The 57,671-nt window shown below is 31.9% G+C and carries 57 protein-coding genes and 1 riboswitch (2 of these 58 cut by a window edge); of the genes, 48 read left to right on the top strand and 9 right to left on the bottom strand.

All coding sequences use genetic code 11. From position 1 onward, the window contains the following. The 6 genes from CLV91_RS14380 to CLV91_RS14405 form a co-directional block, all read left to right on the top strand. Positions 1 to 2,535, top strand: partial view of a carboxypeptidase-like regulatory domain-containing protein gene (locus tag CLV91_RS14380; RefSeq protein ID WP_121069040.1) — the 3' portion only. 141 nt of this gene lie to the left of the window's left edge; 2,535 of the gene's 2,676 nt are visible here — the last part of the coding sequence; its start codon lies beyond the left edge, outside the window; it ends in the stop codon at positions 2,533 to 2,535. Between the two features lie 207 nt (positions 2,536 to 2,742). Next, complete coding sequence (gene metK, locus CLV91_RS14385) at positions 2,743 to 3,999, top strand: methionine adenosyltransferase (protein ID WP_121068928.1); 1,257 nt, start codon at positions 2,743 to 2,745, stop codon at positions 3,997 to 3,999. Positions 4,000 to 4,149: 150 nt separating this feature from the next. Continuing rightward, positions 4,150 to 4,269, top strand: a riboswitch (SAM riboswitch). 122 nt (positions 4,270 to 4,391) lie between these two features. Then, entirely contained in the window at positions 4,392 to 5,663 is a 1,272-nt protein-coding gene (locus CLV91_RS14390) for an O-acetylhomoserine aminocarboxypropyltransferase/cysteine synthase family protein (protein WP_121068929.1), read from the top strand. A gap of 31 nt (positions 5,664 to 5,694) precedes the next feature. Continuing rightward, the gene (gene thrA, locus CLV91_RS14395) at positions 5,695 to 9,081 is read left to right on the top strand and encodes a bifunctional aspartate kinase/homoserine dehydrogenase I (RefSeq protein ID WP_121068930.1); all 3,387 of its coding nucleotides are present in this window, start codon (positions 5,695 to 5,697) and stop codon (positions 9,079 to 9,081) included. Positions 9,082 to 9,153: 72 nt separating this feature from the next. Next, complete coding sequence (locus CLV91_RS14400) at positions 9,154 to 9,462, top strand: GIY-YIG nuclease family protein (RefSeq protein WP_170146764.1); 309 nt, start codon at positions 9,154 to 9,156, stop codon at positions 9,460 to 9,462. A gap of 182 nt (positions 9,463 to 9,644) precedes the next feature. Continuing rightward, positions 9,645 to 10,805, top strand: coding sequence for a trans-sulfuration enzyme family protein (locus tag CLV91_RS14405; protein ID WP_121068932.1), 1,161 nt, complete (start codon positions 9,645 to 9,647; stop codon positions 10,803 to 10,805). Between the two features lie 56 nt (positions 10,806 to 10,861). Here the strand turns inward: CLV91_RS14405 and CLV91_RS14410 are convergent, their stop codons facing one another. Beyond that, entirely contained in the window at positions 10,862 to 11,884 is a 1,023-nt protein-coding gene (locus CLV91_RS14410) for a lipocalin family protein (RefSeq protein ID WP_121068933.1), read from the bottom strand. 98 nt (positions 11,885 to 11,982) lie between these two features. On the opposite strand from CLV91_RS14410, the gene CLV91_RS14415 reads away from it, so the two are divergent. The 10 genes from CLV91_RS14415 to CLV91_RS14460 all read left to right on the top strand — a co-directional run bounded on the left by CLV91_RS14415 (position 11,983) and on the right by CLV91_RS14460 (position 20,869). Further along, positions 11,983 to 12,393, top strand: a complete 411-nt coding sequence (locus CLV91_RS14415; protein ID WP_121068934.1) for an RrF2 family transcriptional regulator — start codon at positions 11,983 to 11,985, stop codon at positions 12,391 to 12,393. Positions 12,394 to 12,614: 221 nt separating this feature from the next. Then, positions 12,615 to 12,878: a DUF2061 domain-containing protein gene (locus tag CLV91_RS14420; protein ID WP_121068935.1), complete on the top strand. Its 264-nt coding sequence runs from the start codon at positions 12,615 to 12,617 to the stop codon at positions 12,876 to 12,878. Between the two features lie 11 nt (positions 12,879 to 12,889). Then, the gene (locus CLV91_RS14425) at positions 12,890 to 13,513 is read left to right on the top strand and encodes a phosphoadenosine phosphosulfate reductase domain-containing protein (RefSeq protein WP_121068936.1); all 624 of its coding nucleotides are present in this window, start codon (positions 12,890 to 12,892) and stop codon (positions 13,511 to 13,513) included. A 47-nt stretch (positions 13,514 to 13,560) separates the two neighbouring features. After that, positions 13,561 to 14,466, top strand: a complete 906-nt coding sequence (gene cysD / locus CLV91_RS14430) for a sulfate adenylyltransferase subunit CysD (protein ID WP_121068937.1) — start codon at positions 13,561 to 13,563, stop codon at positions 14,464 to 14,466. A 113-nt stretch (positions 14,467 to 14,579) separates the two neighbouring features. Further along, the gene (locus CLV91_RS14435) at positions 14,580 to 15,827 is read left to right on the top strand and encodes a sulfate adenylyltransferase subunit 1 (protein ID WP_121068938.1); all 1,248 of its coding nucleotides are present in this window, start codon (positions 14,580 to 14,582) and stop codon (positions 15,825 to 15,827) included. A gap of 97 nt (positions 15,828 to 15,924) precedes the next feature. Further along, positions 15,925 to 18,015 (top strand): HEPN domain-containing protein, encoded by a 2,091-nt coding sequence (locus tag CLV91_RS14440; RefSeq protein ID WP_121068939.1) that lies wholly within the window; start codon positions 15,925 to 15,927, stop codon positions 18,013 to 18,015. A gap of 4 nt (positions 18,016 to 18,019) precedes the next feature. Continuing rightward, positions 18,020 to 18,802: a uroporphyrinogen-III C-methyltransferase gene (gene cobA / locus CLV91_RS14445; RefSeq protein ID WP_121069041.1), complete on the top strand. Its 783-nt coding sequence runs from the start codon at positions 18,020 to 18,022 to the stop codon at positions 18,800 to 18,802. Between the two features lie 6 nt (positions 18,803 to 18,808). Continuing rightward, entirely contained in the window at positions 18,809 to 19,870 is a 1,062-nt protein-coding gene (locus tag CLV91_RS14450) for an NAD(P)/FAD-dependent oxidoreductase (RefSeq protein WP_121068940.1), read from the top strand. Positions 19,871 to 20,020: 150 nt separating this feature from the next. Continuing rightward, on the top strand, positions 20,021 to 20,389 hold the full coding sequence (locus CLV91_RS14455) for a DUF805 domain-containing protein (protein WP_121068941.1): 369 nt from the start codon (positions 20,021 to 20,023) through the stop codon (positions 20,387 to 20,389). Between the two features lie 81 nt (positions 20,390 to 20,470). Further along, positions 20,471 to 20,869: a DUF805 domain-containing protein gene (locus CLV91_RS14460; RefSeq protein ID WP_121068942.1), complete on the top strand. Its 399-nt coding sequence runs from the start codon at positions 20,471 to 20,473 to the stop codon at positions 20,867 to 20,869. A 184-nt stretch (positions 20,870 to 21,053) separates the two neighbouring features. Here CLV91_RS14460 and CLV91_RS14465 read toward each other — a convergent pair whose 3' ends face one another. Then, positions 21,054 to 21,812, bottom strand: a complete 759-nt coding sequence (locus CLV91_RS14465; RefSeq protein WP_121068943.1) for an RDD family protein — start codon at positions 21,810 to 21,812, stop codon at positions 21,054 to 21,056. A 22-nt stretch (positions 21,813 to 21,834) separates the two neighbouring features. Between CLV91_RS14465 and CLV91_RS14470 the strand changes: the two genes are divergently transcribed. The 19 genes from CLV91_RS14470 (at position 21,835) to CLV91_RS14560 (ending at position 41,571) form a co-directional block, all read left to right on the top strand. After that, positions 21,835 to 22,812: a stage II sporulation protein M gene (locus CLV91_RS14470; protein WP_121068944.1), complete on the top strand. Its 978-nt coding sequence runs from the start codon at positions 21,835 to 21,837 to the stop codon at positions 22,810 to 22,812. A 25-nt stretch (positions 22,813 to 22,837) separates the two neighbouring features. Beyond that, positions 22,838 to 23,524, top strand: coding sequence for a hypothetical protein (locus tag CLV91_RS14475; RefSeq protein WP_147406427.1), 687 nt, complete (start codon positions 22,838 to 22,840; stop codon positions 23,522 to 23,524). After that, positions 23,517 to 24,698 (top strand): hypothetical protein, encoded by a 1,182-nt coding sequence (locus CLV91_RS14480; protein ID WP_121068946.1) that lies wholly within the window; start codon positions 23,517 to 23,519, stop codon positions 24,696 to 24,698. The genes CLV91_RS14475 and CLV91_RS14480 overlap by 8 nt, the downstream gene beginning before the upstream one ends. A gap of 28 nt (positions 24,699 to 24,726) precedes the next feature. Further along, positions 24,727 to 25,710 (top strand): AAA family ATPase, encoded by a 984-nt coding sequence (locus tag CLV91_RS14485; protein ID WP_121068947.1) that lies wholly within the window; start codon positions 24,727 to 24,729, stop codon positions 25,708 to 25,710. A gap of 9 nt (positions 25,711 to 25,719) precedes the next feature. Then, positions 25,720 to 27,093 carry a DUF58 domain-containing protein gene (locus tag CLV91_RS14490; protein WP_121068948.1) on the top strand — a complete coding sequence of 458 codons (1,374 nt, stop codon included), beginning with the start codon at positions 25,720 to 25,722 and terminating at the stop codon, positions 27,091 to 27,093. Positions 27,094 to 27,225: 132 nt separating this feature from the next. Next, the gene (locus tag CLV91_RS14495; protein ID WP_121068949.1) at positions 27,226 to 28,224 is read left to right on the top strand and encodes a homocysteine S-methyltransferase family protein; all 999 of its coding nucleotides are present in this window, start codon (positions 27,226 to 27,228) and stop codon (positions 28,222 to 28,224) included. Positions 28,225 to 28,259: 35 nt separating this feature from the next. Continuing rightward, on the top strand, positions 28,260 to 28,601 hold the full coding sequence (locus CLV91_RS14500) for a four helix bundle protein (protein ID WP_121068950.1): 342 nt from the start codon (positions 28,260 to 28,262) through the stop codon (positions 28,599 to 28,601). Then, positions 28,598 to 31,309 (top strand): methionine synthase, encoded by a 2,712-nt coding sequence (metH, locus tag CLV91_RS14505; protein ID WP_121068951.1) that lies wholly within the window; start codon positions 28,598 to 28,600, stop codon positions 31,307 to 31,309. Before CLV91_RS14500 ends, metH begins: the two co-directional genes overlap by 4 nt. Before the next feature lies 1 nt (position 31,310). Further along, complete coding sequence (locus tag CLV91_RS14510) at positions 31,311 to 31,550, top strand: hypothetical protein (protein ID WP_121068952.1); 240 nt, start codon at positions 31,311 to 31,313, stop codon at positions 31,548 to 31,550. Positions 31,551 to 31,570: 20 nt separating this feature from the next. Continuing rightward, positions 31,571 to 32,047, top strand: coding sequence for a DinB family protein (locus CLV91_RS14515; protein WP_121068953.1), 477 nt, complete (start codon positions 31,571 to 31,573; stop codon positions 32,045 to 32,047). 22 nt (positions 32,048 to 32,069) lie between these two features. Beyond that, positions 32,070 to 33,023, top strand: coding sequence for a methylenetetrahydrofolate reductase [NAD(P)H] (metF, locus tag CLV91_RS14520; RefSeq protein ID WP_121068954.1), 954 nt, complete (start codon positions 32,070 to 32,072; stop codon positions 33,021 to 33,023). Positions 33,024 to 33,087: 64 nt separating this feature from the next. Then, a complete protein-coding gene (locus tag CLV91_RS14525) occupies positions 33,088 to 34,188 on the top strand; it encodes an acyloxyacyl hydrolase (RefSeq protein WP_121068955.1) in 1,101 nt (366 codons plus the stop codon). 9 nt (positions 34,189 to 34,197) lie between these two features. Then, the gene (locus tag CLV91_RS14530; protein WP_121068956.1) at positions 34,198 to 34,956 is read left to right on the top strand and encodes a head GIN domain-containing protein; all 759 of its coding nucleotides are present in this window, start codon (positions 34,198 to 34,200) and stop codon (positions 34,954 to 34,956) included. A gap of 10 nt (positions 34,957 to 34,966) precedes the next feature. Beyond that, entirely contained in the window at positions 34,967 to 36,034 is a 1,068-nt protein-coding gene (locus CLV91_RS14535) for a serine hydrolase domain-containing protein (RefSeq protein ID WP_121068957.1), read from the top strand. A 100-nt stretch (positions 36,035 to 36,134) separates the two neighbouring features. Continuing rightward, positions 36,135 to 37,253, top strand: a complete 1,119-nt coding sequence (locus CLV91_RS14540) for a copper resistance protein NlpE (RefSeq protein ID WP_147406428.1) — start codon at positions 36,135 to 36,137, stop codon at positions 37,251 to 37,253. A 389-nt stretch (positions 37,254 to 37,642) separates the two neighbouring features. Then, a complete protein-coding gene (locus tag CLV91_RS14545) occupies positions 37,643 to 38,470 on the top strand; it encodes a prephenate dehydratase (RefSeq protein WP_121068959.1) in 828 nt (275 codons plus the stop codon). After that, positions 38,467 to 39,612: a pyridoxal phosphate-dependent aminotransferase gene (locus CLV91_RS14550; RefSeq protein WP_121068960.1), complete on the top strand. Its 1,146-nt coding sequence runs from the start codon at positions 38,467 to 38,469 to the stop codon at positions 39,610 to 39,612. The genes CLV91_RS14545 and CLV91_RS14550 overlap by 4 nt, the downstream gene beginning before the upstream one ends. 4 nt (positions 39,613 to 39,616) lie before the next feature. Continuing rightward, positions 39,617 to 40,483 (top strand): prephenate dehydrogenase, encoded by an 867-nt coding sequence (locus CLV91_RS14555; RefSeq protein WP_121068961.1) that lies wholly within the window; start codon positions 39,617 to 39,619, stop codon positions 40,481 to 40,483. A 5-nt stretch (positions 40,484 to 40,488) separates the two neighbouring features. Further along, the gene (locus tag CLV91_RS14560) at positions 40,489 to 41,571 is read left to right on the top strand and encodes a bifunctional 3-deoxy-7-phosphoheptulonate synthase/chorismate mutase type II (RefSeq protein ID WP_121068962.1); all 1,083 of its coding nucleotides are present in this window, start codon (positions 40,489 to 40,491) and stop codon (positions 41,569 to 41,571) included. Positions 41,572 to 41,611: 40 nt separating this feature from the next. Here CLV91_RS14560 and CLV91_RS14565 read toward each other — a convergent pair whose 3' ends face one another. Then, positions 41,612 to 42,052, bottom strand: coding sequence for a hypothetical protein (locus tag CLV91_RS14565; protein WP_121068963.1), 441 nt, complete (start codon positions 42,050 to 42,052; stop codon positions 41,612 to 41,614). Between the two features lie 230 nt (positions 42,053 to 42,282). On the opposite strand from CLV91_RS14565, the gene CLV91_RS14570 reads away from it, so the two are divergent. From CLV91_RS14570 to CLV91_RS14605, 8 genes are all read left to right on the top strand, one after another. Next, complete coding sequence (locus tag CLV91_RS14570; RefSeq protein ID WP_147406429.1) at positions 42,283 to 42,627, top strand: hypothetical protein; 345 nt, start codon at positions 42,283 to 42,285, stop codon at positions 42,625 to 42,627. A 182-nt stretch (positions 42,628 to 42,809) separates the two neighbouring features. Continuing rightward, positions 42,810 to 43,763, top strand: a complete 954-nt coding sequence (gene rsgA, locus CLV91_RS14575) for a ribosome small subunit-dependent GTPase A (RefSeq protein WP_121068965.1) — start codon at positions 42,810 to 42,812, stop codon at positions 43,761 to 43,763. Further along, entirely contained in the window at positions 43,760 to 44,212 is a 453-nt protein-coding gene (gene dtd / locus CLV91_RS14580; RefSeq protein ID WP_121068966.1) for a D-aminoacyl-tRNA deacylase, read from the top strand. The genes rsgA and dtd overlap by 4 nt, the downstream gene beginning before the upstream one ends. Beyond that, positions 44,212 to 44,538 carry a nucleotide pyrophosphohydrolase gene (locus CLV91_RS14585; RefSeq protein ID WP_121068967.1) on the top strand — a complete coding sequence of 109 codons (327 nt, stop codon included), beginning with the start codon at positions 44,212 to 44,214 and terminating at the stop codon, positions 44,536 to 44,538. Before dtd ends, CLV91_RS14585 begins: the two co-directional genes overlap by 1 nt. A 37-nt stretch (positions 44,539 to 44,575) precedes the next feature. Continuing rightward, the gene (locus CLV91_RS14590; RefSeq protein WP_121068968.1) at positions 44,576 to 45,805 is read left to right on the top strand and encodes a 3-phosphoshikimate 1-carboxyvinyltransferase; all 1,230 of its coding nucleotides are present in this window, start codon (positions 44,576 to 44,578) and stop codon (positions 45,803 to 45,805) included. A gap of 88 nt (positions 45,806 to 45,893) precedes the next feature. Continuing rightward, positions 45,894 to 46,943 carry a tRNA preQ1(34) S-adenosylmethionine ribosyltransferase-isomerase QueA gene (gene queA / locus CLV91_RS14595; protein ID WP_121068969.1) on the top strand — a complete coding sequence of 350 codons (1,050 nt, stop codon included), beginning with the start codon at positions 45,894 to 45,896 and terminating at the stop codon, positions 46,941 to 46,943. 81 nt (positions 46,944 to 47,024) lie between these two features. Continuing rightward, positions 47,025 to 48,062, top strand: a complete 1,038-nt coding sequence (rlmN, locus tag CLV91_RS14600) for a 23S rRNA (adenine(2503)-C(2))-methyltransferase RlmN (protein ID WP_121068970.1) — start codon at positions 47,025 to 47,027, stop codon at positions 48,060 to 48,062. Positions 48,063 to 48,196: 134 nt separating this feature from the next. Further along, entirely contained in the window at positions 48,197 to 49,174 is a 978-nt protein-coding gene (locus CLV91_RS14605; protein ID WP_121068971.1) for a polyprenyl synthetase family protein, read from the top strand. Between the two features lie 115 nt (positions 49,175 to 49,289). Here CLV91_RS14605 and CLV91_RS14610 read toward each other — a convergent pair whose 3' ends face one another. Beyond that, positions 49,290 to 49,895, bottom strand: a complete 606-nt coding sequence (locus CLV91_RS14610; RefSeq protein WP_121068972.1) for an SIMPL domain-containing protein — start codon at positions 49,893 to 49,895, stop codon at positions 49,290 to 49,292. A 20-nt stretch (positions 49,896 to 49,915) separates the two neighbouring features. Beyond that, positions 49,916 to 50,341 carry a hypothetical protein gene (locus CLV91_RS14615; RefSeq protein ID WP_121068973.1) on the bottom strand — a complete coding sequence of 142 codons (426 nt, stop codon included), beginning with the start codon at positions 50,339 to 50,341 and terminating at the stop codon, positions 49,916 to 49,918. Positions 50,342 to 50,523: 182 nt separating this feature from the next. Here CLV91_RS14615 and dnaG point away from each other — a divergent pair, with 182 nt between their 5' ends. Next, entirely contained in the window at positions 50,524 to 52,503 is a 1,980-nt protein-coding gene (gene dnaG, locus CLV91_RS14620; RefSeq protein WP_121068974.1) for a DNA primase, read from the top strand. 60 nt (positions 52,504 to 52,563) lie between these two features. Here dnaG and CLV91_RS14625 read toward each other — a convergent pair whose 3' ends face one another. Then, entirely contained in the window at positions 52,564 to 53,193 is a 630-nt protein-coding gene (locus CLV91_RS14625) for a response regulator (protein WP_121068975.1), read from the bottom strand. Positions 53,194 to 53,366: 173 nt separating this feature from the next. Continuing rightward, positions 53,367 to 54,155: an NAD(+) synthase gene (gene nadE / locus CLV91_RS14630; protein WP_121068976.1), complete on the bottom strand. Its 789-nt coding sequence runs from the start codon at positions 54,153 to 54,155 to the stop codon at positions 53,367 to 53,369. A 93-nt stretch (positions 54,156 to 54,248) separates the two neighbouring features. Here nadE and gldB point away from each other — a divergent pair, with 93 nt between their 5' ends. From gldB to CLV91_RS14645, 3 genes are all read left to right on the top strand, one after another. Further along, positions 54,249 to 55,205, top strand: coding sequence for a gliding motility lipoprotein GldB (gene gldB / locus CLV91_RS14635; protein WP_121069042.1), 957 nt, complete (start codon positions 54,249 to 54,251; stop codon positions 55,203 to 55,205). Next, entirely contained in the window at positions 55,205 to 55,543 is a 339-nt protein-coding gene (gene gldC, locus CLV91_RS14640) for a gliding motility protein GldC (protein WP_121068977.1), read from the top strand. The genes gldB and gldC overlap by 1 nt, the downstream gene beginning before the upstream one ends. Before the next feature lie 104 nt (positions 55,544 to 55,647). Further along, the gene (locus CLV91_RS14645; RefSeq protein WP_121068978.1) at positions 55,648 to 56,001 is read left to right on the top strand and encodes a GTPase; all 354 of its coding nucleotides are present in this window, start codon (positions 55,648 to 55,650) and stop codon (positions 55,999 to 56,001) included. Here CLV91_RS14645 and yihA read toward each other — a convergent pair. Both yihA and CLV91_RS14655 read right to left on the bottom strand, forming a co-directional pair. After that, positions 55,998 to 56,621, bottom strand: coding sequence for a ribosome biogenesis GTP-binding protein YihA/YsxC (gene yihA / locus CLV91_RS14650; RefSeq protein WP_121068979.1), 624 nt, complete (start codon positions 56,619 to 56,621; stop codon positions 55,998 to 56,000). The genes CLV91_RS14645 and yihA overlap by 4 nt on opposite strands. A gap of 11 nt (positions 56,622 to 56,632) precedes the next feature. Further along, positions 56,633 to 57,397 (bottom strand): alpha/beta fold hydrolase, encoded by a 765-nt coding sequence (locus CLV91_RS14655; RefSeq protein WP_121068980.1) that lies wholly within the window; start codon positions 57,395 to 57,397, stop codon positions 56,633 to 56,635. A 261-nt stretch (positions 57,398 to 57,658) separates the two neighbouring features. Here CLV91_RS14655 and CLV91_RS14660 point away from each other — a divergent pair, with 261 nt between their 5' ends. Beyond that, positions 57,659 to 57,671, top strand: the 5' end (the start) of a protein-coding gene (locus CLV91_RS14660; protein ID WP_121068981.1) for a division/cell wall cluster transcriptional repressor MraZ. 461 nt of this gene lie beyond the right edge of the window; only the first 13 of its 474 coding nucleotides appear in the window; the start codon lies at positions 57,659 to 57,661; its stop codon lies beyond the right edge, outside the window.

The raw sequence follows: 57,671 nt of genomic DNA on the forward strand, positions 1-57,671 counted from the left end.
AAAGGGTTAGATGGATTTGGAATAACAAATCCAGAGGGTAAGTATAAAATAAATGTAAAGGCAAATACTATGTATAATTTAAGGTTTAGTTACTTAGGTTTTGAGCCAAAAGAATATACCATTAGTGTTGCAGAAAGTGATATACAGAAAAATACAATTTTAGTAGAACAAGCCGAAAATTTAGATGAAGTAGAAGTTGTTTACGAAATGCCTGTAACTGTAAAAGGAGATACTATTGTATATAATACGGATTCTTTTGTAAGTGGTACCGAAAAAAAATTAGAAGATGTACTTTCTAAATTACCAGGGGTAGAAGTTAGTGATGAAGGTGAGATTGAGGTGGAAGGGAAAACCGTTACAAAAGTAATGGTAAATGGGAAGGATTTTTTTGATGGAGATTCTAAACTTGCAGCAAAGAATATACCTGCAAACGCTTTAGATAAAATAGAAGTTTTACGTAACTACTCTGAAGTATCTCAATTAAGAGGTGTTACAAATAATGAAGATAATGTAGCACTGAATATTAAGCTGAAAACTGGAAAAGAAAAGTTCTGGTTTGGAGAAATTACGGGTGGTGTTGGTTTAGATGACCGCTATTTGGCCCATCCAAAATTATTTTTTTATAGTCCAAAGTATAGTATTAATATTTTAACCGATGTGAATAATATAGGGGAACTTGCTTTTACCAATAGGGATTATAGAAGGTTTACTGGTGGTTTTAGAACTAGGACAGGAAACACAGGAACTAGTTTTTCTGTAGGAGAAGGAGGGTTAGGTTTGTCTCAATTACAAAATAATAAGGCTAAAGAAATAAATGCAAGATTTGGTGCAATAAACTTTAGTTATTCTCCAAATAAGATTTTAGGACTTAGTGGTTTTGCTATTTATTCTTACAGTAATACGCTACTAGAAACAAGTGCTAAAAGGAGTTATATAAGTAGTAATGAAGAAGAAATTACGACAACAAACACAGACCAAACATCTAATTTAGGATTGTTAAAATTTAGCGCTTCTTATAAGCCTAGTGAAAATTTACAAGTAGAGTATGATATTTTATCAAAATTCTCCGGATCTGAGGAAAACGTAGATAATTTGTCTATTGCAGATGTTACAGATCAAATTACAGAAAATAAAGAACAAACACCAACGAGTGTTAATCAAAACGCAAATGTTTATTATACTTTGAATGAAGATAATATTTTAGCTTTTGAAGGTCAATATTTAATACAAACAGAAGATCCTTTTTACAATGCAATTAGAGAAGTGCAACCTTTTGTAAATATATTGCCTTTAGATGATACACAGTCCAATTTTGATATAAATCAAGAAAGGAAAGTAAAGACTAATAAGTTAGACTTTAAAGCAGATTATTACTATGTTACAGGGGCCAAAAGTAATATTAATTTTACTTTAGGAGTTACGCAAAGTAGTCAAGATTTTGATTCTAGAATATTTCAAATATTAGATGACGAATCAAAGCTTTCTTTTGCAGATAATGACCTTAATAATAGAGTTAATTTTAAATTTTCAGATATTTTTTTAGGTTTCCATTATAAATTAATTGCTGGTAATTTTACAATAAACCCAGGTATAATAGCACATAATTATCAAGCTAAAAACGAACAATTAGGAACCAAGGTTTCTAATGAGTTAGTAAATGTTGTTCCAGATTTATTTATAAACTATAAACTAAAGGAATCTGAAAATATTAGATTTAATTACACGGTAACAAGAAATTTTTCGGACATAGAAAAATTTGCAAACGCGTATGTGTTTAGTAATTACAACTCCCTTTATCAGGGTAATAGAGATTTAGAAAGCGCACTTTATCATAATGTAAGCCTTAATTTTTTTAGTTTTAGTATGTTTAATATGCAGAACATCTTTGCAAGATTAAACTATAGCAAACGTATAGATGCTTTTAAGAATAATAGTAGTATAGTAGGCATAAATCAAGTAACCTCTACAATAAACTCTAATTTAGAAGATGAGGTTTTATCTGGATCAGCTAATTATCAAAGAACTTTTGGAAAAATAAAAGTAAGTGCAAGAGCATCTTTATCTTATTCTAGTTTAAATAATATTATTAATAATAACCCTAGTATATCAGAATCTTTAACACAAAGTTATAAAGGCTCTTTGGCAACAAGTTTTAAAAATGCACCTAATTTAGAATTAGGGTATAATTACGCAATTAATAATTACGATAATGGAGGGAATGAAACCACATTTTATACAAGCACACCATTTATAGAGTTTAATGCTTCTTTTCTAAAGAATTTTATTTTTAAGTCAGACTTTAATTATTATAAATATAATGATGCAGAAAATACGGTAGAGAACGAATATGGTTTTTTAAATGCAGATGTATCATATCAAAAAAAAGATAGTAAATGGGAATATAGTATCCAACTTACAAACCTATTAAATAATACAGAATTAAATCAAGATACTTTTAATGAATTATTTTATAGAACATCAACTTATATAGTGCAGCCTAGATATGCAATGTTTAAAGTTACATACAATTTATAGGCAAAAGCAAACTGGGTAATTTTTTAAGAGATATTATTTTGACATATTTTGGAATAACATTATTTTTGAAAAATAAACCTACGAGGAAAGATTTGACTGCTTGCAACCTCTAAAAAATGCTAAAACAGATATTATTACACCTTTATAGGGTATTCTATCTATTTACTTTTTTATTTTGCGTGCTACTTTCCTTTTTAAAAAAGAATTATGTCTTATTTATTTACGTCAGAATCTGTTAGTGAAGGACACCCAGATAAAGTTGCAGACCAAATTAGCGATGCATTATTAGATAGTTTTTTGGCATTTGATCCCGAAAGTAAAGTTGCTTGTGAAACTCTAGTTACAACAGGTCAAGTAGTTTTGGCAGGAGAGGTAAAAAGTGATACCTATTTAGATGTTCAAAATATAGCAAGAGAGGTAATAAATAAAATTGGATACACTAAAGGTGAGTATCAATTTAGTGGAGATTCCTGTGGTGTTATATCTCTTATTCATGAACAATCTAAAGAGATAAATCAAGGAGTAGATAGAGGTAAAAAAGAAGAACAAGGAGCAGGGGATCAAGGAATGATGTTTGGTTATGCAACTAAAGAAACAGAAAATTATATGCCTTTGGCATTAGATATTTCTCATAAAATTCTTCAAGTTTTAGCAGAGCTAAGAAGAGAAAATAAAGAAATTAGTTATTTAAGACCAGATGCCAAGTCGCAAGTAACTATAGAATATTCCGATGAAAATGTTCCACAACGCATAGATACAATTGTAGTTTCTACACAACATGATGCTTTTAATGATAATGATGAGGTAATGTTAGCAAAGATTAAGGAAGACATAGTGTCTATCTTAATTCCAAGAGTAAAGTCTCAATTACCAAGTACTATTCAGACTTTGTTTGATGATAAAATTAAATATCATATAAACCCAACAGGGAAATTTGTAATTGGTGGCCCTCATGGAGATACCGGTTTAACAGGGCGTAAAATAATTGTAGATACTTATGGTGGTAAGGGTGCACATGGTGGTGGTGCTTTTAGTGGCAAAGATCCAAGTAAGGTAGACCGTAGTGCGGCTTATGCTGCAAGACATGTAGCTAAAAATTTAGTTGCGGCTGGTGTTTCTAATGAAATATTAGTGCAAGTAAGTTATGCTATTGGTGTAGTAGAGCCAACCTCTATTTTTGTAGATACTTATGGCACAGCAAATGTAGATTTAACGGATGGTGAAATTGCAGAAAAAGTAGCAAAGTTGTTTGATATGCGTCCATTTGCTATAGAAGAACGTTTGAAATTACGTAATCCTATTTATTTAGAATCAGCAGCATATGGTCATATGGGAAAAGAACCAAAAACGATTACAAAAGTTTTTGAATCTCCTTATAATGGTAGAGTAGAGAAAGAAGTAGAATTGTTTACTTGGGAGAAATTAGATATGGTAGATAAAGTAAAAGCAAGTTTTAGTATATAATTTTAGAGTATTATAGGCTATAAATAAGATTTCTTGTTTATAGCCGTTATTAAAGTAAAATAATAAAATTGTTATTTTATTAATAAAAAATAGGCAAATAAACTTTTGGAGTATATATTTGCATCATATTAAGTTCAAATACATATTGAATTGTTATCAAGAAAGGCGGAGGGATTAGACCCTGTGAAACCTTAGCAACCCTTTGTTTAACAAAGAAGGTGCTAAATTCTACCAGAGAAATCAGAGAATGATTTATAAGGCAGATAACGAAATAAGCTATGTTACATAGCAACTTTCCAATTTCTTTTTAACTTTTTGATTTTACTTATTTTACAAAGTCGGTATTATAAGATTTGAATTTTTTTATCAATTAACTAAAAAAATCAAAAATCATGAGTGATCAAAAATTTTCAACAAACGCTTTACATGCAGGGCATGACACAACACAAACAGGAGGAACTAGAGCAGTGCCTATTTACCAAACTTCTTCTTATGTTTTTAATGATACAGAACATGCAGCAAATTTATTTGCATTAAAAGAATTAGGATTTATTTATACAAGATTAAATAATCCAACAAATCAAATATTACAAGATCGTTTAGCTGCTGTAGAAGGCGGTGTTGGTGCTGTTGTTTTTGCATCGGGAACTTCTGCTATTGCAACAGGATTAATGACTTTGTTAAAAGCTGGAGATCATATTGTTGCCTCTAGTAGCTTATATGGAGGTACGTTTACTTTATTAAATGTTACACTACCAAGATTGGGGATTACTACTACTTTTGTAGATGCATCGAATCCAGAAAGTTTTGGAAAAGCAGTACAGGATAATACAAGAGCCTTTTTTGTGGAATCTTTGGGTAATCCAAAATTAGACGTACTAGATTTAAAAGCAATTTCTAAACAAGCAAAAGCTGCGCAAGTACCTTTTATTGTAGATAACACGGTTGCTTCCCCAGCATTATTAAACCCAATTGAGCATGGAGCAAACCTTGTAATTCATTCACTTACTAAATATATTGGAGGTCAAGGAACATCTTTAGGTGGTGCAATTATTGATGCAGGTACTTTTGATTGGACAAATGGAAAATTTCCTGAGTTTACAGAGCCATCAGCAGGATACCATGGTTTAGTGTATAGCGAAGCTTTAGGGGCTGCAGCATTTACTTTTAAATTAATTTTAGAAGGATTGCGTGATTTTGGAGGAGCTTTAAGTCCTTACAACGCTTTTCAGATTATTCAAGGTTTAGAGACTCTAAACGTAAGAATAAAACAACATAGTGCTAATGCATTAGAATTGGCAACTTGGTTAGAGGGTAGAGAAGAAGTAGCATGGGTAAATTACCCAGGATTAAAGAGTAGTAAGTACTATGATTTAGCAAAAGAGTATTTGCCTAAAGGGCAAAGCGGGTTAGTTACATTTGGCTTAAAAGGAGGCTTCGAAGCTGCTAAAAAAGTTACAGATGCTACTAAAGTATTCTCTCTTTTAGCAAATATTGGAGATACAAAATCACTTATTATTCACCCAGCAAGTACAACGCACCAACAATTAACAGCAGAGCAACAAATAGATGCAGGAGTAGGAGCAGATTTAATACGTTTATCTGTTGGTTTAGAAGATATTGCAGATTTAAAAGCCGATTTAGAACAGGCTTTTGCGCAATAAACATAAAATTTAATAAAGTAAAAAATACCAGATGTTACATCATCTTACAATTAATAAATACAAAACATATAGCGGAGTATCTCAGGATATTTCGCTATCCTATCAACTTTTTGGAAAGCCTTTGCATAGTGCGCCAATAGTGCTGGTAAATCATGCTTTAACAGGAAATTCTAATGTTACTGGTAAAGATGGTTGGTGGTCAGCTATAGTAGGAGAGGGAAAATGTATAGATACGGATACCTATACTATTCTGGCTTTTAACGTTCCAGGAAATGGATATGATAGTTTTGTAATTGAAAATTATAAAGATTTTATTGCAAGAGATGTTGCAAGAATATTTTTATTGGGACTTAAGGATTTAAAAATTTCTAATTTATTTGCTATAATTGGAGGTTCTATGGGGGGTGGTATTGCTTGGGAAATGGCAGCACTAAACCCTAATTTAACAGAGCATTTAATACCTGTAGCATCGGATTGGAAATCTACAGATTGGTTAATAGGAAATTGCCAAATACAAGAGCAGTTTTTAATTAATTCTAAGCAACCTGTGCATGATGCTCGTATGCATGCAATGCTATGTTATAGAACGCCAGAGTCTTTTAATGAGCGTTTTAAGCGTAGTACCAATGAAGAGTTACAGGTTTTTAATGTAGAGAGTTGGTTAATGCATCACGGTGATAAATTGAAAGAGCGTTTTCAACTATCGGCGTATAAATTAATGAATCAACTTTTAAAGTCTATTGATATAACTAAAGGTAGAGAAGAAGCGTTCACTGAACTGCAAAATAGTGAAACTAATATTCATATTGTTGGCGTAGATTCTGATTTGTTTTTTACAGCTAAAGAAAATAGAGAAACGTTTAAGCAAATTGCACAGGCAAACAGTAATGTTACCTATGGCGAAGTACAATCTTTACATGGGCATGATGCTTTTTTGATTGAGTTTGATCAAATGCAAAAATTATTGAACCCTATTTTTAATAAAGAAGAGGAGGCTACTAAAGTTAAAGTTTTAAAATTTGGAGGTAAATCTTTAAGTAACGGAGAAGGTTTAGAACATGTTTTAGATATTATTTTAGATAAAGTAAAGGCAAAAGAAAAAGTTGCTGTGGTACTTTCTGCAAGAGAAAAAGCAACAGACCAATTAGAAGTTATTTTAGAAAAAGCTGCATCTGGTAAAAGTTATGCAAAAGATTTTGAAGCTTTTGAAAAATATCAAACACACTCTTATAAAAATGTAAATTTATCAAAAGAGTTTGCAAGTTTGTTTCAGTTGTATGAAGGAGTTGCTTTATTGGGAGATTATAGTTCCAAAATTAAAGATCAAGTTTTGGCTTATGGAGAATTAATATCTGCAAAACTAATAACAAAACTATTAATAGGGAAAGGAGTAAAGGCAAAGTTAATGGACTCTAGAAGCCTTATTAATACCGATGATAATTTTGGAGATGCTAGTGTTTTAGAAACCGTATCTAAAGAAAATGTATTAAGAGAATTTGGTTTGTTACCACAAGGAACTGTACCTGTTTTTACAGGTTTTATAGCGTCTACTTTAGACGGGGAAACAACCACGTTAGGTAGAAACGGAAGTAATTATTCTGCGGCTTTATTAGCTAATTTTTTAGACGCAGCAGAGCTTCAAAATTATACACATGTAGATGGTATTTATACTGCAAATCCAGATTTTGTAGCAGACGCTAAACGTATTTCTGAACTCTCTTATAGTGAGGCTAATGAATTAGCAAATTTTGGTGCTACTATTTTACATGCCAAAACAATTATTCCTTTAATAGAAAAAAATATTCCTTTACGTATTTTAAATACTTTTAATAGTGATAATGAAGGAACTTTAATTAGTGCTAAAACTAGTAAAGATGGTATTAAATCTATTTCTGTTATAGAAAAAGTAGCCTTAATTAATTTAGAAGGTAGAGGACTGCTAGGAAAAGTAGGGGTAGATGCTCGTATTTTTAAAGCCTTAGGAGATAGTAATATTAGTGTTAGTATTATTTCTCAAGGTTCTTCAGAACGTGGTATTGGTTTGGTGGTAGATGCAGACATTGCACAAAAAGCAAAGCAAGCACTGGATAGGGAATTTACACATGATTATACTTCTAAGGATGTTAATAGAATTACAGTAGTAGGCGATGTTTCTGTTATTTCTATTGTAGGTCAAGATTTGAGTACTTTTCATAAGCCATACAATTCTTTAATTAAGAACCAGATAACACCTTTACTATTTAATAATACAGTTACAGGAAAAAATGTGAGTTTGGTAGTAAAAAAGACCGATTTGCATAAGGCTGTAAATGTAATGCATGGACAAGTTTTTGGAATGAGTAAAAAGGTTAATATAGCTGTTTTTGGACATGGAAATGTTGGAGGAACCTTAATAGACCAAATACTAAAGTCTGCAAAAAATATAGAGAAAAGAAAGGGATTAGATTTAAGGGTCTTTGCGGTTGCAAATTCTAAAAAAGTAGTGCTAAATAAAAAAGGAGTCTCTAAAAATTGGCAATCGTTGCTAGAGAAAAAAGGAGAGTCTTATACCATAAATACTATTTTTGATTTTTCTAAAAGACATCATTTAGAAAATTTAATTGTGGTAGATAATACTGCGAGTGAAAATTTTGTTGCTAATTATTTCGATTTTGTAGAGAATGGTTTCGATATTGTCTCATCAAACAAAATAGCAAATACATTAGGGTTTGATTATTATCAACTTCTAAGAGAGGAATTAGCTAAAAATCAGAAGCAATATTTGTATGAGACTAATGTAGGTGCAGGTTTACCGTTAATAGATACTATTAAACTTTTGCATTTATCAGGAGAAAATATAACTAGAATAAAAGGAGTTTTTTCTGGTTCCTTAAGTTATATATTTAATACTTTTTCTGAGGTAAATGCACCATTTTCATCTATTTTAAAAGATGCAATGCAAAAAGGATTTACAGAACCAGACCCTAGGGAAGATTTATCTGGAAATGATGTAGGCCGAAAGTTATTGATACTAGCTAGAGAGTTAGAATTACACAATGAGTTTTCAGATGTAAAAATCCAAAATTTAATCCCGGCTTTATTAGAAAAAGGAGACACTAAACATTTCTTAGATAATTTAGGAATGTTAGACGATACTTTTAACGAGATAAAGAAAAACCAAAAACCAAATCACGTATTACGTTACGTTGGCGATTTACATGGGAATTTACAAGAAGAAAAAGGAGAGTTAGATGTTAAACTGGTTTCTGTACCTAAAGAAAGCGCTTTAGGGCAAATAAAAGGCTCGGATTCTATTATAGAAATCTATACAGAATCCTATGGGGAAAATCCATTAGTAATCCAAGGAGCAGGAGCAGGAGCTGCAGTTACCGCAAGAGGTGTTTTTGGAGATATATTAAGAATTGTAGAAAAAAATTAACTTCGGCTACGCTCAGTTACCAGTTACATATTACTGTTGGCTGAGCGTAGTCGAAGCCATAACATTTGTAAAATGTCAGGATACATGTATATATTAAAATGTTCAGATGGTAGTTATTATACTGGCAGTACTAAAGATATAGATAGACGATTTGTAGAGCATAATGAAGGTAGAGGAGCAAATCATACCAAAAAGAGATTGCCTGTAAAATTGATGTATGTAGAAGAGTATTTACGTATAGGAAATGCTTTTAAAAGAGAAAAACAAATACAGGGTTGGAGTAGGGCAAAAAAAGAAGCGTTAATTAATGGAGAGTTTGGAATATTACCAAATTTATCCGAATGTAAAAATGAAACTCATTATAAGTGTTTTAAAGAGTGAATTTCGACTACGCTCAATTACCCGATAGTATAAGCCAAATAAGTGGTTGCTTCGCGTAACCGAAATAATGTTGGCTGAGCGTAGCCAAAATAAAGGTGGCTGAGCGTAGCCGAAGCCAAGAAATATAGAATTGTAGAATAAATGACGGCTGAGCGTAGCTGAAGCCAAAGAATATAAGAAAGATGAAAAAATTTGAAACAGAAGCGATAAGAACACAAACAGAGCGTACGCAATTTTTAGAACATTCTACGCCAATGTACTTAACTTCAAGTTTTGTGTTTGAAGATGCAGAGGATATGCGAGCTTCATTTGCAGAAGAAAAAGAACGTAATATTTATTCTAGATATTCAAATCCTACAAATAATGAATTGGTAGAGAAGGTTTGTAAAATGGAGGGAGCAGATACTGGTTTTGCTTTTGCTTCTGGTATGGCAGCAGTATTTTCTACTTTAGCAGCGTTAGTAGAAACGGGAGACCATATTCTTTCTGCAAGAAGTATTTTTGGTTCTACGCATACCTTATTTACTAAGTTTTTGCCAAAATGGGGCGTTACTAGTAGTTATTTTCCTATTGATGATTTAGATGCTGCTGAGACTATGATTACACCGCAGACGAAGATTATTTATGCAGAGTCCCCAACCAATCCAGGGGTAGATGTATTAGATTTAGAGAGGCTGGGGCAACTAGCAAAAAAACATAATTTAATATTTATTGTAGATAATTGCTTTGCGACTCCTTATATACAACAACCAATTAAGTTTGGTGCAGATTTGGTTATACATTCAGGAACCAAGTTAATGGATGGGCAAGGAAGAGTTTTGGCTGGTATTACTGTTGGGAGCGCGGCTTTAATGGATAAAGTATATCGTTTTTCAAGAATTACTGGTCCGGCATTGTCGCCATTTAATGCTTGGGTATTAACTAAAAGTTTAGAGACTTTGGCAGTACGCTTAGATCGTCATTGTGAAAATGCTTTAAAATTGGCTCAGTTTTTAGAGGGGCACCCTAAAGTTAGTTGGGTTAAATATCCGTTCTTAAAGTCGCACCCAATGTATGCGGTTGCTAAAAAGCAAATGAAAGCAGGTGGTAGTATAGTTGCTTTTGAGGTAAAAGGAGGAATAGAAGCAGGGAAACAATTTTTTGATAGCATTAAAATGTTATCCTTATCGGCAAATTTAGGAGATTCTAGAAGTATTGTTACACACCCTGCATCTACAACACATAGTAAGTTGTCTGTAGAAGAGCGTTTGGAGTCTGGAATAACAGATGGTTCAGTACGTGTTTCCGTAGGTTTGGAACATATAGATGATATTATTTCGGATATTAAGCAGGCTTTGGGGTAGATAAATATAAAAAAACAGGAAGCTGCTTGCTTCCTGTTTTTACTACTGATTTGGTATTATTTTTTAGTAAATGTCGCGTAAAAGGTAATTTTTTCAATTTCACTTAGATCATTAATACCATAATCTTTTGTATAAGGTATTTCAAGCTTTAAAGTGGTCTCTGTAAGCTCTAAAATTTCAGCTGCGCTACTGACTTCTAATGATCCATCGCGGTGATCATATAATTCTGTGTCATTGTTTTCTAGTTTCCATCCACTCGCAAAATTAAAAAAATCTAACTCTCTATCCTCTTCAAAAGGTTCTTCCTCGTCTTCGTAAGTTATTTTATAGTGAAAATTCCCTTCTGTTTTAATTTCCTTTGGATTATCAGTAAAAGTTAAAGTTCCATTTAAATCACTTGCAATCCCTTCAAATTTTATTTCTTCATTAACATCTGGTAAGCTTAAAACTTCATCTTCAGATGTTAATTCTGTTAAATTCCAATCACCAATTATTAAAGAAGGAGTTGATGTATTACTGTTATTATCTGAACTATCTCTTTCTAAGGTAATAGTTAATTTACCAGTAGTAGTAGCTGTTGCTCCTCCTTGTACTTCTAGAACTTCATTAAGTTCATAAGAAAGAACTAATTTTTTGTCTGTAGATTCTAGTGTATTCATTTTTGTTTCTTTGCTGTCTTCATCAATAAAAATAAGATTACCATCTTTTATTTTCCATTCCGAAGATTCAAATAAAGTATAAAGAGGAATTTCGGTTACTTGTGTTTGTCCTAATACAGTTATTTTAGTTTCAGAAATAAAAGAGCCATTACTGGTTACTGTATGTGTAGGTTCATTGTTAAAAATAACTTCCATATCAAAATCTTTACCAACGGAAGAATATTTTTGAGTAACAGCTCCTCCAGTTATTTTGGTTACGGTTTCTCCTTCTTCAACTTTATAATCAGTTAATTCCCAGTTTCCTAGTATTGCTTCTTCAGAAGTAGTTTTGTTATTGCTTTGGTCATCATTAGAATCTTTTTCACAAGAAGTTAGGAAAATAGATGCGGATAAAAATAAAAATAAACTTAGTTTTTTCATGGTTTTATTGTAACGGTTAATATATGAAAAGGGATAACGACTCGGTATTTTAATTAGTATATTAATAGGTGTTTTTTATTTCCCTATCTTCGTGCTATATGCTATCTAAGAAAACTAAATACGGCTTAAAAGCACTTTCCTTTTTGGCACTACAAAAGGAAAATGCTCCTGTGCAAATAGCAGAGATAGCTAAGCAAGAAAATATATCACAAAAATTTTTAGAAAGTATATTATTAACCCTTCGTAAAACAGGTTTTTTAGGTTCTAAGAAAGGAAAAGGAGGAGGGTACTACCTAATTAAAGAACCAAAAGATATTTTAATGACTGATGTTATGCGAGTTTTAGAAGGGCCAATTGCAATGGTGCCTTGTGTGAGTCTTAATTTTTATGAAAAATGTGACGATTGTCCAGATGAAAAAACCTGTTCTGTAAACAAGTTAATGCTTCAAATAAGAGACAGTACTCTGCAGGTATATAGGAATAATACGTTGGCAGATATTTTGGTTTAACCTACCAAATAGTTCTTTTTTGGTGTTTTTATGGGTTCAAAATTTTTATAAAATCACATTATTAGCTTAATTATTCTCAATAAAACTTCTAAATATTTATTAATCTACTAAATCGATAGGGTAAAAGTAATTTTAGTTATTCTTTAACGTCTTAGGTTGTATAAATATAGTATTTTTGATTATCCTATTAAATCTATAGGGTAATAGATAAATAATAACAAATGATTGCTGATCAATTGATTTTAGATAAAAAAGCCACGAAAAGTAAGTATGAAGACGACAAGAAGTCTGAAAAACCTATTCGTAGTGTTGCAAAGGCATTAAGCTGGAGAGTAATAGGTACACTAGATACTTTGGTGGTGTCTTATATATTAACTGGTGAAATGGCAGTGGCTGCATCAATAGCCTCTGTAGATTTTTTAACTAAGATGGTTTTGTATTTTTTCCATGAGCGTATTTGGAATGGTATAAAATGGGGTAAATAAGATAAAGAGCGATGAACTATACAGAAGAAAAAATTGCAGATTGGAATAAAAAGTTTGAGAAATCTTCTCCTGCTGAAATAATAGAGTGGGCACTACAACAAACTACAAATGCTGTTGTGACTACAAATTTTAGGCCATACGAAGTAAATATTTTACATGCAGTTACTGCAGTAAATAAAGATATTAAAGTTATTTGGTGCGATACTGGTTATAATACCCCTAATACCTATAGACACGCAGAAGAGTTAATTGGGAAATTAGAATTAAATATTCATTTATATGTTCCTAAGCAAACTTCTTCTCATAGAGATGTAGTTATGGGAATCCCAGGAATAGAGGATCCAAACCATGCAATTTTTACAGAACAGGTAAAATTAGAACCCTTTGGTAGAGCAATGGCAGAGCATAAGCCAGAAGTTTGGTTTACAAACCTTAGAAAGGGGCAAACTGCTTTACGAAATAGTCTAGATATTTTTAGCGTAAGTAAAGATGGTGTCTTAAAAGTTAGTCCTTTTTACCACTGGGAAGATGCACAATTAGATGCTTATTTAGAAGAAAATAATTTACCAAATGAGCATAAATATTTTGACCCAACTAAGGTTCTAGAAAATAGAGAATGTGGGTTGCACACATAGTATTTATAAATATATAAGGAGAAAATAAAAAGAATTAAAAAAATAAGATGAGTACAAATACATCACATATAAATCCATTAGAAAACGAAGCCATCTATATCATGAGAGAAGTGGCTGCCCAGTTTGAAAAACCTGTGTTATTGTTTTCAGGAGGTAAAGATTCTATTACCCTAGTTCGTTTGGCACAAAAAGCATTTTGGCCTGCAAAAATTCCTTTTCCTTTAATGCATATAGATACAGGGCATAACTTCCCTGAAACTATAGAATTTAGAGATAGGTTAGCAAAAGAACTTGGTGTAGAACTTATTGTTCGTAATGTACAAGACTCTATTGATGCTGGTAAAGTAAAAGAAGAATCTGGTAGATATGCTAGTAGAAATTCTTTGCAAACCACAACATTATTAGATGCTATTGAAGAGTTTAAGTTCGATGCTTGTATTGGTGGTGCCCGTAGAGATGAAGAAAAAGCAAGAGCAAAAGAACGTATTTTTTCTGTACGTGATGATTTTGGTCAGTGGGATGAAAAAAGCCAACGTCCAGAATTGTTTGATATGTTAAATGGAGATATAGAATTAGGACAAAATGTTCGTGTATTCCCAATATCTAACTGGACAGAATTAGATGTTTGGTCATATATTCAGAAGGAAGAAATTGAAATTCCGTCTATATATTTTGCGCACAAGCGTAAAACATTTGTTAGAGATGGTATGATCTGGTCTGCAGAAGATGATATAGTTTTCCGTGATGCAGAAGAAGTGGTAGAAGAGCGTTTAGTGCGTTTCCGTACCGTTGGGGATATGTCTTGTACAGCCGCTGTGCTTTCAGATGCAGTTAGTATAGATAAAGTTGTAAGCGAAATTAGAGACTCTAGTATTTCTGAAAGAGGTGCTCGTATAGATGATAAACGTTCCGAAGCAGCAATGGAGAAACGTAAACAACAAGGATACTTTTAAAATTTTCTTTAGAAAATTTTGCCTTTAGCTTATGGCTCTTAGCCATTAGCAAACTTTAAAAATAATATTTAAAAAGGCTAAATGCCAAAAGCAAATAGCCAACAGCTAATAAAATGGAAGTACTAAAAATAGCAACAGCAGGTAGTGTAGATGATGGTAAAAGCACCTTAATTGGTAGAATACTATACGATACAAAATCTCTTACAAGTGATAAGTTAGAAGCTATAGAAAAAACTAGTAAGCAAAAAGGATATGATTATTTAGATTTTTCTTTAGCAACAGATGGTTTGGTAGCAGAACGTGAGCAAGGTATTACAATAGACGTTGCACACATATATTTTTCAACAGCAAAGAAAAGTTACATTATAGCAGATACTCCAGGCCACGTAGAATATACGCGTAACATGGTAACTGGTGCCTCTACATCACAAGCGGCAATTATTTTAATAGATGCTCGTAAGGGTGTTATTGAGCAAACCAATCGTCATTTTTTTATAAACAATTTACTTCGTGTAAAAGAAGTAGTTGTAGCTATTAATAAAATGGATTTAGTAGATTATTCTGAAGAAACATACAATGCTATTAAGGCAGATTTTTCTGAATTAATGGGAAAAAGAGATTATGAAAATCAGAATATTACATTTATACCCGTAAGTGCACTTAAAGGAGATAATGTAGTAAATAAGACAAGTGCTATGCCTTGGTATAACGGTGAAACTATCTTAGAGCATTTAGAAGGTTTAGATTTAGCTGCCGTTTCAAATGTAGGAACACCACGTTTTCCTGTACAATATGTAGTGCGCCCTAAGACAGAAGAATTTCATGATTTTAGAGGCTTTGCAGGTAAAGTTTATGGTGGCGAGTTAAATGTTGGGGATGCTGTTGTTGCATTACCATCACAAACAAAATCTAAGATTAAAGAAATTTATGCTTACGATAAAAAATACCAGACTGCATCAAGACGCTCATCGGTAACTATTACGCTAGAAGATGAGATAAATGTTAGTAGAGGAGATATGATTGTTAAAGAAGGAGATTTACCTACTATTGATAAGCAATTTACTGCTACAATTGCTTGGATGGATTCGAATCAACTTACCTCTGGTGCTAAATATGTAATACAGCATGGAGTAAATAAAGTTTTAGCCAAAGTAGATAAAATTCATCATAAAATTAATCCAGATTATTCCGGGATAGTAGAAGGGGTAGATGGTTTAGGAATGAATGATATTGCTAAGGTTACTTTTAAATTAAATAAGCCAATTTTCTTTGATGCTTTTAAAAATCATAGAACAAATGGTTCTTTTATAGTGATAGATACTAAGAATAATAATACAGTAGGCGCTGGATTTATCCAATAGTTATAGCGTATTAAAAAATAAAAAATAGTAGTAAGCCATAGTAAATAAGAGTAAGTATTCTCAATACTAAATGCTAACTATTTAATACTAGAAGAGTATGCAAAGTTTTAGAACAGAAATAGAGAATCCAATTGTAGAAAAAGATATTATCGATTTAGCAAATAAAATTGATATGTTCCACAATGGAAAAATTGATGAAGAAAAATTTAGAAGTCTTCGTTTAGCTCGTGGGGTTTACGGTCAGCGTCAAGAAGGCGTACAAATGATACGTATAAAATTACCTTATGGTAAAGTTTCCTCTGAGCAATTAAGAAGAATATGTGATGTTTCTGAAGAATATTCTAGAGGTCGTTTGCATATTACTACACGTCAAGATATTCAAATTCACTATGTAGATTTAGATAGAACTCCAGAATTATGGGCAGAGCTAGAAAAATCGGACATTACTTTGCGTGAAGCTTGTGGTAACACGGTACGTAATGTAACAGCAAGTGAAACAGCAGGTATAGATGTAGAGGAACCTTTTGATGTTTCTCCTTATGCACATGCTTTATTTGAGTATTTCTTAAGAAACCCAATTAGTCAAGAATTGGGAAGAAAATTTAAAGTTTCATTCTCTTCTAGTGATGCAGATACAGGACTTTCTTATATGCACGATTTAGGTTTTATAGCTAAAATAGAAAACGGAGTAAGAGGTTTTAAAGTAATGCTTGGTGGTGGCTTAGGTTCACAACCTCGTCATGCAGATGAGTTGTATTCTTTTTTGCCTACAGATAAAATAATTCCATTAATGGAAGGTGTTGTTCGTGTTTTTGATAGATACGGAGAGCGTAAGAGTAGAGCAAAAGCACGTTTAAAATTCTTATTAAAAGATTTAGGACTAGATGGTTTTAAAGCTTTGTTGGAAGAAGAACAAATTGCTGTGCCAATAAAATCTTTCCCTATTGATGCAGAGGCATATCCAAAACCACAAATTGCTGAGGTTGCGGTACCAAATGTAACTATTGAAGACCAGAAAGCTTTCAATGCTTGGAAGGCTATAAATGTAATTCCTCAAAAACAAGAAGGGTATGTTGCAATTGGAGTAAAAGTTTTATTAGGAGATTTTTACCTTAAAGAAGCTCGTGCATTAGCAGATTTAGTTCAAAAATATGCTGCAGATGAAATTAGATTAAGTTTGCGTCAAAACATACTAATCCCTTACGTTAAAGAAGAGTTGCTTCCTTTCTTTTATGCCGAGTTAAGTAAATTAGGATTTACAGAAGTTGGGTATGACAAGGCGATAGATATTACTGCATGTCCGGGTACAGATACTTGTAATTTAGGTATAGCAAGTAGTACAGGTATTGCAGAAGAGTTAGAAAGAATAATGAAAATTGAATATCCAGATTATATTAATAATCCAGATGTGGTTATTAAAATTAGTGGATGTATGAATGCTTGTGGACAACACAATATGGCAAATATTGGTTTCCAAGGAATGTCTGTTCGTACAAAAGATAAATTAGTAGCACCTGCATTACAAGTTTTGTTAGGTGGTGGTAATATTGGAAATGGAGAGGGTAGATTTGCGGATAAAGTGGTAAAAATACCAAGTAAAAGAGGGCCAGAAGCATTGCGTTTAATCTTAAATGATTTTGATGCAAATGGTAATGGAGCATCTTTCCCAGAGTACTATGCAGAAAAAGGAGAACACTATTTTTATGATTTCTTAAAAGATTTAACTGCAGTAGATAATTTAACTGCAGATGATTTTATAGATTGGGGAAATTCCGAAGAATATGTAAAAGCAATTGGTGTTGGTGAATGTGCTGGTGTAGTTATAGATTTAATTGCAACTTTATTATTTGAGAGTGAAGAAAAAATAGAAACAGCAGAAGCTACTTTTACAGAGGGTAAATGGGCAGCTAGTATTTATCACTCTTATTCTTCTATGGTTAATACGGCAAAAGCAATATTAACGGCAGAAAATGTAAAAACAAATACACACGCTGCAATTATTAAAGATTTTGATGAAAAATTTGTTTCAAATAATAGAATATCTTTGAATACTGGTTTTGAAGAGTTTATTTTACAGATTAATAAAAAAGAGCCAACAGAAGAATTTGCTAAAAACTATTTAAAAGACACAAAAGAGTTTTTAAATAAAGTGCAAGCTTTTAGAGAAGCAGATTTAGCTAATGCGTAATTTTATGAAAGACATAAAGCAACATATAAACAATAGAGAAGGTTTGCTTACGGTAATAGGAGCGGGTCCTGGAGATCCAGATTTAATTACAGTAAAAGCTATTAAAGCATTACAATCTGCAGATGTTGTTTTGTACGATGCTTTAGTAAATCCTGTGTTGCTAGATTATGCAGAAAATGCAGAACTTATTTTTGTAGGAAAAAGAAAAGGTTGTTACGCATATCAGCAAGAACAAATAAATGAATTAATTGTTAGTCGTGGTAAAACACAACATGTGGTTCGTTTAAAAGGGGGAGACCCATTTGTTTTTGGTCGTGGAGCAGAAGAAATGGAATATGCTGCAGCTTATGGTATAAATGTGGCAATGGTTCCGGGAATATCATCATCGGTAGCTGTACCAGCATCTCAAAATATACCAGTTACTAAGAGAGGTTCAGCAGAAAGTTTTTGGGTAATAACAGGGACTACAAAAGAGCATAAATTATCTTCAGATGTTGCTTTAGCAGCAAAATCTAATGCAACGGTTATTGTTTTAATGGGTATGAGTAAATTGGCAGAAATTGTTACTCTTTTTAAGAAAGAAGATAAGACAAATTTACCAATTGCCATAATACAAAATGGTACACGTACTAATGAACAGGTAGCAGTTGCAACTATAGGAACAATAGTAACGCAAGTAGAAGAAAAAGGATTAGCAAATCCGGCAATAATAATAATAGGAGAAGTTGTAAAACATAGAGCAACTTTAAAGGAAGCAATAAATAAGTATAGTAAAGAATTAAGTTAGATTAAAATGATAGAGACAGATATATTAATAATTGGCGCGGGACCAACAGGTTTGTTTACCGTATTTGAAGCGGGATTATTAAAATTAAAATGCCATTTAATAGATGCACTCCCGCAAACAGGAGGGCAGTGTTCGGAAATATACCCAAAGAAACCAATTTACGATATTCCAGCTTTTCCAGAAATTTTAGCAGGAACATTAGTAGATAATTTAATGGAGCAAATAAAACCTTTTGAAGCTGGTTATACTTTAGGAGAGCGTGCAGAAACTTTAGATAAGCAAGAAGATGGTTCTTTTATTGTTACAACAAACAAAGGAACAAAACACCATGCACCTGTAGTAGTTATTGCAGGAGGTTTGGGGTCTTTTGAACCAAGAAAACCACCTTTAGAAAACATAGTAAACTTTGAAGATAAAGGAGTTGCCTATATAATTAAAGACCCAGAAGTTTATCGTGATAAAAAAGTGGTAATAGCTGGTGGAGGAGATTCTGCATTAGATTGGTCTATTTTCCTTGCAGATGTAGCTTCAGAAGTATCTTTAGTACATAGAAGAAACGAATTCCGTGGTGCGTTAGATTCTGTAGAAAAAGCAGCAGAATTAGCGAAATTAGGTAAGATTAAATTATTTACAGAGGCTGAGGTAAAAGGATTAAACGGGGATGATAAATTAGAATCTGTTCTTATTAAGCATAAAGATGCCGATAAAGAGGATACTATTTTAGAAGTAGATAATTTTATTCCTTTATTTGGTTTGTCTCCAAAATTAGGACCTATAGGAGATTGGGGCTTAGAAATAGAGAAAAATGCAATTAAGGTAAATAACGCTAAAGATTACCAAACTAACATTCCGGGTGTTTTTGCTATTGGGGATGTTAATACCTATGAAGGAAAATTAAAACTTATTCTTTCTGGTTTTCATGAAGCAGCAGTTATGTGTCAGTATGCATATCAAATTATAAATCCTAATAAACGCTTTGTTATGAAGTATACTACGGTGGGTGGTGTAGAAGGTTTTGATGGAAGTAAAAAAGAAGCTAAAAAAGAAGTTGTACAAAGTATAGCTTAAGAAAAGTTTATTTTAATTAGTCAGGAAAACCTCCTTTATCTTTATAGATTGGGAGGTTTTTTATTAGTAAAAGACTGGAGTTAGAGTAATTTTTTTATTTTTAATACGTTTTAGAAATTCAATAATTAACAATAACCTAAAAATAAAAGTATGGAATGGTTTACAATGGTACTTAAAAAGTACGCAGAATTTAAGGGAAGATCTAGAAGAAAAGAATACTGGATGTTCTATTTGTTTAGCACAATTATTAGTGTAGTATTAAGTATTGTAGATGCATCTGTTTTAGGCTTAGAAGGCTTTGGAATAAACACTTTGTATAGTTTAGGTGTATTAGTGCCAACAATAGCTGTAGGTGTAAGAAGAATGCATGATGTAGGTAAGAGTGGTTGGTTTTTGTTAATACCATTTTACAACTTATACTTGTTATGTACCAACGGAGATGAAGGAACAAATGAATATGGTCCAGATCCTAAAAATCCAGATAATGAGCTTAATGAAATAGGAGTTTCAGAAGCTTAATTTAATAATAATTTTATAAAAAGAGATAAAACGTAACCTACGTTTTATCTCTTTTTTTATTTCAATTAAAAGAAATAAGATATGAAGTGGTATATAAAAGCAATGAAGCAGTATGCAGATTTTTCTGGAAGATCCAGGAGAAAAGAATATTGGATGTTTAATCTTTTTAATGCAATTATTATAATTAGTATTGTAGGTGTAATAGCTTTATTAGGAATAGAGGATTATGCAGTTATGATTCCAGTAGGTTTGTATATGTTGGCAATTGTGATACCTTCATTAGCATTAACAGTAAGAAGGTTACATGATCAAGGTAAAAGTGGTTGGTATATGTTTGTGCGTTGTATTCCTTTTATTGGTGGAATTTGGTTTTTGGTTTTAATGTGTACAGATGGGGAAAATAACGCTAACCAATACGGATTAAACCCTAAGAAACCTGTAGATAATGAGATTAATGATATTGGAATTTCTGAAGTGTAATCTTAAGATTCTAGTTTTAATTTGCCTCTTTTTTAAATCTAAAGTCTAAAAGTCGAATGTCCAAAGTTTTTTAGCCCTTAGCTCTTGGTTTTTAGTTCTTCGTAAATGGATTATAACTTTTTTTTTATAAACACGTGTTTTTGTTGTGATTTTATTTTTTCTTGCCATTAACCACATAGAAAACTTACATGTTTTTCGTAAAATGGTTATAATCTTTTAGCACACACTTAATAAAATTTTCGGCGGTTACGTCAGCATGTGGTTCTTCTTCAATTACACCAATTATTTTTTCTTTTAAAATAAGGATGGTTTTATGGTCATCTGCTTTTTTAGCGCGAATAAAATTTTCTTTAATAATACGCATGTCATTATCAGATAGTTTAATAACAGAAAGATAGGTAGGTTTATAATTATCTGCTACTTCTTGGAGTATGGTGTGGCTAATGTTTACTTTGTTTTTTAAGGTAATAACACCGGTACCAGAAGCCATGCCTCCTAATCTTTGATGGTTTTTAGAACTGCCAATACTTACTAAAGCAACCACGCCAGAAAAAATGTTAATATCTACAAAGCGCATTGCCCAACGTATAAAAAAATCTAAAAAGGTAGCACGGTAACCATCAATTTTTACAACTTGTATTTTAGCTATTTTTTTACCTATGGTTTGGCCTAACATTAAAGATTCTGAAACTATAGTATAAAAAATAACAGGAGAACCTAAAATTATAATAATAGCCATAACACTCCATGGGTCTGTGTCAAAATTATCTTCAAAACCTATACCTCCAGTACTAGAAACAGCTCTTATAGTGGCAATAACAACACTTACGTAAGCTATTTTAATAAGTAGGTCAATAAAGTAAGCTAAAATACGTTCTCCTACTTCAGCAGCAGTAAAAGCTATTGTTACATTTTGAGTAGTCGTAATTTGTATTTCTGCCATTATATGATTTTATTTGTTAAGCATGAGAGAAATTGCCTTCATTAGACAAAATAAGGAAAAATGGTTGGAGTTTGAAAGAGCCATTGAACAAAAAAAAATTGATAACCCAGATGATTTGTCTAATTTATACATGCACTTAATTAATGATCTAGCATACGCCCAAACTTACTACAAAAAAAGCAAACTTGTAACCTATCTTAATAATCTTGCGGTTCGGGTTTATCAAAAAATTTATCAGACTAAAAGAGAAGAGTCTAACGTATTTGTTCATTTCTTTAAAGTAGAAGTTCCTCTTTTATTGTATCAGTATAAAAGATATATACTGTATTCTTTTTCTTTTTTCTTAATTGCGGTTTTAATGGGTGTAGTTTCTGCTGCTAATGACGATACTTTTGTGCGTTTAATTTTAGGGAATAGCTATGTTAACGAAACATTGCAAAATATTGAAAACGGTGACCCAGTTGCTATTTACAAAAGTGGTAGTAATTGGGGGAGTTTTATAGGAATTACATTTAATAATTTAAGAGTAGGTCTCATGAGTTTTGCTTATGGGGTAACTGGTGGCATAGGAACAGGGTATGTACTTTTACAAAACGGAATTATGCTTGGAGCTTTCCAATATTTCTTTGAACAAGAAGGTGTTTTGTGGAAAAGCGCTAAAGGAATATGGATCCATGGGGCAATGGAAATTTTTGCTATTGTAATAGAAGGTGCGGCAGGTTTTCTTTTAGGTGCTAGTATTTTATTTCCTAAAACTTTCTCTAGACTAAATTCTTTTAAAAGAGGAATGCGAGACAGTATTAAAATTGTTATTAGTACATTTCCGTTTACAATTGCCGCAGGTTTTTTAGAAGGTTTTGTTACCCGGTATTCTAATATTATGCCTAATTATGTGGCATTATTTATAATTTTAGGAACCCTTAGTTTAATCTCTTATTACTATTTAATATACCCATTTAAGGTGTATAAGAAAACAATTCCAGGAAGTGTTAAAAAATAAGAGAATCCCATATTTTTTTTGTTATGTGTTCTATTTTGTAATAGGCACTTTTTTGGTTGTGGCGCAAGAAGGTGTTGTTCCAAACAAACCAGAAGAGTTTCGTACGTTACCCAATACCTTTAAGGAAGAATATAAAGGGGCAGATTATGACTATAAAGAAACTATTTCTTGGATAGACAAGTTTAAAGCCTGGTTAACAGATTTACTTACGAGCTGGTTTAGTGTAAAAGATGAAGGAGCTAGGAATATAATTGAGAATCTAAAACTTTTGTTTTTTATTGTAATAATAGCGGGTGTAGTCTATATTATTGTAAGAGTAATTTTAAACAAAGAAGGGCGTTGGTTTTTTAGGAAGAAAAAAGAAGAGGCTAGTGAGCTTAATTATGAAATAGGAGAAAATATTCAAGAAGTAAATTTTGAAGTTTTAATTCAAGAAGCCTTAGTTAATAAAGACTATCGTTTAGCGGTACGTTATAATTACTTATTACTTCTTAAAAAATTAGACCAGAATAATATTATTACGTATGATTCTCAAAAAACCAGTTATGATTACCAAGTAGCATTAGAAGGTACTTCCTATGCCACAGGCTTTAATAAAGCTACGTATTACTTCACCTATATATGGTACGGGGAATTTTCTATAGACGAAAAAGAGTATACAACGGCATCAACAGTTTATTCGCAAATTTTAAAATCATTTAAAAATGCGTAAAAAACAAATACTTATTCTTGGAGCAGTATTGCTAGTATTTATTCTATTGGTTACAAACCAAAGCAATAAGATAGATTGGTCACCTACTTTTGATGAAACCCAAACAAAACCTTTAGATACTAAAGTTTTCTTTGATCAAATACCATTTTATTTTAAGGGAGAATCTTCTAAAAAAGTATACACAACTTTTTATGAATACGATCAGCATTTGCGAATGCAAGAAAAAGAGACTTTAAAAAATTATGTTAGTATTTCTGGCAGATATGATATAGATGAAACTTCTTTTAATTCTTTATTAGAGTATGTAGAATATGGTAATGAGGCTTTTATATCGGCCTATTATTTCCCTAAATATGTACAAGATACTTTAGGGTTTAAAATGGAATATGATAATGTAGAAATAAAACAAGAAGAAAAGACACTGTTTTTAAATTATGTTATAGATACATTAAAATATACTCCAAAGGTTCCTTTTGGTACTAGTTATTTTTCCGATTCTATCTCGAAAGGAAAAAAACTTGGTTATGTAAGGTCATTGGAAAATAAAAAACATTCTAATTTTATAGGGGTTCCCTACGGAGATGGCGTATTTTATATTCACACAACGCCAGAAGTTTTTACAAACTACCAAATGTTAGAAGCAAAAGATGCTGGTTATGTTAGTAGTGTAATATCCTATTTGCCAACGCTACCAATATTAGTAGATAAAGCAGTTAAGTTAGACCCAGAAATTAGCAGAAGTCCGTTGCGATATATTCTATCTAAAGAACCGTTAAAATGGGGTTGGTATTTGTTGTTAACCTCTATAGGCTTGTTTATGTTGTTTAATGCAAAACGTAGGCAACGAATAATTCCTATAAAAGACCCTTTAAAAAATACAACCACAGAGTTTGTGCAAACAGTTAGTAATTTGCATTACGAGGCGCAAGATTATAATGGTATTATACAAAAAGTAATTGTTCATTTTTTAGAGCATGTTCGTAGTAAATTCCATTTATCTACAGATAAGTTAAATGAAGATTTTGTAACAAAATTAGCATTACGTTCAGGTAAACCTGTAGAAGAAATACAGCAGTTAGTGAGTTTAATTATAAAGATGAAATCGCATCAATTTAGTACAAAAGAACCATTAAAAGCATTGAACAAGGAAATAGAAAAATTCTATAAACAATAAATCCGCCAGTAGGATAAAACAATATAGTATGGAAGAAAACAACGATATTGAATTTAATAGTAGGTTAAATTTAGAAGAGCTTAAAATAAGCGTAGCTCAGATAAAAACAGAACTTGCAAAAGTAATTGTAGGTCAAAAACATATAGCAAATTTGTTAATTACTGCACTACTTGCAGAGGGGCATGTTTTGTTAGAAGGTGTTCCCGGTGTTGCAAAAACAATAACAGCAAAGTTGTTGGCAAAGTCTTTAGAGGTAGATTTTAGTAGAGTGCAGTTTACACCAGATTTAATGCCGTCGGATGTTTTAGGAACATCTATATTTAATTTAAAAACTTCCAATTTTGAATTTAAAAAGGGACCAATTTTTTCTAACATTATTTTGGTTGATGAAATAAATAGAGCGCCAGCAAAAACACAAGCCGCTTTGTTTGAAGTGATGGAAGAAAGGCAAGTAACTATGGATGGTGTAAAATACCCACTAGAAGCTCCTTATATGATTTTAGCAACACAAAACCCAATTGAGCAAGAGGGAACCTACCGTTTGCCAGAAGCACAATTAGACCGTTTTTTGTTTAAAATAACTATAGATTATCCTAATTTAGAAGATGAGGTAGAGATTATTACCAGAGAGCATCAATTAAAAACAACAAAGCTTGCCCAGATAACCAATAGTTTAAGTAAAGATAAAATAGTACAGTACCAAAGTTTAATATCGCAAGTAATTGTAGAGCCGCATTTAATAAAATATATAGCAGAAATTATTCTAAATACCCGTAATAACCCATTTTTATATTTAGGAGCTTCTCCAAGAGCATCTATTGCAGTTCTTAAAGCAAGTAAAGCATTTGCAGCTATAAATGGTAGGGATTTTGTTACTCCAGAAGATATTAAGCAAATTGCTATTCCTGTGTTGCAGCACAGAGTTATAATTACTCCAGAAAGAGAAATGGAAGGAATAACATCGGTACAGATTATTAATGATATTTTACAAAGTGTAGATATTCCTAAATAAGGAAAGTTAATGTCGGAGAATAAAACATCAGAATTTTCTAGAATGCCGATAGTTCGGTTTTTTAAAGACTTGTTTCTAAATAATCGTTTTTTTTATGCGATGTTTGGAATCATAGTTCTATTTATATTAAGTTTTGTTTTTCCAAGTATATTACTATTGGCTAAACTTTTATTCTTTGTTTTTATAGCACTTGTTCTTGTAGATATACTAATTCTGTTTGGAAATAAAAACGGAATAGAAGCACAGCGAGAATTACCAGAGAAATTTTCTAATGGCGATGAGAATAAAGTACCAATTTCCATTACTAATAAATATTCTTTAAAAACGTATTGCACTATTCTGGAAGAGCTTCCAATGCAATTTCAGCAAAGAGATTTTAATATAACAGCAAGTATAGCTGCAAATAAAAAAGAGCAATTAAGTTATACCGTTAGGCCAACAGAAAGAGGAGAATACATTTTTGGAAAATTACATGTATATACCGCTACAAAAATAGGTTTTGCAATGCGTAGATTTTCTTTTGGAGAATCGCAAATGGTAAAAACATACCCTAGTTTTTTACAATTAAAAAAGTACGATTTAATTTCTTTAAACCAGAGTAGTTTACAATTTGGAATAAAAAAGATAAGACGTATTGGAAATTCTTTTGAATTTGAGCAAATTAAAGAATACGTACAAGGAGATAATATAAAAGATATAAACTGGAAGGCAACTGCAAAGCGTAACCATTTAATGGTGAATCAGTTTCAGGATGAAAAATCGCAACAAATTTATTCCATCATAGATAAAGGTAGAGTAATGAAAATGCCTTTTGAAAATCTTAGTTTGCTAGATTATGCTATAAATGCAGCCTTAGTTATTAGTAGTGTTGTAGTTCGCAAACATGATAAAGCGGGGATGTTCTCATTTTCTAAAAAGCCAGAAAATTTTGTAGTCGCAGAGCGTAGAAATTCCCAGATGAATTTAATTCAAGAATCCCTTTATAATGTGAATACTGATTTTAGCGAGTCGGATTTTGGAAATTTATATGGGCATATAAAAAGAAAAATAACCACAAGAAGTTTATTGTTATTATACACTAATTTTGGAAGTTTAGATGCTGTTCATAGGCAAATGAACTACTTAAGAGCAATTAATAAAAGTCATATGCTAGTAGTAGTTTTCTTTAAGAATACGGAGCTAGAACAGTTAAAAGGACAAGTAGCAAAAAATACACAAGAAATTTTTGACAAGACCATAGCCGAAAAATTTAGTTATGATAAAAAATTAATAGTGGCAGAGTTAAATAAGTTTGGGATACAAACCATTCTTACCAAACCCCAAAATTTAACAATAGATACTATAAATAAATATCTAGAGATTAAGGCAAAAGGATTATTATAGTCTTTTTTTTAACATCTGTTTTTATTCCTGTTGTATCCTGTTTCTATTCTTGGTAAAGAATAGCCTATAGTCTACCTTTGTACTTCCTAAAAAGCAAAGTAATTTTTAGGTGTTTCGGGAGACTTATATGCTATGAAAAAGAATATTCAAGATATTTTAAAGGAACGTATTTTAGTGTTAGATGGTGCTATGGGAACTATGCTGCAACGCTATAAATTTACAGAAGAAGATTTTCGAGGAGAACGCTTTAAAGATTGGAAATCTCCAGTACAAGGAAATAATGATTTATTGTCTTTAACCCAACCAGAAGCTATTGCAGAAGTACACAGAAAATATTTTGCTGCAGGAGCAGATATTGTAGAGACCAATACATTTTCTAGCACAACCATTGCCATGGCAGATTATGACATGGAGGAGTTGGTTTATGATTTAAATTACGAATCTGCTAGAATAGCAAAAATGGTTGCTGATGAGTTTACAGAAAAAGAACCTCATAAGCCACGTTATGTTGTTGGTAGTATTGGACCTACGAATAAGACCGCTAGTATGTCTCCAGACGTAAATGATCCTGGTTATAGAGCTGTTTCTTTTGATGAGTTGCGTATAGCTTACAAGCAACAAGTAGAGGCTTTGTTAGATGGGGGCTCAGATATGTTAATGGTAGAAACAATTTTTGACACCTTAAACGCTAAAGCTGCTTTGTTTGCTATTGAAGAAGTTAAAGAAGAACGTAATATTGAAGTCCCAATTATGGTAAGCGGAACTATTACAGATGCCTCGGGTAGAACATTATCTGGGCAAACCGCAGAAGCATTTTTAATTTCTGTTTCTCATATTCCAATTTTATCGGTAGGTTTTAATTGTGCATTAGGAGCCAACCAGTTAGTGCCGCATTTAGAAGTTTTATCCGCTAAAACTAAGTTTGCAGTATCAGCACATCCAAATGCAGGATTGCCAAACGCCTTTGGTGAGTATGATGAGACTCCAGAGCAAATGGCATCACAAATAAAAGAATACGTAGAAAAGAGTTTGGTAAATATTGTTGGTGGTTGTTGTGGTACAACGCCAGAGCATATTACTGCCATAGCGAATTTAGTTAAGGGTATAAAGCCAAGGTCGTTAAACGTTTAACGTTAATCATTTTCGTTGTTTTTAAATTATTTAAGTTGGACTATAAAGAATTAGATATTTGGGTACAGGCACGTAAATTGGTAAAATCTGTTTATGTTTTTCCTAAGGATGAGCAATATGGCTTAACTTCTCAGATAAGAAGATGTGCTATTTCAGTGTCCTCAAATATAGCGGAGGGTTGCGGTAGAAGAACGTCTGCAGATACTATTCGTTTTTTGCACATAAATAAAGGTTCTTTATATGAATTAGAAACACAATTAATTTTAGTTAACGATTTAGAGTTTCTAGAATCAGACATAAATATTATTTTAAAAGAAGTGGAAAGAGTAAAAAAGTTGTTAAGTGGTTTTATTAATTATCAAAGGAAAATAGGATGAACATCGAACAACAAACAACGAAGAACGAAGAACGAAGATACCTGAAACTTTCGGGCTTAGAACCTTTAGTTCTCTCTGAGAATACAAATTTTATAAATGTAGGAGAAAGAACCAATGTTGCAGGGTCAAAAAAATTCCTTCGATTAATAAAAGAAGAAAATTTTGAAGAAGCGCTTAGTGTAGCAAGAGAACAAGTAGATGGCGGAGCTCAGATTATTGATATTAACATGGATGATGGACTTATAGATGGTAAGCAAGCCATGGTTAAGTTCTTAAATCTTGTTATTGCAGAACCTGATATTGCTAGGGTTCCTATTATGATAGATAGCTCTAAGTGGGAAATTATTGAGGCAGGGTTACAAGTTGTTCAAGGAAAATGTGTTGTAAATTCTATTAGTTTAAAAGAGGGTAAAGAGCAATTTATTCATCAGGCTAAACTTATAAAAAGATATGGTGCTGCTGTAATTGTGATGGCTTTTGATGAGGTTGGGCAGGCCGATAATTATGAGCGTAGACTAGAAATTGCAAAACGTTCTTATGACGTTTTGGTAAATGAAGTAAATTTTGCTCCAGAAGATATAATTTTTGATTTAAATATTTTTCCTGTTGCTACAGGTATGGATGAGCATAAGCTTAATGCTATAGATTTTATTGAAGCAACAAGATGGGTAAGAAACAATTTACCACATTGTAGTGTAAGTGGAGGAGTAAGTAATGTCTCGTTTAGTTTTAGAGGGAATAACCCGGTGAGAGAGGCTATGCACTCGGTGTTTTTATACCATGCAATCCAAGCTGGTATGAATATGGGAATTGTAAACCCTAGTCTTTTGGGTGTTTATGATGACATTCCTAAAGATTTATTAGAACGTGTTGAAGACGTTGTTTTAAATAGGAGAGATGATGCTACCGAAAGGTTATTAGATTTTGCAGAAACCGTAGTTGGTACAGCAAAAGAAAGTAAGATAGATTTATCTTGGAGAGAAGAGCCTTTGCAAAACCGTATTACTCGGGCTTTAGTAAAAGGAATAGATAAGTATATTGTAGAAGATGTAGAAGAGGCTCGTACAAATGCAGAAAAACCTATAGAAGTTATTGAAGGAAATTTAATGACTGGGATGAACGTTGTTGGAGATTTATTTGGTAGCGGAAAAATGTTTTTACCACAAGTAGTAAAATCTGCCAGAGTAATGAAAAAGGCAGTTGCATATTTATTACCATATATAGAAGAAGAAAAGCTAAAAAATCCACAAGTAGGAGATTCTGATAACAATGGAAAAATATTAATGGCAACTGTAAAAGGCGATGTTCATGATATTGGTAAAAATATTGTAAGTGTTGTTCTTGCTTGTAACAATTATGAGATAGTAGATTTAGGAGTAATGGTTCCGCCAGAGAAAATTATTAATGCTGCTATAGAGCACAATGTAGATATTATAGGCCTTAGTGGATTAATTACTCCGTCTTTAGATGAGATGGTTTTTTTAGCAAAAGAAATGGAACGCCAGAATTTTAATGTTCCTTTATTAATTGGTGGCGCAACAACAAGTAAAGCACATACAGCAGTAAAGATAGATACGCAATATAGCAATGCAGTAGTGCATGTAAATGATGCCTCTAGAGCAGTTACGGTGGTTGGCGATTTATTACAGAAAGAAACCTCTTTAGATTATAAGAAAAATATAAAGTTAGATTATGAATCTTTCCGAGATAAGTTTTTAAGCAGAACAAAGAAAAAAGAATATAAAACAATAGAAGACGCTCGTAAAAATAAATTCCAAATAGATTGGGAAACATCAAATATTGTAAAACCAAATAAATTGGGAGTACAGGTTATAAAAGATGTTTCTTTAGAAAAATTAGAACCATATATAGATTGGTCTCCGTTTTTTAGAGGATGGGAATTACATGGTAAATTTCCAGATATTCTTATGGATGAGGTGGTTGGTAAACAAGCAAAAGAGTTGTTTGACGATGCACAACAAATGCTTAAGAAAATTTTTAAAGAGAAGCTTTTTACAGCAAAAGCTATTTTTGGATTATTTCCTGCAAATGCAATTAGTGATGATGATATTGCTTTAGATCATAACGGGAAAGAGTACTTTTTTAGAACATTAAGACAACAATTAAAACGTAGAGAAGGAGTAGCAGATTATGCACTTGCAGACTTTATAGCACCTAAAAGTACAGGTAAACAAGATTATATTGGTTGTTTTTGTGTAAGTACAGGTTTTGGGGTAGATGAAATTGCAGACGCTTATAGGGCAGACTTAGATGATTATAATTCTATTTTAATAAAAGCATTAGCAGACCGTTTAGCAGAGGCTTATGCAGAATATTTACATAAAGAGGTGCGTATAAATCATTGGGGATACGCAGCTAATGAATCTTTAGAAAATGAAGATTTAATAAATGAGACCTATAAAGGAATACGTCCTGCACCCGGGTACCCTGCATGTCCAGACCACTTAGAAAAATTAACTATTTGGGAACTTTTACAAGTAGAAGAAAAGATAGGAGTAAAGTTAACCGAAAGTTTGGCAATGTGGCCAGCATCTAGTGTTAGTGGTTACTATTTTGCTAATGAAGAAGCGCGTTATTTTGGATTAGGAAAAATAAAAGAAGATCAGGTTGCAGATTTTGCAAGCCGGAAAGGAATGCCTTTAGAAGAAGCAACTAAATGGTTGGTAACAAATATATCAGACGAGTAATATGAAAAAATTTATAGAAGTTTCTTTAGGTAGTTATAGTATTAGTCATGGATATGATACTAATAATAAAGAGATAACTGAAAATTTTAAAGTAGAAGGTTTTTTTAAGAAAATCGTAGCACTAGAACGTATAAAATCGGTTAGTGAAAAATACATTTTGACAGATTATTTGGATGGAAGATGGATATATTGGGAGTATAAAGAGACGTATAATGATGTAAAATTAATGTTGGGTTTGTAACTATTTTTATTTTGTAAATTATGGAGATAGAAAATTATTGTTCTACCATTAATGAAGTTTTTAATGGAGAACCTTGGTTTGGAAATTCATTAGTTGGATCTTTACAAAACATTCCACTTAAAAATTGGAATGTAAAACCTAAAAACACTTCTAACTCTATTGCAAGTATAGTTTGTCATGTAATAGATTGGAAGTATTTTGTAATTGAAAAATTAAAAGGAAATACTTCTTTTGATATAGAGCTAAATACTAAAGCAGACTGGAGAGAAAATGTAGTAGTATCTTCGGAAGAGGAAAGAGATAAAATAGTATTAGAATTAAAAGTGTCACAAGAGGAGCTTATCAAATTAGTAAAAGAAAAAAAGGAAACTTGGTTACGTGAAAAAACAGTGGGTAAACAATATATAAATGATTTTATGTTGCATGGTGTCTTACAGCATGATGTATACCACTTAGGACAAATCAACTTAATCAATAGCCAATTAAATAGCCTTTAAGAAAGGAAATAAGTTTAGAGTAATGAAAGTAACAGATCACATTAAAAAAGCGAACGGAGAAACATTATTTTCTTTTGAAATAGTGCCTCCTGTTAAAGGGAAAAATATTCAGCAATTATATGATAATATAGACCCCTTAATGGAGTTTAATCCTCCTTTTATTGATGTTACAACCTCTAGAGAAGAATATGTTTATATTAAAAAATCAGGTCTTTTAGATAAACAAATAACTCGTATGCGACCAGGAACAGTTGGTATTTGTGCTTCTTTAAAACATAAATATAATGTAGATACTGTACCACATGTGCTTTGTGGAGGTTTTACAAAAGAAGAAACAGAATACATGTTGGTAGACTGCCAGTATTTAGGAATAGATAATATTATGGCTTTGCGTGGCGATGCTATGCGAGAAGAACAATATTTTACACCAACAAAAGGCGGACACCCTTACGCAGCAAGTTTAGTCTCTCAAATTCAGAATTTAAATACAGGAAAGTATTTGCATGACGATACTCCTATGGAGAATAATGCTAATTTTTGTATTGGAGTAGCAGGATATCCTGAAAAACACTTAGAAGCACCTTCGTTACAATCGGATTTAAAACGATTAAAAGAAAAGGTAGATGCTGGGGCAGATTACGTGGTTACGCAAATGTTTTTTGATAATCAAAAATATTTTCAGTTTGTAGAGGCTGCAAAAGAAATAGGAATTAATGTACCTATTATTCCAGGAATAAAGCCAATTGCTGTAAAAAGGCATTTACAATTGTTACCACAAGTATTTAAAATAGATTTACCGCAAGATTTAATTGATGCTGTAGATGGTTGTGAAAATAATAAAGCGGTAAGGCAAGTAGGTATAGAATGGGCAATACAACAGTCTAAAGAATTAAAAGAAGCAGGGGTGCCGGTATTACATTATTATTCTATGGGAAAATCTGATAACGTATATTCTATAGCTAAAACATTATTTTAGAGAATATTTTTTTGTTAAAAATAAAAGAATTAAGACTAGTCTATAATCCCTATTTTTGTGGTTTATGAGACTAGTTTTTTTTATAGCCCTATTTTTTTCATTTTCTTTTTGTTTTTCACAAGAAGCTATAGTTGCAAAAAAGTATACCATTGATGCTAATCAATTTTATGGTTCTGTCTTAAAACATAATCCAAGTATATCGCACTTAATTAAAGAGCACCCTGGTGGTGTTATTTTGAGCTTAAATAAAAAAACTTTTGGGCAAGAAGAGTGGGAGCAGGCTTATAATTATCCAGATTTGGGGTATTCTTTCATATATCAAAATATGAATAATAGTACACTTGGGGAACATTATGGTGTTTTTCTTCATTATAATTTTTATTACTTAAAAAGAAACTTGCAATTAAGGTTTGGGCAGGGGGTATCTTACAATACAAACCCTTACGATAAGGAAACTAATTTTAGGAATAATGCCTATGGAACCTCCATTATGGCATCGGTTTATTTTATGCTTAATTACCATAAAGAAAATATTTATAAAGGCTTAGGGTTTAAAGCAGGGCTTTCTTTAATTCATTACTCTAACGGAAGTTTTAAATCGCCAAATACATCTACCAATACATTGGCTTTTAATGCAGGGCTTGTGTATGATTTAGATGGCGGAAAAGAGATAGCTTTTAAAGTAACCGCAGAGAAAGAAAATTTTAAAGAACCTGTAAAGTATAATTTAGCTTTACGAGGCGGAATTAATAGTAGTGATGTGGAGGGTATGGGGCAATATCCTTTTTATATTATATCTGCATACGCAGATAAGCGTATAGGAAGAAAAAGTGCCTTTCATGTAGGAACCGATGTTTTCTTTTCTAGGTTTTTAAAAGAGTTAATACGTTTTAGGAGTATATCTTTTCCAGAGGATACTATTTCTGCGGATACAGACTATAAAAGAATTGGTGTATTTGTAGGACATGAATTATTTATAAATAAACTGTCCATAACTACGCAATTAGGGTACTATGTGTATTATCCTTTTGATTTTGAAGGTAGAATATATAATAGGCTAGGATTAAAAAGATATGTAGGAGACAAGGTCTTTGCGGTAGTGTCTTTAAAATCTCATGCAGCAAATGCCGAAGCTATTGAGTTTGGAGTAGGAATTCGGTTTTAAAATAGACAAGTGAAAAAAATAAAGCACATATATTTTTTAGTAGTACTACTAAACTTTGCATGTAGTAGTACCAATGCTCCAGATTGTTTTCAGGCAGCTGGAGATTTATCTATAGAAGAAATAACTGTACCTGTCTTTAATAAAATTACAGTTTTTGAAAATATAGAATTAATATTAAAAGAAGGAGAGCAAAAAGTAGCGATAGAAACTGGGGAGTTTTTAAGAGAGGAAGTAACTGCAGTTGTTAAAGACAACAGATTAATTTTAAGAGACGAGAATAATTGCAATTTTGTAAGAGATTATGGGGTAACAAAAATCTATGTAACAGCACCTAATATTACAGAAATACGAAGCAGTACCAGTTGGCCTGTTCGCAGCGATGGTGTGTTGTCTTATGGTGGTTTAACATTATTATCTGAAAGTTATGGGGAGCCAGAAGCAGAAACAACAGATGGAGAATTTAATTTGATGTTAAATTCCAATACTATTTCTATAGTAGTAAATGGTAATTCATATTTTAAACTTTCTGGAACAACAAATAATTTAAATGTGGTTATAGCAGCAGGGGATTCTAGGATAGAAACAGAAAGTCTTATTAGTAACAATGTAACATTTAACCATAGAGGGTCTAATGATTTACTTATATCTCCCCAAGAAACTTTAAATGGAGTTTTGCGGGGGCCGGGAGATGTTAGGAGTTTTAAAAAACCACCTATAGTTTCTGTAGAAACTTTATATACAGGGCAATTAATTTTTGAGGTCAATTAATTAATGTACCATGAAAAATCCTATTATTCGATATTTAAAAAAAGTATTTTTGTCAGAGAATGTGATAGGAGATAATACTTCCTTGCAAGGGTTAGTAAAGGCAGATGTTCTTTTGCAAAATTTAATTGAAGAGAAAAAGATACCAGGCCTGGCAATAACCGTTTTAGAAAAAGGAAACACTATTTTTCAAAAAGGATATGGTTATGCAAATATTGAAGAGAAAAAACAGATAAATCCAGTAAAAACGCAGTTTAGAATTGCAAGCGTATCTAAACCCATTGCAGCAACGGCTTTAGCACATATGGTTGCTGACGGATTAATAAATTTAGATGCTTCTTTTTATGATTATGTGCCATATTATCCTAAAAAAGAATGGGATTTTACCATCCGTCAACTAGCAAGCCATACCGCAGGAATAAGAAGTTATGAGGGAATGGAGTATGCCTTAAATAAGCCCTATACTATAAAGGAGAGTATAGCTATTTTCAAGGATGATGTTTTGTTATTTAAACCAGGAACAGATTATTTATATAATAGCTATGATTGGGTTTTAGTCTCTCTTGCAATGCAAGAAGCTAGCGGAATACCATTTGAAGAGTATGTAAAAGAGAAGGTTTTAAAGCCTTTGAATATGAAAAAGACGGTTGCAGAAATTCAGGAACACGTATATCCAAATGCCACTTCTTTTTATGTAAAAAACAGAGGGGGTTTTAGAGAGGCTATTCCGGTAAATAATTTCTATAAGTTAGCCGGGGGAGGGTTCCTCTCTACCACAGTAGATATAGCAAATTTTGGAAAAGCATTTTTAGAGAATAAAATTCTTTGCAAAGAGACTATAAGTCAATTTTTAACTTCAGCAAGTATAAAGGGCAAATTAACGTATTATGGACTAGGTTGGCAGGTTAGCCAAGATAGTAAGGATAGAGATTATTTTGGGCATATAGGTAATGGTGTAGGGGGGTATTCTAACTTTTATGTGTACCCTAAAGAACAACTAGTGTTTTCTATTTTAACAAATGGTACCAATCCTAAAATACAAGATGTTTTAGATGAGGTTATTTCTTCCATTATAGGTTAAACATAATATTCCTTTTTTTTAGGTTGTAAGTTGTTACAATAAAGTAAGAAGGTTCTTCGTTTCTGCTAAGGAATCAACCATAAAACCAAAAATTAAAATTATGAAAAAAGTAAACGTATTCTTAATGGGCTGTTTAGCAGTTGCGGCATTATCATGTTCTAAAGATGATGAAAAGAAATTAGATGAGAACTCAGATCCAGACGGGGTTAACAAACAAGAAGAAGTTTTACTAGATGTTAACGCGGTAAGTAGTGGCGTAACTATAGAAGGAGCTACTAAGGTTCAAGGAAGCCCAGTACCTAGCGGAGATATAGAATTTAGTTTAGATTATGAAAAGCAAACTGCTTTTCAAACCAATGGCTTTAACATAGAATTTAAGGCTCCAGCGGGTTTTGCAGGTGCGTATGTGCAATTGAAAGATGAAAACGGAATGGCCGATTCTTATTTTGATATTCCTGTAGGAGCTACTTCTGGAGTATATAATAAAGCTGCAAAAACTTTTGAAAGAGGACTTTTTGCAAATAAAAAATCGGCTAAAAGTAATTTAGCAGGAAAAGGTGAAGACACTTCTATAGATGTAAACTTTGAAGCAGAAGTTACAGCAGGTACTTTTTGTTATCTAATTTGTGTGTATGATGGTCAAGGAAATATTAGTGAACCAGAAGAGGTTTGTGTAACTGTAGAGTCTTGGGGTGGTAATACTAACCTTGTTGCAGACTGGGATTTTACAAAAGAGATAGATAATGGAGAAACAATAAATAAAGGAGATGAGTATTGTGATGAAGATAGTTATACAACTACTTTAGATTGCGCAAGTGGAGAAGCTAAAGAGATTACAATAGAATATTGTTATACTACAGATAGTTTACTAATGACTTTTAATAGTGATGGTACTTACGAGTATACTTATAACGATACTGATAGAGATTTTGATTGGGACGCTTCAGAGGAATCTTGTGAAGCAGTTTATGAGGATGAGGAAGAAATATATACCTCTAAAGGTAATTGGGCGTATAATGAAGAGGAAAGTAAATTAACCTTAGTAGAGTTTGAATACACTGAAACGTATAATGGCGAAACTGAAACGGGAGTAGAAGAAGAAGGTTATTTAGCTTTTGACGGAGAAATAACTCTTACTGCAGATAAATTAGTTATTATAGAAAAAGATACATACGAAGGAGAAGAAGAAGTGTACGAGTATCATTTCAATAAAAAATAAGATAAAAACATATCTTTACTTTAAAAGCTCTCCAAACGGAGGGCTTTTATTATTTTAATAATTCGCAACAATATTTGATAAATATAAAATTATTGTTATTTATTGTTGTATAAATTTAAAAATAAGTAAAAATAGAGATTAAAGCTTTTGTTTTTGAATATAATGATTACATTAGCCAAAGTTTTACAAGAAAATGACAAATAAATATTTCTTTAACAGTTTTACATTCTATTTCTTTTTTAAAAGAAGTACGGGACTGTTCTAGCATATTTTAAAACATATATAGAGTAAAGTTCCGATACATATCGGAACTTTTTTTTTGATTAAAGTTCAAAGAATTAGCTTTAATAAAGCTGAGCGAAGTTGAAGGATATTAGTATATAGCGTAAATGAAATTAAATATAGCCATACAAGGAATAAAAGGGTCTAACCACCACCAAGTAGCAAAAGACTATTTTGGAGAGGATGTAAACTTGGTAGAATGTTTGTCTTTTGATTTTCTTGTAGATCAGTTATTACAAGGTACAGCAGATAAAGGGATTATGGCCATAGAAAATTCTATTGCAGGTTCTATTATTCCTAATTACGCTTTAGTTTACCACAACAATTTGCATATAATAGGGGAACAGTACCTAAATATTCATCATAACCTTATGGTGTTAAAAGGGCAAAAAATTGAAGATATTGATGAAGTTAGATCACACCCTATGGCATTGTTACAGTGTAAGGATTTTTTTAGAGCCTATCCCCATATAAAAATGGTAGAAGATGTAGATACGGCAGAAACTGCAAAACAAATACAAGAAAAGCAGTTAAAAAATATTGCGGCTATAGCCCCTAATGTAGCAGCAGAGCTATATGGTTTAGATATAATAGCACCGGAAATACAAACTATAAAAAATAATTCTACCAGATTTATTATAGTAAAAACAACCAATAAAGAATTACCTAAACAAGAAATTAACAAAGCGTCTATACGTTTTGTAACAGACCATAAAAGAGGAAGCTTAGCAGCCGTTTTAAATGTAATGAGCGATTGTAGGTTGAATTTAACTAAAATACAATCTCTCCCAATAATAGAAACACCATGGAAGTATGCTTTTTTTGTAGATATTACTTTTGATAATTATAGTAATTTTGACAAAGCAAAATCGCTCTTAGAGATTATGGCAGAAGATTTTAAAGTATTAGGAGAATATAAAAATGCAAGAGCATGATTACTACTGCAGATAGATTAAAAACAGTTGAAGAATACTACTTTTCAAAAAAATTAAGGGAAGTACGTGGCTTAATAGCAGATGGTAAACCTATTATAAACATGGGTATAGGCAGCCCAGATTTGGCACCTTCTAAAGAAGTTATTACTGCGGTGACTAATTCTTTAGAAGACGCAAATGCGCACCAGTACCAAAGCTACCAAGGGTTGCCAGAATTGCGTGAGGCAATTGCGGATTTTTATAATGCTAAGTTTAAAGTAGCGCTAAATCCTGTAAATGAAATTTTACCTTTAATGGGCTCTAAAGAAGGTATAATGCATATTTGCATGGCCTTTTTAAATCCTGGAGATCAAGTTTTAATTCCAAATCCAGGATATCCAACCTATACTTCTGTAACTAAATTAGTTGGGGCAGAAGCAAAGCAATATAACTTATCTGCTAAAAATGGTTGGTTTCCAGATTTAAAAACATTGGCAAAAGAAGATTTATCTAAAGTTAAACTAATGTGGGTAGGTTATCCGCATATGCCTACAGGAGCAACAGCATCTAAAGAACAGTTAAAAGAGCTTGTTCAATTTGCAAAGGAACATTCTATTTTGTTGGTAAATGATAACCCATATAGTTTTGTGTTGGGTACTAACCCTACCAGTATTTTGTCAATTAAAGGCTCTAAAGAAGTAGTTCTGGAATTAAATTCTTTAAGCAAAACATTTAATATGGCTGGTTGGCGTGTAGGAATGGTTATGGGGAGTGCAGAAAATATTAATGCTATTTTAAAAGTAAAGAGTAATATGGATTCTGGAATGTTTTACGGAATTCAAAAAGGAGCAATTGCAGCATTACAAAGCGGGGACGAATGGTTTAGTGGGTTAGATCAGGTATATACTTCGCGTAGAAATTTAATGTATCAATTAGCAGATAAGTTAAATTGTGAATATGATAAGAGCGCAGTAGGTATGTTTGTCTGGGCAAAACTTCCGTTGGGCATTGTATCTTCAGAAGATTTTGTAAATGAAGTTTTATACGATAAAGATATATTTATAGCCCCAGGAACTATATTCGGTAGTAATGGTGAAGGCTACATTAGATTTTCATTATGCGTAACGGAAGAAAAAATAAAAGAAGCAATAGCAAGATTTTAATAAAATGAATGTATTTGTAATTGGTATAGGATTAATAGGTGGTTCCATGGTAAAAGACATTAAGCGCTTAATGCCTAATGTTACTATTTATGGGATTGATGCAAAACAGGAGCATATAGATGAGGCATTGTCGTTAGGAATAATAGAAGAGCAAGCAAATTATAGTCAATTACCAATTGCAGATGTAGTAATTGTAAGTATTCCAGTAGACGCAATGATTAAAGAGCTTCCAAAAATACTAGATGCAGTTAATGATGATTGTGTTGTTTTTGATGCAGGTTCTACTAAGCTACAAATATGTAAAGTATTAGATGAGCACCCAAAAAGAAGAAATTTTTTGGCATGCCACCCTATTTCGGGGACGGAATTTTCAGGGCCATCAGCAGCAATTAATGGGTTGTATGAAGGGAAAACAAATATTATTTGCGAAGTAGAAAAAACAGCTTTTAAATTACAAGAAAGAGCATTAGAGCTTTTTCAGACTTTAGGAATGCGTATTAGGTATATGAATCCAGAAGCGCATGATAAACATATAGCATATGTATCACATTTGTCACACATAAGTTCCTTTATGTTAGGAAAGACGGTTATTGAGAAAGAAAGAAATGAACGTGATATTTTTGACATGGCGGGAAGTGGTTTTGAGAGCACAGTTCGTTTAGCAAAAAGTTCACCAGCTATGTGGACACCTATTTTTAAACAAAATAAAGAAAATGTGGTGGAAACTTTAGAAGGGTATATTAAGAACCTAACCGAATTTAAAAAGATGTTGTTGGCAGACGATTATGATGGAATTTATAATGAAATGAATAACACCAATAAAATAAAAGAAATATTAAACGGAATACCACAAACAAAGAATAAAGTATAAGTAAAATGAAGAATTCAAAAGAAATGAGAACATGGTTGGATGACATGCAGCTAGATCATCCACTAGTAATAGCAGGGCCATGTAGTGCTGAAACAGAAGAGCAAGTTTTAAAAATTGCTCATGAATTAAAGGATACCGATGTAAGTTATTACAGAGCAGGTATCTGGAAGCCAAGAACTCGTCCAGGGAATTTTGAAGGCGTAGGTATTTTAGGGCTTAAATGGCTACAAAAAGTAAAAGCAGAAACAGGTATGAAAACCTGTACTGAAGTTGCAAATAGAGCACACGTAGAACTGGCTTTAGAACATGATATTGATTTATTATGGATTGGTGCTCGTACTTCTGTAAGTCCGTTTATCATGCAAGAAATTGCAGATGCACTAGCAGGTACAGACAAAATAGTTCTAGTAAAGAATCCAATTAACCCAGATTTATCATTATGGTTAGGTGGTATAGAGCGTTTGCATACTGCGGGTATTAAAAATTTAGGAGCAATACACAGAGGTTTCTCTACCTATGAGAAAACTAAATATAGAAACATTCCGGAATGGCAATTAGCTATTGAGTTTAAAAACAAATTTCCAGATTTACCATTAATAAACGATCCATCGCATATTACAGGTAATAGAGAAATGATTTTTGATGTTTCGCAAACTGCATTAGATCTTAATTTTGATGGACTAATGATAGAAACACATTTTGATCCAGATAATGCTTGGAGTGATGCTGCGCAGCAGGTTACACCAACAAAACTAGTTCAAATAATGAAAGATTTAAAAATTAGAAAAGAATCTGATCCAGAAGCAGAGTATAATAAAGAGTTAACAAATTTACGTGCACAGATTGATGTTATTGATAATCAATTAATAGAATCTTTAGGGAAGCGTATGAAGATTTCTGATAGTATTGGAAAACTTAAAAAAGAGAAAAACGTTGCAGTATTACAAAGCAATCGTTGGAACCAGATTTTAGGCGCTATGATTTTAGAAGGAGAATCTAAAGGATTAAGTGAGGAGTTTGTTTTAAGAATGTTTAAAGCAATTCACCAAGAGTCTATCAATCATCAAGAGAAGATTGTAAATAACTAAACAATTAAAATCCCGACTTAATTAAGTCGGGATTTTTTTTTTACTTCTTAAAAATATAACGAGTAATAAAAATACCTTGTCCATCTTTATCTCCAGCATCACTCTCAACTGCGCTAACCACATGTATTAGTTGCCAACCTTCCTCAGACATTTTGTTAAGCTTAGAAGATATAACAGCATCATTAGCAGCAATGTTCTGAAAACGTATTCCGGTAATATTGTAAAAATTCAGCAATTTTGTTTCTTCAAAATTCTTTACTCTAATATCCTTCCTTTTAGATTTATTCCGAGTATTATCTTCCTCTGTTTGGGTAGAAGTATATTCTTTATAATTTTTTTCTTCTTTTGCCTCAATAATCCTAGAACGCCCCATACCACTTGGAACAATAGACTCTACACTTGTAATTACTTTAAATTCCTGCGCATTAGTTTCTATAAAACATGTTAAAGCTAATGCAATACCTAATATTATTTTTTTCATTGTATTGTTTATTTTAAAGACAAAATAAATTCTAATGGGTTGCATCTTAAGAATAGTTTTTTATTTATGTGTAAAAAAATTGGAGTATACTTTGGGTAAAATAAACTTAAAAAGCAGTCAATTATGTAATAAAGCATACAAGCTATACATTACTAAGTGTATAAATACTTTATAATAAATATTTTCGTTTGCTATAAACAACAAGGCATTATGCCAATAAAAAACCAAAAATGAAACCACAAAACAACCAAGCTGTGAGTAAGTTAATTTTTAAATCAATCTTAAGCATGCTTTTTTTAATGCTATTTGTTAATTGTTCTAAGAACCCAATAAAATGTTTAAATGGTAGCTGGGCGCAAGATGTAGCTTCAGATTTAGAAGCTTGGACAGATGCATTTAACAAATATGAAGAAAACCCTACAGTAGAAAATTGTAATAGTTATAAAGGTGCTCTTAATAATTATATAAATGCACTAGAAGATGTTGAAGATTGCTATGGAGGTCTTGCCGATTTTGATGGAGACTTTGATGATGCCAAAGAGGAACTAAATGATATTGACTGCACAGAAAATTAAAACTTTACCAAAGAGAAATAACTTTCTTTTAAATAAGTAATGCAATAGGGCGACCAATTATAATCTAAACAATTATTGGTCGCTTTTTTGTTTAAGTTCTTAGAGTTTATGAAATAGAAAAATTAGGAATGTAAAACAATTTAAAAACTAATATTGTTTCTTTGCAGCTCTAATTACTATTAATGAAAGGAATTGTTTATAAATCTACAGGGAGCTGGTTTACCATTAAAGCAAAAGATGGTACGTTCTATGATTGTAGAATAAAAGGAAAATTCCGAATTAAAGGTATAAAAAGTACCAACCCTGTTGCCGTTGGCGATTCTGTAGAATTTTCAATAGAAAATATAGGAGATGAAACTGTTGGTATAATTACGGAGATTAAAGACCGTAAGAATTATATAATTAGAAAATCGGTAAACCTATCTAAGCAAACACATATAATTGCTGCAAATTTAGATCAGGTTTTTTTAATGGTTACCTTAAATAACCCCCCGACGCATACAGCATTTATAGACCGTTTTTTGGTAACTGCAGAAGCTTATGATGTTCCTACGGTATTATTATTTAATAAGATAGATACGTATAATGAAGAGGAACTACTAGAAATAAAATATTTAGCAGCTTTATATCGTAAAATAGGCTACACTTGTATTGGTATATCGGCAAAAACAGGAAAAAACATTGATAAAGTAAAGGCATTAATGCAAGGAAAAATATCTATGTTTTCAGGGCATTCTGGTGTAGGTAAATCTACATTGGTAAATGTTATAGAACCAAACTTAGCTATAAAAACTACCGAAATATCTAAGCAACATTTACAAGGGCAACATACAACAACATTTGCAGAAATGTTTGATTTAAGTTTTGATGCTCAGATAATAGATACTCCAGGTATTAAAGGTTTTGGAATTGTAGATATGGAGAAAGAGGAAATTGGAGACTACTTTCCTGAGATTTTTGAGAATAAGGGTAATTGTAAATTCAATAATTGCTTACATATAGATGAGCCTAAGTGTGCAATAAAAGAAGCTTTAGAAAAAGATGAAATTGCATGGAGTAGATACAGGAGTTATGTACAAATGGTTTCAGGAGAAGACGAGAATTATAGAGTAGATATTCATTCCGTGAAAAAATGAGAGCAATTGTACAAAGAGTTTCTAGAGCTAGTGTAACGGTAGAGGAACAAAAAATAGCTTCTATAAATAAAGGGGTGTTAATTCTTTTGGGTATAGAAGATTCCGATAGTAAGGAAGATATAGATTGGCTCTCTAGAAAAATAGCAAATCTTAGAATTTTTAACGATAGTGAAGGAGTAATGAATAAATCTTTACTTGATATTTTAGGAGATGCAATTGTAGTTTCTCAATTTACCTTATTTGCTGCAACAAAAAAAGGAAACAGGCCGTCTTATATAAAAGCTGCAAGACCAGAAGTAGCAATACCAAAATATAAAACATTTATTGCTGCCTTAGAATTAAATCTTGGAAAAAAAGTAGGAACAGGCGTTTTTGGTGCAGATATGAAAGTAGACCTACTAAACGATGGCCCTGTTACTATAATTATGGATACAAAAAATAAAGAATAATGAGTATAGCTGTAGCCCAAAAAGAAGTAGATAATTGGATAAAAGAACACGGAGTTCGTTATTTTAATGAGCTTACTAATATGGCACAACTTACGGAAGAAGTAGGGGAAGTTGCTCGTATAATTGCTCGTAGGTATGGAGAGCAAAGCGAAAAGGAGTCAGACAAAAGCAAAGATTTAGGCGAAGAATTGGCAGATGTTATGTTTGTAGTACTCTGTTTGGCAAACCAAACAGGAGTAGATTTACAACAAGCTTTTGATAAAAAGTTAGAATTAAAAACAAAGCGCGATCATGACCGCCATCACAACAATAAAAAGCTTAAATAGTACTATCTTTGACGCTCGTTTTTAACACACTTTAGTTTTGAAATTACATATCTCCAAACCAGTATCTAATTTAATAAAAGAAAGCATAAAAATTACAGGCTCCAAGAGTGAGTCTAACCGTTCTCTTTTATTAAAAGCCCTGTATTCTTCAATAAATATTAGCAACATATCTAATTCAGATGATGCAATTGTAATGGAAAAAGGATTGCAAATAACTACTGGTGAAGTAGATATTCATCATGCAGGTACAGCAATGCGTTTTTTAACTAGTTATTTTGCTACGCAAGAAGGCAAAGAGATTACTTTAACGGGGTCGCAACGTATGACGGAGCGTCCTATAAAAGTTTTGGTAGAAGCATTACAAAGCTTAGGAGCAGATATTTCTTATGTTAAAAATGAAGGATACCCTCCAATACATATCAAAGGAAAAAAAATAACAAAGAATAAGGTTAGTTTACCTGCAGATATTAGTAGCCAGTATATATCTTCTTTATTACTTACAGCGCCTAGTTTAGAAAACGGTATAGAGTTAGAGTTAGTTGGTAAAATAACTTCTGTACCTTATATTAAAATGACACTAGCGCTTTTAAGTCAAATAGGGGTAGAGAGTAGTTTTGTAGGTAATACAATTACAGTTTCGTCTAAAAAAGAAGTAGCGACCACAAATTTGGTTGTAGAATCAGATTGGAGCTCGGCATCTTATTACTATGGTTTAATTGCTTTAAGTGATGTAGGTTCACAAATAACCTTATCGGCTTACAAAGAAAATAGCCTCCAAGGAGACAGTGTGTTAGCAAAAATATATACAGATTTTGGTGTACAAACTACATTTAAGGAAAATCAAATTGTATTAGAAAAAATACAGAAAGAACAATTACCAAAAGTTATTATAGATTTAGCAAATGCACCAGACATAGCACAAACTATAGCGGTTACATGTTTTGGATTAGGGGTAGCATGCCATTTAACAGGCCTGCATACATTAAAAATTAAAGAGACAGACCGTTTAGAAGCGTTACATACAGAGCTATCTAAGCTTGGTGCTAATATAACGGTTACTAATGAAGCATTATCACTAGAACCTTCAGAAAATATAATTCCTGATGTGGCTATAGATACCTATAATGACCATAGAATGGCAATGGCGTTTGGTCCTTTAGCATTAAAAACTAGCTTGTTTATAAATGATGCAGGGGTAGTTTCTAAGTCTTATCCAGATTATTGGGAAGACTTTAAGCGCTTAGGAATAGTAATAAAAGAAGCATAATACTATTTAATTACGGTTTTACTTGACAACCCCTCCCTTGAGGTTGTATATTTGCCGTCTTGAAAAATCGCTAATAAAAACTTTATAGATGAAATTATCAAACTTCAATTTTGAATTACCAGAGGAGTTACTAGCAGAGTATCCTGCAGAACACAGAGACGAATCTAAATTAATGGTAGTTCATAGAGAAACCGGTAAAATTGAGCATAAAATGTTTAAGGACCTTATTAATTATTTTGATGAGGGAGATGTAATGGTGCTTAATAATACAAAGGTTTTTCCTGCTAGATTATACGGAAACAAAGAAAAAACTGGCGCAAGAATAGAAGTGTTTTTATTACGCGAACTTAATGAAGAACAGCGTTTATGGGATGTTTTAGTAGATCCTGCTCGTAAAATACGTATTGGAAACAAATTGTATTTTGGAGATGATGAAACTCTAGTAGCAGAAGTTATAGATAATACTACATCTAGAGGAAGAACATTACGTTTTTTATATGATGGTTCTTATTTAGATTTTAGAAGAAAACTTAGAGATTTAGGAGAAACACCACTTCCTAAATATATAAAAAGAGAAGTAGAGGAGAATGATGAAGAAAGATACCAGACCATATATGCTAAGCACGAAGGTGCTGTTGCAGCTCCAACTGCAGGTTTGCATTTCTCTAAACACTTATTAAAACGTTTGGAGATTAAAGGGGTAGACTTTGCAGAATTAACATTACACGTTGGTTTAGGTACTTTTAACCCAGTAGAGGTAGAAGATTTGTCTAAACATAAAATGGATAGCGAAGAGTTAATTATAGATGAAAAAGCTACAGAAGTAGTTAACAATGCTAAGACCAATAAAAGAAAAGTTTGTGCGGTAGGTACTACTGCAATGAGAGGTTTAGAAAGTGCAGTATCATCGAACCAAACATTAAATACGTATGAAGGTTGGACAAATAAATTTATTTTTCCTCCTTATGACTTTAGTATTGCAAACTGTATGATAACTAACTTTCATTTGCCAAAATCTACCTTAATGATGATGGTGTCTGCATTTGCAGGTCATGATTTAATGAAAAAAGCATATAAAGAAGCAATCTTAGAAAGCTATAAGTTTTATTCTTATGGTGATGCTATGCTTATAATATAAGTATATTCCTTTTAAAAGGAATAATTAGAATCCCTCTTTACATTGTAATATATTTAAAGAGGGATTTTTTATCTACTAAACTTGGACAAGAAAAAAGACATACGAGCACTTACAAAAGAGCAACTAAGAGAATTCTTTGTTAAAAACGGAGATAAAGCTTTTAGAGGTAACCAGGTATACGAGTGGTTATGGCAAAAATCTGCACATTCTTTTGAGGTAATGACTAATATATCTAAAGAAACAAGAGATATGTTAGAGGCAAATTTTGTAATAAATCATATTAAAGTAGACCAAATGCAGCGTAGTAGCGATGGTACTATAAAAAATGCAGTACGCTTGCATGATGATTTAATTGTAGAGTCTGTTCTTATTCCAACAAAAACAAGAACAACAGCATGTGTTTCTAGCCAAGTAGGTTGTAGTTTAGATTGTAAGTTTTGTGCAACAGCAAGGTTAAAGCGTATGCGAAATTTAAATCCAGATGAGATTTACGATCAAGTTGTTGCAATAGATAATGAAAGTAGATTATATTTTGATAAACCTTTAAGTAATATTGTTTTTATGGGTATGGGAGAGCCTTTAATGAACTATAATAATGTTCTTAAAGCGATTCAGAAAATAACATCTCCAGAAGGCCTAGGAATGTCTCCTAAAAGAATAACGGTATCTACATCTGGTGTACCAAAGATGATTAGAAAAATGGCAGACGAGGAAGTTAAATTTAAATTAGCTGTATCGTTACACTCTGCAATAGATAAGGTTAGAACATCAATAATGCCATTTAATGCAACTTTTACATTAGCAGATTTAAGAGAAGCACTACAATATTGGTATGCAAAAACTAGTAGTAGAATAACCTATGAGTATGTGGTTTGGGAAGGAATAAATGATACAAAGAAAGATATTGATGCTCTTGTTTCTTTTTGCAAATTTGCGCCATCTAAGGTAAACCTAATAGAATACAATCCTATTGATGATGGTATTTTTCAACAAGCAGAAAATAGCGCTATAGAAATGTATGTTTCTACCTTAGAAAAAAATGGAATTGTAGTTACTGTTCGTAGATCTAGAGGAAAAGATATAGATGCTGCATGTGGACAATTAGCAAATAAATCATAAATAACAATTTATTTGTAATTAATATCTTACAAATTTATTTTTACCTCGTTGTAATTCTGTTTATCACGTTATTAGGCATGTATTTTTCCCTAATTTAGAGGCGTATTATTTAATATATAAGAAAACCGAAGTACTTGAAAATAGTAGCACAAATTAAAGAGCCTATAAATAAAGAAATGGAACTTTTTGAAGAAAAGTTTCGGGACTCTATGACCTCTAAAGTAGCGCTATTAAATAGAATAACATATTATATAGTAAATAGAAAAGGAAAACAAATGCGTCCAATGTTTGTTTTCTTAACCGCTAAATTATTAAATAATGGTGCTGTTAATGAGCGAACTTATCGAGGTGCTTCTGTTATAGAGCTTATTCATACCGCTACTTTGGTACATGATGATGTTGTAGATGAGAGTGATAAAAGGAGAGATTTTTTTTCTATAAATGCACTTTGGAAAAATAAGATAGCAGTTTTAGTAGGCGATTATTTACTTTCTAAAGGACTTTTACTATCTATAGATAATGATGATTTTGATTTACTCAAAATTATTTCTGTAGCTGTTCGTGAAATGAGCGAAGGGGAATTGCTTCAAATAGAAAAAGCTAGAAGATTAGATATAACAGAAGATGTTTATTATGATATTATAAGAAAAAAGACAGCAACGCTTATTGCAGCTTGTTGTAGTCTAGGTGCTTGTGCAGTAAAGCCAAATACTGAACACGTAGAAATTTTTAGAAAATTTGGGGAGTTGTGCGGTATGGCATTTCAAATAAAAGATGACCTTTTTGATTATGGTAGTACAGCAATAGGGAAGCCAACAGGGATAGATATTAAAGAGCAAAAAATGACACTTCCGTTAATTTATGCTTTAAATAATTGTTCTAAAGAAGAAAAAAAATGGGTAATTAATTCTGTTAAAAACCATAATAAAGATAAAAAAAGAGTAAAAGAAGTAATTGCTTTTGTGAAGAATAAAGGCGGATTAGAATATGCTGTTACTAAAATGTTGGCATTTAAAGAAGAAGCCCTGAAGTTATTGGACTCTTACCCAGAATCAGAATATAAAAGTGCGCTACAACTTATGGTTAATTATGTTGTAGATAGAAAAAAATAAAACCTTAAAGTGTACACTTTAAGGTTCTAATAAAGAAACGCCTTGCCTTAGAAACATGGACACTATTACCAAGTATACAAGGCGCTCTAACAATTAACCAACCAAAGTAATTGTATTATAAAAGCTCAAAAGTTACTGTAATATGGTACTCTAAAGAATCTGTAGGTACAGTATAGTACCATGTTGTATTTCTTTTTAAGGTGTTGTTGTCATTAAAATAAGTTACATCTCCTACTTTTTTACCAATTTTATATGCAATATTAATTGCCTTTTGTTTAGCGTTATCAAAAGCTTTTTTTGCATACGCAGCAGCTTGTTCTTCTGTGAATTCTGTCTTATAGGTATATTCTAGTTTAGACACGCCAAGGGAACGTACATTTAAAAATTTTTGCATGGCTTCTTCAGATGTTGTGGTAAATTCTATAATAGTACCATCTTTTTCATATCCCATTAAATCGTAATGCAAATGGTTTTCTTTTAGGTTTGTTTTAGAAATCCCAGCTTTTGTTAATTTAGTAAAGTAACCAGATTTTATTTCTTCTAACGTCATAGTTTGAGAATCGTAATAAACATTATTAAGACTAACCATCATCCTTGCATGGAAAACAGGTTTTGTTTGTACGGTATGTAAACCATTTACGTTAATAGTATTTCTTTTTTCCTGTGAATAACTTTTTATGGTAGTCATAATTACTAATAATGCTATAAATAATCTTTTCATTTTATATTTATTTTATGTCGTTATACAACTGAAAATAAGAAAGAAGCTGCAATCATCCACCCACCAACAATTAGTCCTAGAACACCTAATTTACCTTGTTTGGGAGCAATTTTAGCTCTTAATTCTTCTGCTTTTGCTTGTGCTGTTTCATTTTTACCTAAGAATAATTTGTTTATTAAACCAGAGCCAAGCATAAACCCTAATGTTGCAGAAACTATGTTTCCTGCAAGTAAAGTAATCCACCATATTGGTGCACTTGTAAGCCAGCCTAAGTTTAGAATGGCAGTAATAATTCCCCAAACCCCCCAAAAGCAAAATACTAAACCAATCCATCCTTGGTATGGTTCTACTTTTGCTAATAATTCTTTGGCATTTGGCTTTTTTGCAAGTATTAAAGAAGGTACTGCAATAAGGCTTAGTAAAATAAGTGTAATTCCCCAGATCATAATTTTTTGTTTTTAAAAGGTTATTAATTGTGTTATTTTGTTTGATACAAAGATCTAGAGAATGTAAAGTTTATTTTTCCCTTGATGTAGCTAAAATGCACTCCCTGTAAACAGGTATAGTTGTTACTTTTGTTATTTAAATTATCTTTACAGAATATCAAAAAATAAAACCATTTTTAAGATTGATTTCTAAAATAACCATAGATAAAGTATATGAGACTGCTCGTTTAGAGGAAGTTATTGGTGATTTTGTACAATTAAAAAAATCGGGCACTAACTTTAAAGGATTTAGTCCGTTTAGTGATGAACGCACACCAAGTTTTATGGTATCTCCTGTAAAGCAAATTTGGAAAGACTTTAGTAGTGGTAAAGGAGGTAATGTAGTTGCATTTTTAATGGAACATGAACATTTTACGTATCCAGAGGCAATAAAATTTTTAGCCAAAAAGTATAATATAGAAATAGAAGAAACCGAACGTACAGAAGAGCAAAAAGAAGAAGCTAGTGAGAGGGAAAGTATGTATTTGGTTTCAGAATTTGCACAAAAGCATTTTTCAGAAATGGCTTGGGAAACCGAGTTAGGAAAAGCTATTGGGTTATCTTATTTTAAGGAAAGAGGTTTTACAGAGGAAACTATAAAAAAGTTTAAACTAGGCTATTGTTTAGATAAATGGGACGGTTTTACCCTTGCAGCTCTAGATAAAGGGTATAAGCTAAAGTATTTAGAGAAAACAGGATTAACTATTGTAAAAGAAGATACACAGAATCCTGGAAATTCTAAAAAGTTTGATAGGTTTAAAGGTAGGGTTATGTTTCCTATCCATTCTATGAGTGGTAGAGTGTTAGGGTTTGGTGGCCGTATTCTTAGTAATGATAAAAAAGCTGCCAAATATTTAAATTCTCCAGAGAGCGATATTTATCATAAAAGTAAAGTTCTCTATGGTATTTATTATGCAAAGCAGGCCATTGCCAAAGAAGATAATTGTTATTTGGTAGAAGGGTATACAGATGTTATTCAATTTCACCAAAGAGGAATACATAATGTAGTAGCATCTAGTGGTACGGCTTTAACTCCGGAACAAATACGTTTGGTAAATAGACTTACAAAAAATATTACTGTTTTGTTTGATGGGGATGCAGCAGGATTAAGGGCATCACTTAGAGGTATAGATTTAATTTTAGAACAAGGGATGAATGTAAAAGTATGTACATTCCCAGAAGGAGAAGACCCTGATAGTTTTTCTAAGAATAATTCTTATGAGGAAGTAGTTGCTTATTTAAAAGACAACTCTCAAGATTTTATACAATTTAAAGCCTCTCATTTAATGAAAGAGGCAGATAATGATCCAATAAAAAGAGCAGATACAGTAAGAGATATAATAAATAGTATTTCTAAAATTCCAGATCGTATTAAAAAGGAAATTTACATTCAAGAGTGTGCACAAATCATGAATGTTTCCGAAGCAGTACTTTTTAATACGCTTGCTCAAATTGGAAAAAAAGACCAGAAAGAAGCTGTAAGTAAACAAAAAGAGGAGCAAAAAGCTTTTTCTGTTGTTAAGAATACCGAGGTACAAGAAAAAGTAGATGTGCAATATGTACTTGAAAAGAAAATTATTGAACAACTGTTATTATACGGTAATGAAGTACATTCTTTTGAAGATTTGGTGTTAAAAGAAAATGAAGCTGGAGATTTAGAGTTAGAGCCAGAATTATCAGAAATTAAAGTCTACGAGAAAATATATTTAGACTTACAGGACGATGAAATAGAATTGGCAAATGAAGGTTTTAGAGCTATTTATTATAAATTAATCGAGGAACTTAATGAGAAGGAAGATTTTGCGATAAATACTTTTATAGCAAATTTAGAACAAGATACAGTTTCAGAAATTTCTTCTATCTTAATGGAAGAGGAAAAGTATACACTACATAATTGGGAGCGAAAAGATATATACCCAAAAGATAGAAAAACAGAAATAGCGCAATTAGTAAGCGAAACTATTTTAACCTTACGGTGTTATTTAATAAAGAAAAGAATGGAAGCCTTACAGGGTAAAACTGCAGATCATACAGAAGATAATAGTGAGGTTTTAGAAGAAATTCTAAACTATCTAAATTTAAATAAGTTGTTGAGTAAAAAATTAAATAGAGTTTTTTCATAAAAATTACCATAAAAAAAGCCTGATATGAATATCAGGCTTTTTTTATTCGTAAAAAATATTTTAATACAACTCTAGCGCTTTGGCTTGTTGTAGTAAATCTACCATATTATCTACGTTTAATTTTTTCATTAAACGAGCTTTATAGGTGCTTACAGTTTTTTCATTAAGATTTAAACCAATTGCAACATCTTTATTCCTTTTTCCACTAGCTAAAAGTTTAAGAACTTCTATTTCTCTTGTAGATAATTTTCTAAAGAATCTTCTTGGTTTTTGTGTACCTTCATCAAAAGCTAAACGTTGTGCAAGTTCATTGGTAATAAACATGCTACCTTCACTAACTTTACGTACTGCAGTGATTATATAATCTACATCAGAAGATTTAGATAAATATCCAAATGCACCAGCTCTAATTGAGCTTAACGCATAAACATCTTCAGATTGACCACTGTACATTAATACCTTAACTTCAGGGTATTCTTTCTTTATTTTTCTTAATGTAGCTATACCGTTTATTTCTGGTATATCCATTTCTAACATAATTACATCTGGAGATACTTCTTCTAACTTTTGAAAAAGCTCAGCTGTAGTTGATGCATCAGCAATAACTTCAAATTCTGAAGTAGAATCTAATACACTTTTAACGCCCATGCGGATAATGGGGTGGTTGTCCGCGATAAGTACTTTAATCATTTCTTTTTTTTTCTAAATTAACCTCAATCAAGGTATGCTCTGTCTAAAATGACTGACATGCAATGTAAGGCATAAAAATTTAATTATGAAGTTAAAGGTTAACTATTTTTTTAAAACTAACGTTATTTTTGTAAGAATATTCGATTTGTTAGTGTTTTAATCTGTTAAACTACTTATTTTAACAAATCAGGAATCACGCAAACAGGTATTGGTTTCATTTTGTGTTGGTTAGCAGTATTTAATCTTTTAAATATTTTAAACACTTCTTTTTCTCTACCAGAAAAATCGGTTTCTTTTTTTTCTTCATCGTTCATTTTCATAGCCCATTCTAATTCTGGATAAGATGCTCCAATTTGGTCCTCATCTGTTCTGTCATCTCCCCATAAACCATCAGTAGGTGCGGCAATTTGTATGTCATTATTCACATTTAAAACTTTGGCAATTGCATAAACTTCAGTCTTCATTAAATCTGCAATAGGGCTTAAATCTACACCTCCATCTCCATATTTTGTATAAAAGCCAACGCCAAAATCTTCTACTTTGTTTCCTGTTCCTGCTACCAAATATCCTTTTAATGCTGCAAAATAGTATAGTGTAGTCATACGTAACCTGGCTCTTGTGTTGGCTAAGGACATAAAACGTTCTTCCTCTGACTCTACTGGAGGGAGAACAGCAATTAAATTATCAAAAACAGGAGTAAGGTTAACAGGTTGTCTACTAACGTTTGGAAAATTATTTTGTAACCATTCTATATGTTTAGAAGCTCTATCTTCTTGACTTTCGGCTTGGTGTATTGGCATTTCAACACATAATAATTCTAGGCCTGTTTTTGCGCATAAGGTAGAAGTTACGGCAGAATCAATCCCCCCGGAGATACCTATAACAAAACCTTTTATATTTGCTTTTGTTGCGTAGTCTTTTAACCAGCCTACAATGTGGTCTATTACTTTTTCTGTTTGCATAGAAATATTATTATTTGATTTAAAACTACTAACTTTGCCTCTAAAATTAAGACCTAGTTCTTGAATATTAAAATGTATCTTAAATTACTTTGTATGCAAAAACATATTTTTGCCTTATTCTCTATTATTTTCTTGTTTTTTGGTTGTAAAGAGGAAGATAAATTAGAAAAAGAGATTTCTAAATTAGAGGTAAGTTTGTCTATTTCTCGTTTTGATAAAGAGTTTTCAGAAGCAAAACCCAATGATTTACCTGAGTTAAGAGTTAAATATCCTTATTTATTTCCTGCACCGGATAGTGTTTGGGTTAAAAAAATGCAAGACACTATTCAACAAGAGTTAATGCAAGAGGTTAGTTCGGAGTTTTTAGATTTTAAGGTAGAATCGTTACAATTAGCAGATTTTTACAAACACGTAAAATATTACTTTCCAAAATATAAAATCCCACATATTATTACAGTAACAAATGATGTGGATTATAATAATAGAATTATTTTGGCCGATAGTTTGTTATTCATTGGTTTGGATAACTATTTAGGGCAAGATCATAGATTTTATAGTAGTATTCAGCGTTATATTTCTCAAGGAATGGATAGGAGTTATATAGTTAGTAACATAGCAAGTGTTTTTGCAAATAAAGCAGTTCCAAAGCCCAGAGATCGTACTTTTTTAGCACAAATAATATATTATGGTAAAGAATTATATTTAAAAGATAAGTTGTTGCCTAATGCTACAGATGCAATAAAAATAGGATATACAGAAGAGCAGTTGAATTGGGCAATAGCAAATGAAGAGCCTATATGGCGAAATTTTGTAGAACAAGAATATTTGTATAGTACTAATAATAATTTAAGGAAACGTTTTTTAGACCCAGCTCCATTTTCAAAATTTGGATTAGAGCTGGATAAAGAATCCCCAGGGCGTATAGGACGTTATATTGGTTGGCAGATTGTAAAATCCTTTATGGAGAAAAATGATTTATCACTTGTGCAATTAATGCCTGTAACAGCAGAAGAAATTTTCAAAAAATCGAATTACAAACCAAAAAAATAATGGCAGAATTGCATACATCAGAAATTACACTTAAAGTTGGGTTAGATGAAAATCGTGTACCTGAAAAATTAAATTGGTCCGCAGAAGATGGCGGCGTAGAAAACCAAGAAATAAAAGCAATGTTACTTTCTGTATGGGATAGTAAAAATCAAGAATCTTTAAAAATAGATTTATGGACAAAAGATATGCCTGTAGATGAGATGAAAGTTTTTTTTCATCAAACCTTAGTTGCTATGTCTGATACGTTTATGAAGGCAACACAAGATGAAAAAATGACAGCTACCATGAAAGATTTTTGTGAGTACTTTGCAGAGAAATTAGAATTAAAAAATAAATAGTAGTAGTACTATTTCTAAAAAGAAAAAACCGCTTTATGCGGTTTTTTCTTTTTTATGTAATTCTTGTTATGTTTTTAAGACTCATTAAGAGATAAAAATTAAAAATGAAGAAATTAATCTTAGTTTATAATGCTAACTCGGGTTGGCATAATAGTGTAATAGATAGTTTTCATAAAGTAATGAGTCCAAAAACATATAATTGTAATTTGTGTGCTATTACTTTTGGTATTTTTTCTGAAAATGAAATTTGGAAAAAGTTTAGAATAGAAACAAATATAGAGATGCAATTTCTGCATAAAAATGAGTTTCTAAAGGCGTATAAAACGAAAGAAAAATATGATTTTCCAATGGTTTTTAAAAGTGAGGATAATGAAATAGAGATAGTGTTAAAATCACAGGAATTGAATGCTTTAAAAACTCCTCAGGATTTAATAAACTTAATTAAAAGTAATATTTAAATAGAATCTTTTTGCCTTTTAAAATAATCAAGATTTATGGTTTCTATAAAATTTAATACTGCATCCCTTCCTAATCTTTTGCTAGAAGAGGTAACAAAATGCATAGGAGCTTCTTCCCAAATATCTGCAAGTAATACATCTAAATAGCTTTGTACTTGTTTTTCAATAGCTTTAGGTTTAAGCTTATCTGCTTTAGTAAATATGATACAAAAAGGTATTCCATTTTGCCCCATCCATTCCATAAATTCCATGTCAATTTTTTGAGGTGTATGGCGAACATCCACTAAAACAAAGGAACAAACAAGCTGTTCTCTTTGCGTAAAATAATTAGTTATATATTTTTGAAAAGTGTTTTTATCTTTTTTAGATACTCTAGCGTAACCATAGCCAGGTAAATCTACCAAAAACCAATTTTCATTTATTTTAAAATGATTAATTAGTTGTGTCTTTCCTGGTCTTCCAGATGTTTTTGCTAAACTTCTACGCTCTGTGAGCATATTTATTAAAGAAGATTTTCCAACATTAGACCTTCCAATAAATGCATACTCCGGCAAAGGTTCTTTAGGGCACCTAGAAACCTCGGTATTACTAATTACAAAGTCGGCCGACTTTATTTTCATTAAAATAGGTGTTAGAAATTACGTTTCTTTAGCCAAGAATCTAAAATTGTATTAAATTCTTCTGGATGTTCCATCATTGGTGCATGACCACATTTTTTTATCCAAAATAAATCAGAATCTGGTAGCAATTCATGAAATTCATTTGCAACATTCGGGGGTGTTACATTATCGTTTTCTCCCCAAATAATACAAGTAGGTGTAGGCATTTTGGCTAAGTCCTTAGACATATTATGTCTAATAGCACTTTTTGCAATTGCTAAAGTTTTTACAAGTTTCATACGATCGTTTACCGTTTCAAAAACTTCATCAACTATTTCTTTAGTAGCTACAGCAGGGTCATAGAAAACACCTTCGGCTTTTTTCTTTATAAACTCATAATCTCCTCTTCTTGGATAGCCATCACCCATAGCACTTTCATAGAGCCCAGAGCTACCTGTTATTACAAGAGCTTTAACATTTTGAGGGTATAATTTTGTATATAAAAGTCCAATGTGGCCTCCTAAAGAATTGCCCAAAAGAATAACATTGGTAAGTCCTTTAAATTTTATAAAGCTATCTAGATATTTAGCAAAGTTTTTTACAGTGGTTTTAATCATGGGCATATCATAGATAGGCAATTCTGGAATTAAAACTTTATACCCTTTTTTTGGGAAATGTTCTGTTACACCATGAAAATTGCTTAAACCGCCCATTAGACCATGTAGTATAATTATAGCAGTACCTTCTCCTTTCTCTATATACTTAAATTTTCCTTCCGTTATTATTTCTTCTTCCATTCAAGGATGCTTGTGGTCTTAGTCGGCAAATATAGGGAATTATATAGAATAGTTTTTCATCCTTTTTTGGTTAAGGAATAGACTCTGTAATCTAATTGGTCTTCAAAACATTAGCTCTATTTTTTTAAAAACAACTCTTTTTTGACTTTTTGGGTCCTCTTTTTTTCAAAAAAGCTAAAATTTATTAACAAAGTGGTATTTTGTGGTAAATTGTGGTAATAAAATATATATATTTGAGTTGTAAAAAGTAAATACAGCGCTTTGGATATATTTT

Source organism: Maribacter vaceletii, from assembly GCF_003634105.1.
In the GTDB taxonomy this organism is placed as follows: Bacteria; Bacteroidota; Bacteroidia; order Flavobacteriales; family Flavobacteriaceae; genus Maribacter_B; species Maribacter_B vaceletii.

What these genes read in the sequence shown, in the direction of transcription:
- CLV91_RS14585 (WP_121068967.1), top strand. Translation starts at nt 44,212, where the DNA reads ATGAGTATAGCTGTAGCCCAAAAAGAAGTAGATAATTGGATAAAAGAA.
- CLV91_RS14565 (WP_121068963.1), bottom strand. Translation starts at nt 42,052, where the DNA reads ATGAAAAAAATAATATTAGGTATTGCATTAGCTTTAACATGTTTTATA.
- CLV91_RS14655 (WP_121068980.1), bottom strand. Translation starts at nt 57,397, where the DNA reads ATGGAAGAAGAAATAATAACGGAAGGAAAATTTAAGTATATAGAGAAA.
- CLV91_RS14440 (WP_121068939.1), top strand. Translation starts at nt 15,925, where the DNA reads ATGCAAAGTTTTAGAACAGAAATAGAGAATCCAATTGTAGAAAAAGAT.
- CLV91_RS14570 (WP_147406429.1), top strand. Translation starts at nt 42,283, where the DNA reads ATGAAACCACAAAACAACCAAGCTGTGAGTAAGTTAATTTTTAAATCA.
- CLV91_RS14485 (WP_121068947.1), top strand. Translation starts at nt 24,727, where the DNA reads ATGGAAGAAAACAACGATATTGAATTTAATAGTAGGTTAAATTTAGAA.
- CLV91_RS14545 (WP_121068959.1), top strand. Translation starts at nt 37,643, where the DNA reads ATGAAATTAAATATAGCCATACAAGGAATAAAAGGGTCTAACCACCAC.
- CLV91_RS14425 (WP_121068936.1), top strand. Translation starts at nt 12,890, where the DNA reads ATGAACTATACAGAAGAAAAAATTGCAGATTGGAATAAAAAGTTTGAG.
- rsgA (WP_121068965.1), top strand. Translation starts at nt 42,810, where the DNA reads ATGAAAGGAATTGTTTATAAATCTACAGGGAGCTGGTTTACCATTAAA.
- CLV91_RS14615 (WP_121068973.1), bottom strand. Translation starts at nt 50,341, where the DNA reads ATGATCTGGGGAATTACACTTATTTTACTAAGCCTTATTGCAGTACCT.
- CLV91_RS14415 (WP_121068934.1), top strand. Translation starts at nt 11,983, where the DNA reads ATGCTATCTAAGAAAACTAAATACGGCTTAAAAGCACTTTCCTTTTTG.
- CLV91_RS14450 (WP_121068940.1), top strand. Translation starts at nt 18,809, where the DNA reads ATGATAGAGACAGATATATTAATAATTGGCGCGGGACCAACAGGTTTG.
- gldC (WP_121068977.1), top strand. Translation starts at nt 55,205, where the DNA reads ATGGCAGAATTGCATACATCAGAAATTACACTTAAAGTTGGGTTAGAT.
- CLV91_RS14460 (WP_121068942.1), top strand. Translation starts at nt 20,471, where the DNA reads ATGAAGTGGTATATAAAAGCAATGAAGCAGTATGCAGATTTTTCTGGA.
- CLV91_RS14390 (WP_121068929.1), top strand. Translation starts at nt 4,392, where the DNA reads ATGAGTGATCAAAAATTTTCAACAAACGCTTTACATGCAGGGCATGAC.
- CLV91_RS14470 (WP_121068944.1), top strand. Translation starts at nt 21,835, where the DNA reads ATGAGAGAAATTGCCTTCATTAGACAAAATAAGGAAAAATGGTTGGAG.
- CLV91_RS14555 (WP_121068961.1), top strand. Translation starts at nt 39,617, where the DNA reads ATGAATGTATTTGTAATTGGTATAGGATTAATAGGTGGTTCCATGGTA.
- CLV91_RS14645 (WP_121068978.1), top strand. Translation starts at nt 55,648, where the DNA reads ATGAAGAAATTAATCTTAGTTTATAATGCTAACTCGGGTTGGCATAAT.
- queA (WP_121068969.1), top strand. Translation starts at nt 45,894, where the DNA reads ATGAAATTATCAAACTTCAATTTTGAATTACCAGAGGAGTTACTAGCA.
- cobA (WP_121069041.1), top strand. Translation starts at nt 18,020, where the DNA reads ATGAAAGACATAAAGCAACATATAAACAATAGAGAAGGTTTGCTTACG.
- CLV91_RS14495 (WP_121068949.1), top strand. Translation starts at nt 27,226, where the DNA reads ATGAAAAAGAATATTCAAGATATTTTAAAGGAACGTATTTTAGTGTTA.
- CLV91_RS14480 (WP_121068946.1), top strand. Translation starts at nt 23,517, where the DNA reads ATGCGTAAAAAACAAATACTTATTCTTGGAGCAGTATTGCTAGTATTT.
- CLV91_RS14560 (WP_121068962.1), top strand. Translation starts at nt 40,489, where the DNA reads ATGAAGAATTCAAAAGAAATGAGAACATGGTTGGATGACATGCAGCTA.
- gldB (WP_121069042.1), top strand. Translation starts at nt 54,249, where the DNA reads ATGCAAAAACATATTTTTGCCTTATTCTCTATTATTTTCTTGTTTTTT.
- CLV91_RS14535 (WP_121068957.1), top strand. Translation starts at nt 34,967, where the DNA reads ATGAAAAATCCTATTATTCGATATTTAAAAAAAGTATTTTTGTCAGAG.
- CLV91_RS14405 (WP_121068932.1), top strand. Translation starts at nt 9,645, where the DNA reads ATGAAAAAATTTGAAACAGAAGCGATAAGAACACAAACAGAGCGTACG.
- CLV91_RS14550 (WP_121068960.1), top strand. Translation starts at nt 38,467, where the DNA reads ATGATTACTACTGCAGATAGATTAAAAACAGTTGAAGAATACTACTTT.
- CLV91_RS14490 (WP_121068948.1), top strand. Translation starts at nt 25,720, where the DNA reads ATGTCGGAGAATAAAACATCAGAATTTTCTAGAATGCCGATAGTTCGG.
- CLV91_RS14610 (WP_121068972.1), bottom strand. Translation starts at nt 49,895, where the DNA reads ATGAAAAGATTATTTATAGCATTATTAGTAATTATGACTACCATAAAA.
- dtd (WP_121068966.1), top strand. Translation starts at nt 43,760, where the DNA reads ATGAGAGCAATTGTACAAAGAGTTTCTAGAGCTAGTGTAACGGTAGAG.
- cysD (WP_121068937.1), top strand. Translation starts at nt 13,561, where the DNA reads ATGAGTACAAATACATCACATATAAATCCATTAGAAAACGAAGCCATC.
- CLV91_RS14515 (WP_121068953.1), top strand. Translation starts at nt 31,571, where the DNA reads ATGGAGATAGAAAATTATTGTTCTACCATTAATGAAGTTTTTAATGGA.
- nadE (WP_121068976.1), bottom strand. Translation starts at nt 54,155, where the DNA reads ATGCAAACAGAAAAAGTAATAGACCACATTGTAGGCTGGTTAAAAGAC.
- yihA (WP_121068979.1), bottom strand. Translation starts at nt 56,621, where the DNA reads ATGAAAATAAAGTCGGCCGACTTTGTAATTAGTAATACCGAGGTTTCT.
- CLV91_RS14410 (WP_121068933.1), bottom strand. Translation starts at nt 11,884, where the DNA reads ATGAAAAAACTAAGTTTATTTTTATTTTTATCCGCATCTATTTTCCTA.
- CLV91_RS14400 (WP_170146764.1), top strand. Translation starts at nt 9,154, where the DNA reads ATGTCAGGATACATGTATATATTAAAATGTTCAGATGGTAGTTATTAT.
- CLV91_RS14420 (WP_121068935.1), top strand. Translation starts at nt 12,615, where the DNA reads ATGATTGCTGATCAATTGATTTTAGATAAAAAAGCCACGAAAAGTAAG.
- CLV91_RS14510 (WP_121068952.1), top strand. Translation starts at nt 31,311, where the DNA reads ATGAAAAAATTTATAGAAGTTTCTTTAGGTAGTTATAGTATTAGTCAT.
- metF (WP_121068954.1), top strand. Translation starts at nt 32,070, where the DNA reads ATGAAAGTAACAGATCACATTAAAAAAGCGAACGGAGAAACATTATTT.
- CLV91_RS14525 (WP_121068955.1), top strand. Translation starts at nt 33,088, where the DNA reads ATGAGACTAGTTTTTTTTATAGCCCTATTTTTTTCATTTTCTTTTTGT.
- CLV91_RS14435 (WP_121068938.1), top strand. Translation starts at nt 14,580, where the DNA reads ATGGAAGTACTAAAAATAGCAACAGCAGGTAGTGTAGATGATGGTAAA.
- CLV91_RS14540 (WP_147406428.1), top strand. Translation starts at nt 36,135, where the DNA reads ATGAAAAAAGTAAACGTATTCTTAATGGGCTGTTTAGCAGTTGCGGCA.
- CLV91_RS14625 (WP_121068975.1), bottom strand. Translation starts at nt 53,193, where the DNA reads ATGATTAAAGTACTTATCGCGGACAACCACCCCATTATCCGCATGGGC.
- metK (WP_121068928.1), top strand. Translation starts at nt 2,743, where the DNA reads ATGTCTTATTTATTTACGTCAGAATCTGTTAGTGAAGGACACCCAGAT.
- metH (WP_121068951.1), top strand. Translation starts at nt 28,598, where the DNA reads ATGAACATCGAACAACAAACAACGAAGAACGAAGAACGAAGATACCTG.
- CLV91_RS14455 (WP_121068941.1), top strand. Translation starts at nt 20,021, where the DNA reads ATGGAATGGTTTACAATGGTACTTAAAAAGTACGCAGAATTTAAGGGA.
- thrA (WP_121068930.1), top strand. Translation starts at nt 5,695, where the DNA reads ATGTTACATCATCTTACAATTAATAAATACAAAACATATAGCGGAGTA.
- CLV91_RS14465 (WP_121068943.1), bottom strand. Translation starts at nt 21,812, where the DNA reads ATGGCAGAAATACAAATTACGACTACTCAAAATGTAACAATAGCTTTT.